54 protein-coding genes and 1 tRNA gene (1 of these 55 running past the window's edge) are annotated in these 56,234 nt (G+C 70.6%); 19 read left to right on the forward strand and 36 right to left on the reverse strand.

Going from position 1 to position 56,234, the window contains the following annotated elements:
* Nucleotides 1–420: 420 nt before the first annotated feature.
* The 3 genes from AC1DWJ_RS07150 to AC1DWJ_RS07160 form a co-directional block, all read right to left on the reverse strand.
* Nucleotides 421–4,740 (reverse strand): hypothetical protein, encoded by a 4,320-nt coding sequence (locus tag AC1DWJ_RS07150; RefSeq protein ID WP_477620374.1) that lies wholly within the window; start codon nt 4,738–4,740, stop codon nt 421–423.
* A gap of 259 nt (nt 4,741–4,999) precedes the next feature.
* The gene (locus tag AC1DWJ_RS07155; protein WP_477620375.1) at nt 5,000–5,632 is read right to left on the reverse strand and encodes a class I SAM-dependent methyltransferase; all 633 of its coding nucleotides are present in this window, start codon (nt 5,630–5,632) and stop codon (nt 5,000–5,002) included.
* 258 nt (nt 5,633–5,890) lie between these two features.
* A complete protein-coding gene (locus AC1DWJ_RS07160) occupies nt 5,891–7,945 on the reverse strand; it encodes a S8 family serine peptidase (protein WP_477620376.1) in 2,055 nt (684 codons plus the stop codon).
* Nucleotides 7,946–8,245: 300 nt separating this feature from the next.
* Between AC1DWJ_RS07160 and AC1DWJ_RS07165 the strand changes: the two genes are divergently transcribed.
* Nucleotides 8,246–8,509 carry a hypothetical protein gene (locus AC1DWJ_RS07165; RefSeq protein ID WP_457252760.1) on the forward strand — a complete coding sequence of 88 codons (264 nt, stop codon included), beginning with the start codon at nt 8,246–8,248 and terminating at the stop codon, nt 8,507–8,509.
* Nucleotides 8,510–8,594: 85 nt separating this feature from the next.
* Here AC1DWJ_RS07165 and AC1DWJ_RS07170 read toward each other — a convergent pair whose 3' ends face one another.
* A complete protein-coding gene (locus tag AC1DWJ_RS07170; RefSeq protein WP_477620377.1) occupies nt 8,595–9,890 on the reverse strand; it encodes a glycosyltransferase in 1,296 nt (431 codons plus the stop codon).
* Nucleotides 9,891–9,993: 103 nt separating this feature from the next.
* Here AC1DWJ_RS07170 and AC1DWJ_RS07175 point away from each other — a divergent pair, with 103 nt between their 5' ends.
* Complete coding sequence (locus tag AC1DWJ_RS07175; protein ID WP_477620378.1) at nt 9,994–10,596, forward strand: TetR/AcrR family transcriptional regulator; 603 nt, start codon at nt 9,994–9,996, stop codon at nt 10,594–10,596.
* A gap of 88 nt (nt 10,597–10,684) precedes the next feature.
* On the opposite strand, the gene AC1DWJ_RS07180 is transcribed toward AC1DWJ_RS07175, so the two are convergent.
* The 12 genes from AC1DWJ_RS07180 to glmS all read right to left on the reverse strand — a co-directional run bounded on the left by AC1DWJ_RS07180 (nt 10,685) and on the right by glmS (nt 23,150).
* Entirely contained in the window at nt 10,685–11,689 is a 1,005-nt protein-coding gene (locus AC1DWJ_RS07180; protein WP_477620379.1) for a hypothetical protein, read from the reverse strand.
* A 637-nt stretch (nt 11,690–12,326) separates the two neighbouring features.
* The gene (locus AC1DWJ_RS07185; protein ID WP_477620380.1) at nt 12,327–13,211 is read right to left on the reverse strand and encodes a hypothetical protein; all 885 of its coding nucleotides are present in this window, start codon (nt 13,209–13,211) and stop codon (nt 12,327–12,329) included.
* 325 nt (nt 13,212–13,536) lie between these two features.
* Nucleotides 13,537–14,115, reverse strand: coding sequence for a hypothetical protein (locus tag AC1DWJ_RS07190; RefSeq protein WP_477620381.1), 579 nt, complete (start codon nt 14,113–14,115; stop codon nt 13,537–13,539).
* Between the two features lie 265 nt (nt 14,116–14,380).
* Complete coding sequence (gene tsaD / locus AC1DWJ_RS07195; RefSeq protein WP_477620382.1) at nt 14,381–15,430, reverse strand: tRNA (adenosine(37)-N6)-threonylcarbamoyltransferase complex transferase subunit TsaD; 1,050 nt, start codon at nt 15,428–15,430, stop codon at nt 14,381–14,383.
* A complete protein-coding gene (gene rimI / locus AC1DWJ_RS07200; protein ID WP_477620383.1) occupies nt 15,427–15,900 on the reverse strand; it encodes a ribosomal protein S18-alanine N-acetyltransferase in 474 nt (157 codons plus the stop codon). The genes tsaD and rimI overlap by 4 nt, the downstream gene beginning before the upstream one ends.
* Complete coding sequence (gene tsaB, locus AC1DWJ_RS07205) at nt 15,897–16,571, reverse strand: tRNA (adenosine(37)-N6)-threonylcarbamoyltransferase complex dimerization subunit type 1 TsaB (RefSeq protein WP_477620384.1); 675 nt, start codon at nt 16,569–16,571, stop codon at nt 15,897–15,899. The genes rimI and tsaB overlap by 4 nt, the downstream gene beginning before the upstream one ends.
* Nucleotides 16,568–17,041, reverse strand: a complete 474-nt coding sequence (tsaE, locus tag AC1DWJ_RS07210) for a tRNA (adenosine(37)-N6)-threonylcarbamoyltransferase complex ATPase subunit type 1 TsaE (protein ID WP_477620385.1) — start codon at nt 17,039–17,041, stop codon at nt 16,568–16,570. The genes tsaB and tsaE overlap by 4 nt, the downstream gene beginning before the upstream one ends.
* On the reverse strand, nt 17,034–18,206 hold the full coding sequence (locus AC1DWJ_RS07215) for an alpha/beta fold hydrolase (protein WP_477620386.1): 1,173 nt from the start codon (nt 18,204–18,206) through the stop codon (nt 17,034–17,036). The genes tsaE and AC1DWJ_RS07215 overlap by 8 nt, the downstream gene beginning before the upstream one ends.
* Nucleotides 18,203–19,381 (reverse strand): alanine racemase, encoded by a 1,179-nt coding sequence (gene alr / locus AC1DWJ_RS07220; RefSeq protein ID WP_477620387.1) that lies wholly within the window; start codon nt 19,379–19,381, stop codon nt 18,203–18,205. The genes AC1DWJ_RS07215 and alr overlap by 4 nt, the downstream gene beginning before the upstream one ends.
* Before the next feature lie 29 nt (nt 19,382–19,410).
* Entirely contained in the window at nt 19,411–20,868 is a 1,458-nt protein-coding gene (locus AC1DWJ_RS07225; protein WP_477620388.1) for a bifunctional ADP-dependent NAD(P)H-hydrate dehydratase/NAD(P)H-hydrate epimerase, read from the reverse strand.
* A gap of 3 nt (nt 20,869–20,871) precedes the next feature.
* Entirely contained in the window at nt 20,872–21,222 is a 351-nt protein-coding gene (locus AC1DWJ_RS07230) for a holo-ACP synthase (protein ID WP_056923069.1), read from the reverse strand.
* A 68-nt stretch (nt 21,223–21,290) separates the two neighbouring features.
* Complete coding sequence (gene glmS, locus AC1DWJ_RS07235; protein WP_477620389.1) at nt 21,291–23,150, reverse strand: glutamine--fructose-6-phosphate transaminase (isomerizing); 1,860 nt, start codon at nt 23,148–23,150, stop codon at nt 21,291–21,293.
* A 66-nt stretch (nt 23,151–23,216) separates the two neighbouring features.
* On the opposite strand from glmS, the gene coaA reads away from it, so the two are divergent.
* Nucleotides 23,217–24,188: a type I pantothenate kinase gene (gene coaA / locus AC1DWJ_RS07240; RefSeq protein ID WP_457252774.1), complete on the forward strand. Its 972-nt coding sequence runs from the start codon at nt 23,217–23,219 to the stop codon at nt 24,186–24,188.
* A 70-nt stretch (nt 24,189–24,258) separates the two neighbouring features.
* Nucleotides 24,259–25,662, forward strand: coding sequence for a class II fumarate hydratase (locus AC1DWJ_RS07245; protein ID WP_477620390.1), 1,404 nt, complete (start codon nt 24,259–24,261; stop codon nt 25,660–25,662).
* Between the two features lie 33 nt (nt 25,663–25,695).
* Here the strand turns inward: AC1DWJ_RS07245 and AC1DWJ_RS07250 are convergent, their stop codons facing one another.
* The 3 genes from AC1DWJ_RS07250 to AC1DWJ_RS07260 form a co-directional block, all read right to left on the reverse strand.
* Nucleotides 25,696–26,445 (reverse strand): aggregation-promoting factor C-terminal-like domain-containing protein, encoded by a 750-nt coding sequence (locus tag AC1DWJ_RS07250; protein WP_457252776.1) that lies wholly within the window; start codon nt 26,443–26,445, stop codon nt 25,696–25,698.
* Nucleotides 26,446–26,765: 320 nt separating this feature from the next.
* Nucleotides 26,766–28,094 (reverse strand): PhoH family protein, encoded by a 1,329-nt coding sequence (locus AC1DWJ_RS07255; protein WP_457252827.1) that lies wholly within the window; start codon nt 28,092–28,094, stop codon nt 26,766–26,768.
* A gap of 428 nt (nt 28,095–28,522) precedes the next feature.
* Entirely contained in the window at nt 28,523–29,284 is a 762-nt protein-coding gene (locus AC1DWJ_RS07260) for an isoprenyl transferase (RefSeq protein ID WP_477620391.1), read from the reverse strand.
* Between the two features lie 140 nt (nt 29,285–29,424).
* Here AC1DWJ_RS07260 and AC1DWJ_RS07265 point away from each other — a divergent pair, with 140 nt between their 5' ends.
* Nucleotides 29,425–30,249, forward strand: a complete 825-nt coding sequence (locus tag AC1DWJ_RS07265) for a thioesterase family protein (RefSeq protein WP_477620392.1) — start codon at nt 29,425–29,427, stop codon at nt 30,247–30,249.
* Nucleotides 30,250–30,353: 104 nt separating this feature from the next.
* Nucleotides 30,354–31,052, forward strand: coding sequence for a PAQR family membrane homeostasis protein TrhA (trhA, locus tag AC1DWJ_RS07270; RefSeq protein ID WP_457252779.1), 699 nt, complete (start codon nt 30,354–30,356; stop codon nt 31,050–31,052).
* Nucleotides 31,053–31,055: 3 nt separating this feature from the next.
* Here trhA and AC1DWJ_RS07275 read toward each other — a convergent pair whose 3' ends face one another.
* From AC1DWJ_RS07275 to mca, 3 genes are read right to left on the reverse strand one after another with little or no spacing between them, the layout of a single operon-like run.
* Nucleotides 31,056–31,442 (reverse strand): VOC family protein, encoded by a 387-nt coding sequence (locus tag AC1DWJ_RS07275; protein ID WP_457252780.1) that lies wholly within the window; start codon nt 31,440–31,442, stop codon nt 31,056–31,058.
* A gap of 41 nt (nt 31,443–31,483) precedes the next feature.
* On the reverse strand, nt 31,484–31,771 hold the full coding sequence (locus tag AC1DWJ_RS07280; protein ID WP_477620393.1) for a hypothetical protein: 288 nt from the start codon (nt 31,769–31,771) through the stop codon (nt 31,484–31,486).
* Nucleotides 31,768–32,703 carry a mycothiol conjugate amidase Mca gene (gene mca, locus AC1DWJ_RS07285; RefSeq protein WP_477620394.1) on the reverse strand — a complete coding sequence of 312 codons (936 nt, stop codon included), beginning with the start codon at nt 32,701–32,703 and terminating at the stop codon, nt 31,768–31,770. Before mca ends, AC1DWJ_RS07280 begins: the two co-directional genes overlap by 4 nt.
* 96 nt (nt 32,704–32,799) lie before the next feature.
* Between mca and AC1DWJ_RS07290 the strand changes: the two genes are divergently transcribed.
* Entirely contained in the window at nt 32,800–33,189 is a 390-nt protein-coding gene (locus tag AC1DWJ_RS07290; RefSeq protein ID WP_477620395.1) for a DUF4307 domain-containing protein, read from the forward strand.
* A 98-nt stretch (nt 33,190–33,287) separates the two neighbouring features.
* Here the strand turns inward: AC1DWJ_RS07290 and AC1DWJ_RS07295 are convergent, their stop codons facing one another.
* Nucleotides 33,288–33,740 (reverse strand): hypothetical protein, encoded by a 453-nt coding sequence (locus tag AC1DWJ_RS07295; RefSeq protein ID WP_477620396.1) that lies wholly within the window; start codon nt 33,738–33,740, stop codon nt 33,288–33,290.
* A gap of 399 nt (nt 33,741–34,139) precedes the next feature.
* Here AC1DWJ_RS07295 and greA point away from each other — a divergent pair, with 399 nt between their 5' ends.
* Entirely contained in the window at nt 34,140–34,634 is a 495-nt protein-coding gene (gene greA, locus AC1DWJ_RS07300; RefSeq protein WP_457252785.1) for a transcription elongation factor GreA, read from the forward strand.
* Nucleotides 34,635–34,717: 83 nt separating this feature from the next.
* Here the strand turns inward: greA and ilvA are convergent, their stop codons facing one another.
* The 7 genes from ilvA to AC1DWJ_RS07335 all read right to left on the reverse strand — a co-directional run bounded on the left by ilvA (nt 34,718) and on the right by AC1DWJ_RS07335 (nt 42,084).
* On the reverse strand, nt 34,718–35,944 hold the full coding sequence (gene ilvA / locus AC1DWJ_RS07305; protein ID WP_457252786.1) for a threonine ammonia-lyase: 1,227 nt from the start codon (nt 35,942–35,944) through the stop codon (nt 34,718–34,720).
* A gap of 47 nt (nt 35,945–35,991) precedes the next feature.
* Entirely contained in the window at nt 35,992–36,849 is an 858-nt protein-coding gene (locus tag AC1DWJ_RS07310; protein WP_457252787.1) for an ABC transporter permease, read from the reverse strand.
* Complete coding sequence (locus tag AC1DWJ_RS07315; RefSeq protein WP_457252788.1) at nt 36,846–37,838, reverse strand: ATP-binding cassette domain-containing protein; 993 nt, start codon at nt 37,836–37,838, stop codon at nt 36,846–36,848. Before AC1DWJ_RS07315 ends, AC1DWJ_RS07310 begins: the two co-directional genes overlap by 4 nt.
* A gap of 214 nt (nt 37,839–38,052) precedes the next feature.
* Complete coding sequence (locus AC1DWJ_RS07320; protein ID WP_477620397.1) at nt 38,053–39,381, reverse strand: glutamate mutase L; 1,329 nt, start codon at nt 39,379–39,381, stop codon at nt 38,053–38,055.
* A gap of 16 nt (nt 39,382–39,397) precedes the next feature.
* Complete coding sequence (locus tag AC1DWJ_RS07325) at nt 39,398–40,588, reverse strand: cystathionine gamma-synthase (RefSeq protein WP_477620398.1); 1,191 nt, start codon at nt 40,586–40,588, stop codon at nt 39,398–39,400.
* 21 nt (nt 40,589–40,609) lie between these two features.
* Nucleotides 40,610–41,074: an MOSC domain-containing protein gene (locus AC1DWJ_RS07330; RefSeq protein WP_457252791.1), complete on the reverse strand. Its 465-nt coding sequence runs from the start codon at nt 41,072–41,074 to the stop codon at nt 40,610–40,612.
* Nucleotides 41,071–42,084 carry a GNAT family N-acetyltransferase gene (locus AC1DWJ_RS07335; RefSeq protein ID WP_477620399.1) on the reverse strand — a complete coding sequence of 338 codons (1,014 nt, stop codon included), beginning with the start codon at nt 42,082–42,084 and terminating at the stop codon, nt 41,071–41,073. Before AC1DWJ_RS07335 ends, AC1DWJ_RS07330 begins: the two co-directional genes overlap by 4 nt.
* Before the next feature lie 122 nt (nt 42,085–42,206).
* Between AC1DWJ_RS07335 and msrA the strand changes: the two genes are divergently transcribed.
* Both msrA and AC1DWJ_RS07345 read left to right on the forward strand, forming a co-directional pair.
* Nucleotides 42,207–42,929: a peptide-methionine (S)-S-oxide reductase MsrA gene (gene msrA / locus AC1DWJ_RS07340; protein ID WP_457252828.1), complete on the forward strand. Its 723-nt coding sequence runs from the start codon at nt 42,207–42,209 to the stop codon at nt 42,927–42,929.
* A gap of 31 nt (nt 42,930–42,960) precedes the next feature.
* Nucleotides 42,961–43,434, forward strand: coding sequence for an N-acetyltransferase family protein (locus AC1DWJ_RS07345; protein ID WP_477620400.1), 474 nt, complete (start codon nt 42,961–42,963; stop codon nt 43,432–43,434).
* Here AC1DWJ_RS07345 and AC1DWJ_RS07350 read toward each other — a convergent pair.
* Nucleotides 43,358–43,867: a DnaJ family domain-containing protein gene (locus tag AC1DWJ_RS07350; protein ID WP_477620401.1), complete on the reverse strand. Its 510-nt coding sequence runs from the start codon at nt 43,865–43,867 to the stop codon at nt 43,358–43,360. The genes AC1DWJ_RS07345 and AC1DWJ_RS07350 overlap by 77 nt on opposite strands.
* A gap of 69 nt (nt 43,868–43,936) precedes the next feature.
* Here AC1DWJ_RS07350 and AC1DWJ_RS07355 point away from each other — a divergent pair, with 69 nt between their 5' ends.
* Complete coding sequence (locus tag AC1DWJ_RS07355) at nt 43,937–44,827, forward strand: cobalamin-binding protein (RefSeq protein WP_477620402.1); 891 nt, start codon at nt 43,937–43,939, stop codon at nt 44,825–44,827.
* A 40-nt stretch (nt 44,828–44,867) separates the two neighbouring features.
* On the opposite strand, the gene AC1DWJ_RS07360 is transcribed toward AC1DWJ_RS07355, so the two are convergent.
* A complete protein-coding gene (locus AC1DWJ_RS07360; protein WP_457252796.1) occupies nt 44,868–46,244 on the reverse strand; it encodes a cystathionine beta-synthase in 1,377 nt (458 codons plus the stop codon).
* Nucleotides 46,245–46,425: 181 nt separating this feature from the next.
* Here AC1DWJ_RS07360 and AC1DWJ_RS07365 point away from each other — a divergent pair, with 181 nt between their 5' ends.
* From AC1DWJ_RS07365 to AC1DWJ_RS07375, 3 genes are all read left to right on the forward strand, one after another.
* Entirely contained in the window at nt 46,426–47,625 is a 1,200-nt protein-coding gene (locus AC1DWJ_RS07365) for an SGNH/GDSL hydrolase family protein (protein WP_477620403.1), read from the forward strand.
* 50 nt (nt 47,626–47,675) lie between these two features.
* Nucleotides 47,676–48,899: an acetyl-CoA C-acetyltransferase gene (locus tag AC1DWJ_RS07370; protein ID WP_477620404.1), complete on the forward strand. Its 1,224-nt coding sequence runs from the start codon at nt 47,676–47,678 to the stop codon at nt 48,897–48,899.
* Nucleotides 48,900–48,991: 92 nt separating this feature from the next.
* The gene (locus tag AC1DWJ_RS07375; RefSeq protein ID WP_477620405.1) at nt 48,992–50,047 is read left to right on the forward strand and encodes a DUF695 domain-containing protein; all 1,056 of its coding nucleotides are present in this window, start codon (nt 48,992–48,994) and stop codon (nt 50,045–50,047) included.
* 110 nt (nt 50,048–50,157) lie between these two features.
* Here AC1DWJ_RS07375 and AC1DWJ_RS07380 read toward each other — a convergent pair whose 3' ends face one another.
* A complete protein-coding gene (locus tag AC1DWJ_RS07380; RefSeq protein WP_477620406.1) occupies nt 50,158–50,415 on the reverse strand; it encodes a hypothetical protein in 258 nt (85 codons plus the stop codon).
* Nucleotides 50,416–50,467: 52 nt separating this feature from the next.
* Nucleotides 50,468–51,334 carry a Bax inhibitor-1/YccA family protein gene (locus AC1DWJ_RS07385; protein WP_477620407.1) on the reverse strand — a complete coding sequence of 289 codons (867 nt, stop codon included), beginning with the start codon at nt 51,332–51,334 and terminating at the stop codon, nt 50,468–50,470.
* Between the two features lie 160 nt (nt 51,335–51,494).
* On the opposite strand from AC1DWJ_RS07385, the gene AC1DWJ_RS07390 reads away from it, so the two are divergent.
* The gene (locus tag AC1DWJ_RS07390) at nt 51,495–52,613 is read left to right on the forward strand and encodes an endonuclease/exonuclease/phosphatase family protein (protein ID WP_477620408.1); all 1,119 of its coding nucleotides are present in this window, start codon (nt 51,495–51,497) and stop codon (nt 52,611–52,613) included.
* A 16-nt stretch (nt 52,614–52,629) separates the two neighbouring features.
* On the opposite strand, the gene AC1DWJ_RS07395 is transcribed toward AC1DWJ_RS07390, so the two are convergent.
* A tRNA-Leu gene (locus AC1DWJ_RS07395) sits at nt 52,630–52,707 on the reverse strand.
* 110 nt (nt 52,708–52,817) lie between these two features.
* Between AC1DWJ_RS07395 and AC1DWJ_RS07400 the strand changes: the two genes are divergently transcribed.
* The 4 genes from AC1DWJ_RS07400 to AC1DWJ_RS07415 are packed head-to-tail and all read left to right on the forward strand — an operon-like array spanning nt 52,818 to nt 55,826.
* Complete coding sequence (locus AC1DWJ_RS07400) at nt 52,818–53,591, forward strand: prolipoprotein diacylglyceryl transferase (RefSeq protein WP_477620409.1); 774 nt, start codon at nt 52,818–52,820, stop codon at nt 53,589–53,591.
* A complete protein-coding gene (locus AC1DWJ_RS07405) occupies nt 53,588–55,177 on the forward strand; it encodes a radical SAM protein (protein ID WP_477620410.1) in 1,590 nt (529 codons plus the stop codon). Before AC1DWJ_RS07400 ends, AC1DWJ_RS07405 begins: the two co-directional genes overlap by 4 nt.
* On the forward strand, nt 55,174–55,488 hold the full coding sequence (locus AC1DWJ_RS07410; protein ID WP_477620411.1) for a hypothetical protein: 315 nt from the start codon (nt 55,174–55,176) through the stop codon (nt 55,486–55,488). The genes AC1DWJ_RS07405 and AC1DWJ_RS07410 overlap by 4 nt, the downstream gene beginning before the upstream one ends.
* An 11-nt stretch (nt 55,489–55,499) precedes the next feature.
* Complete coding sequence (locus AC1DWJ_RS07415; protein WP_457252806.1) at nt 55,500–55,826, forward strand: hypothetical protein; 327 nt, start codon at nt 55,500–55,502, stop codon at nt 55,824–55,826.
* 117 nt (nt 55,827–55,943) lie between these two features.
* Here the strand turns inward: AC1DWJ_RS07415 and AC1DWJ_RS07420 are convergent, their stop codons facing one another.
* Nucleotides 55,944–56,234, reverse strand: the end of a protein-coding gene (locus tag AC1DWJ_RS07420) for an SDR family NAD(P)-dependent oxidoreductase (RefSeq protein ID WP_477620412.1). 570 nt of this gene lie beyond the right edge of the window; 291 of the gene's 861 nt are visible here — the last part of the coding sequence; its start codon lies beyond the right edge, outside the window — the gene reads right to left on this strand; it ends in the stop codon at nt 55,944–55,946.

A 56,234-nucleotide genomic window follows, 5' to 3' on the forward strand; every position in this document is an offset into this window, starting at 1 on the left:
CCGATGAACACCCTCGCCACACCCAACACCTCGCTTCGTCGCAACAACGGAGGAACGCGAGGTGGGCATTGCTATTACGAGCAGGGCAGTCCCTTCTTGAGCCACGCCTCGCCACGGTGGACGGTGGGCACGCAAACCGAAAGAGAGCCACACCGATTCGGTGGGCAGCCGCGATGGCGAGCATTCCCACCGACCACCTGGACCGAGTCTGGCCGGACACCGGTCCTAAGGGAATCGTCTAACAGCCGCGTGGGGTGCGGCCCGGATCGCCCACCAACTCTCCATTGGGCAGGCCGCGGCATCAAACTCCAACCCCCCGAACACGGGGGATGACCGCAGACCCAGCACTGGATGCGTGAGTCATCGCGGGCGACACCATCCACATCGACCGTCCCCGCGAATGCGTAGAAATCCCTGGGCTCAGTAGACCCGGACCGAGGCCGTGGCAGACACACCTGACGTGTGGTCCGTGTGGGCCGGCAGCAACCACCGGTACTTGTTGGTGCCGCGCGCCGGCGGCTTGACGTAGGCGGTGGTCGAGCTGGTGCTCGAAAGCTTCCTGGTCGTCACCGTTGCCCAGGCGGTGCCGTTCCACCGCTGCAGTGTCACGGTTGAGCCTGCGTGCCCCGGCCTGATCGTGGTCGAGAGGGTGACGGATCCGCCGTAATTGAGGCTCGTGCGGCTTGCCCCCATGGTGGCCGTGGGTGCCACCGACACGGCGGCCACCGGGCTGTAGGCGCCGCCCACAGCGGCTGCCCCGACGTAGCCGATCCGGTAGCGCGTGCTGTACGAGGGCTTGACCGTGAACGCGTAGGCGCCGGTGCTCGTCGTCGTGGCGCTGGTCAGGGCGGCCCACGTCGTCGTGCCGTACTTCTGGACGAACAGCGTCACCTTCCGCGCAGCCAGCGGCGCGCCGTCGAACCGCAGGACGCCGGAGACCCGTGTGCTCGAGCCGTACTTGATGGTCGTGGAACCGGCGAGGGTGGGAGCGGACCTTCGGTTGTCCAGGCGGACGAAACTCGACCAGGTCTGGCCGAACGCGTCATAGGTGCGCAGCTCGTAGGTGTACGACCGCCCGGCGACCAGGCCAGTGGACCGGAAGGTCGTTCCCTTGCCTCGGTACACGAGCTTGGTCTCCGCCGCGGTGGCCCCGCGCCTGATGACGTCGACGTGGTCGAGGTCGAAGTCGGCGGGGTTGGTCCACGTCAGCGTGTCGGTGTCGTACGACGGCACGGCCTTTGCGGCCGTCACCGGTTGCGGAGCAGTCGTGTCGCCCACGGTGACCGGCGATGCGGTGGTGTTCGGCCCCGCCCCCCAGGTGCCGAGGCCGAGGACCTTGACCTGCCACGTGGTCCGGCCGACCAGGCCCCCGAGCTGCACGGCGGTGCGAGACCCCTCGACCTCCACCGTGCGAGTCAGGCTGCCGGACGTCGCCGTGACCTTCCACGTGCTGACCGGGACGCTGAAGGCATTCCTCCCCCACGTCACGTCCAGGGTGTTGTCCCGCGGCGAGCTCACCAGCAGGTTGACCGGGGCCAAGGGCAGTTCCGAGGCATTCGGGGCGCCGACCACGGACGGGATGACGGTGCGGGCCCTGTTGCCGTTGAGGTCCCACACGTGGATGACCAGCTGGTATGCCGTCATGGCCTCGGGCAAGGTCACCTTCCCGTTGACCGTGGCCGAGTTGAGCGGCAGTGCGTAGACGGAACCTACGGGGTCGAGGCCTGCGCCGAGCGGTCGCACCTCGTACCCCACGGTCTTGAGGTCGGGCAGGACCGGCCGCGGGAAGCTGACGGCCACGCTGCGCGTCGACGCCGGCGTGACGGAGATCGAGGACAGGGGGATGGCAGGTGGAGGGCCGTTCGTGTCCGGGGCCGTCGTCACCTCCGCGCTGACCGTCGTGGAGGTAAGGCCCTGCCGGTCGGTGGCGAAGACCTCCACCGTGAAGGTGCGGCCACCCGCCAGGCGCGGCCACGTGTAGGTGCCGGCCGTCTTCGCGAGCGGCGAGGCCTGCGTCCGCGCGCCCGTGACGGTGTCCGTCAGAACGGCCGTCTGCGAGGCCAGGTCCGCGTCCGTCGGAGCCGTCCAGGTCGCGGTGACTTCGTAGTCCCCGCCGATGGCCGCCAACCCGCCCGGCGCCGCGGGTGGCGTCGTGTCCAGCAGCGTGTGGAAGGGCACGAGGACCGGCTCGCCCAGGTTGCCCGACACGTCCATCGTCCACAGCGCCAACGTGTAGTCGGTGTCCATGGCGAGCTCGGTCGGCGTGAACACGGGGGTGCCGCCAGCCCAGCGCATCGTCGAGGTGCTCGGCGTCGCACCCGCGGCACCGATCGCATAGAAGGTCCCGGAGTAGTCGGCGTCCGTGGGCGCGGTGTAGGCGAAACGCAGGCTCTGGTACGAGGGCTCGACGCTCACCTGCATGACCTGCGCGGGTGGCTCGAAGTCCAGCCGGGTGAGGCCGGTCCAGGTCGAGACGTTGCCCTGATGGTCCATGAGGAAGATCGAGACCGCGTAGTCCTGACCCCTCACCGGGTTGGGCAACGTTCCCCACCACCACCCGGCCCCGTCCACGTCCTCGGGGAACGGCAGGCCGTCGGTGACACTGGCAGGCGGCGTCGAGCCGGCGGCATACCGGACGAGCACCTTGGCAAGGTCGTCCACTCGGGGGTCGTTGAACCCCAAGCTGATCTCGGTGTGCGTCGCGTTGAGGACCACGTCCGTGGGCTGCCCCGGCGGCGTGGTGTCGGGCAAGGCGGCGGTGGTCACGCCCACCGGCGGGCCCATGGCCATCGCCGAACCGGCCTGGTTGGTGGTGTACCCGCGCTCGAAGAACGCGAACGACCACTCCTCGCCGGGCACGAGCGGCTCACCTGCGATCGTCATGACGGTCATAGGGTTACTGGTGGGCCAGGGCAGCTGGACGCCGTCCCAGTGGTCGTGCGGGGGGGTCGAACCCCGCTTTGCGACGATCATCCCGTCCGCGAACGGCTTGTCCCAGCCGATGGAGACCCTCCCCTCACCCGGTGTCGCCGTGACGCCCAGTGGTGGCACCGATGCGCCGAGGCCCGGAGTGAGGATGCGGCTGACCGTCCGTCCACCGGCGCGAAGGACGCTGCCATCGCCCACGGCCTGGAGCTGGGCGACGACGCCGCCGACCGCAGCCACCGGCTGCATCGACCCGTCCGCGGCGATGACCGCGATTCCCCCGAGGTACTGGTAGTCAACGTTGGCCCACGGCCCTTCGACCGTCGCGGTCACGCTGGTGGGTGCGCCCCCGCTGAGGACCGTGCTGACCCCTCCGTCGGCGTCGACCCAGCGCAGGCCGCCTTCGGCGACGAGCAGCCGGTCACCGGAGCGGGCGAGGTCAACGGGGTCTCCGATGGCGGAGGTCAGGGTTGTCTGCGTGCCGGTGGCGGTCACCCGCAGGATCCGGTGCCCCGCCCGGTCCGCGACTGCGAGAGCACCGTCGGACAGCACCTCGACGTCGGCCACGTCGGCCGAGACCGCCACGTCGCTGACCGTGCCGTTGACACTCACCGCAGTGAGCGAGCCGGTGCCCGTCGTGACGTATGCCGTGCCGTCGTCGCCGAGCGCAACCTTGCCGCGGCCGGTGGTGAGTGGCGACAGCCGCGCGCGCGTCAACAGCGTGCCGTCGCTCCGGACCTCCCGCACGAGACCGTGCTCTGTCGTGAAGACCACGCGCCCGTCCGGTGTGCCGGCGGAGCCGCGGACCTCGTCGAGATAGGCGTCGGTGGCGAGGACGCCGTCAGGCGACCAGGGCTGCTCGGGGTCCATCCCCAGGATGCGGCCCCGGTCGACGCCAGCAACCGAGAACCGGTGCAGTGACCGCTCACCCGGGCCGGTGTTGCACCCGACGGCCAGGTCAGCCCCCAGCTGGCTCAACCGGCCGGTGCACGCGCCGCTGCTGACCTGCGTCAGCGGGCCGCCCGCCAGCGGGGCCTGTAGGACGGCGTTGTCGGGCGACGACATGGTCAGCGTCGTGGCGTCCGTGCTGATCGAGGTGACATCGACGGTCGAGACCTCACGCGACTGCCGCCCGGCCAGGAAGGCACCGACGTTGCCGCCGTTGCCGGCGACCCGCGTCCCGAGTCCGGCAGTGGTCACCTCGTAGACGCCGCGATGGCCGCTGCCCACGTCGAGGACGTAGGCCTTGGTGCCGTCGGGCGACACGGCGAGGTCGAGGCCCTCGACGATGGCACCGACCGGGGTGAGGGCGGTCCACACGCCACCAAGGGGCAGCCGCTGGACGCGGCCGCCGGCCAGGGCCCACACGGCGTGGTCGGCTCCGACATCGAGAGCCGTGGGTCCACCGCCTGACCAGAGAGTGGTAGCCGGCCCGCCGCCCGGGGTGAAGCGGATGATGCGGTTGTCGGCTCCCATGACCACCTCACCGCCGTCCACGGCCAGGTCCCCGCCGACCCAAAAGCCGGAGTCAGTCGGCCATGGAAGGACGGTCACTCGGTCCGTCGCGGGGTCGACCCGCATGAGCCGCTGGGAATCGTGGGCGAGCAGGGTGCCGTCGGCTCTGCCGTCGATGAAGACGTCTGACGGCAGCATGACGCGGGAGGCGGGTCCGGACGACCCGAGGCCGTCGCCCGCGAGGGTCAGGACCATGGGCGGTGCGCCGGCATCGTGCGGCTCGACAGCGGACGCAGGCGTCTGGGCAAGGACCGTGAAGCCGACCAGGGCAGCGAGGCCAGCGGCCAGCGTGCGGTGCAACGAATTTCCTCAGGGTCTGGGAAGGACGATGCACCAAGGTAACGTTCCGCGCCCCCGCCTCGAAGCAATATCGACCGGTTTGCTCCAAACCGGACCGAACGGGCGATCCCCGCCCAAGAGGCCCCTTGTCCACGCCGCAGAGCGGCGCCAGGGCACCTTCAACATCCGGGTTCGTCACCCCACGAGCTTCGTGCCCAAGTGACTCTGGCAGCCCGAACCGCGTCTTTCCGCCGGGAGATGACCACAGGCAGGAGCCGATCTATGAGCCGCCCGCGTGATTGGTCGAATGTGCCTCTCCTCTTGAGAGTTCGGCTCGCCACCAAGCGCCGCCCTCGATCCGCTCGACCCGGCGCAGGGTGAGGTCGCCGAGGGCAAAGTCCTCGAGCTCTACACGGGACAGCGGCCACGGCGGTCCCTTCACCTCGGCCCCTTCGTCCCGGGTGGTCGCAAGGACCAGCAGCGTGCCTTCTGGTGCCACTAGCGAGCCGATCTTCTGCGCAGCTTCCGTGTGCTGCTCTGGCGGCATCGACTGCACGGTGAGACTTTCTACGACCAGGTCGAACCGACGCTGCCACTCACCAGGAAGATCCAGGACATCGGCAACGAGGTACTTCACCTCGCTGGCGGGATACTTCCGCCGCGCTGCAGCGATCGCGGTCGGCGCGAAGTCGAACCCAGTGGTGCGATATCCCAGCGAGGCAAGGTATTCGGCGTCAGCTCCGTAGCCACACCCGACGACCAGCGCCTCGCGGCCACCCCCGGCCAGGTTCTGCGCCTCAGCCCACGCCACGAGCTGTGGACGAGGGGCGCCGTAGTCCCAGGGCGGCTTGACCCCGCCCGCCTCCGCGCCGGCGTACATCCCCTCGAACATGCCGAATGGCTCGCTCGTCACCGCTCGAGACTACCGACCACGTTGTTTCAAGGCACCAGTACAGACCAGAGAGGAGGCATGAGGGACTCATCCACCACATCGGTGTCGACTCGTGCCTGTCCCATTCCGCCGCGAGACGGAGCATCCGGTAACTGTCGCAGTTGCCCAGACTCGATGGTCCGACGGGTGGGCCCCGGGCAGCCAGGACGAATTGCATCGTCGAACCAACGAGAAGGAAGCACGGCTGAGACGAACGGCAAGTACGGATTCACTCCCTGGCTACCTGCGTGAAGTCTTGGCCGTGGCGATGTTGGAGTAGGCCGACGCCCCGGCGTCGTTCCATGCCACGACGCGGTAGCGATAGTTCGTGTTGGCCTTGAGCCCAGTGCTCGTGTATGCCGTGCTGCCCGCTGGGAGTGAGGCGACGACCGCGAATGCCGTGCAGCTCCCACCGGTACACCTCTCGACGCGGAATCCGTTCTCGTTGCTGGAGGTGTCGGTCCAGGCCAGCCGGACCTGCGTCGAGGACGCGGTCACGGCAGTCAGCCCTGTGGGCGCCGATGGCACAGCGGGCGGCGGTGGCGGCGGTGGCATCGACCCGGAAAGCCCGCCGAAGACGTCGGCGAGGTAGCTCCCAGCCCCGGAGAACGACTCCACGCGCAGCGTCCACGTGCCGGCTGCAGCGTTCGAGACGCCGAGGGTCTCGAAGCGTCCGGGCGCCGCGCAGTTCCCGTTCGTGGCCTCGAGCATGCAGCGACTGACTGCTACGACGCTGCCCGACGGGTTGATGAGGTACGCGTCGAGGTCCGGGGCCCACTCGTACCCGTAGAGGCAGGTGGTGCCGATCGGCAGCAGGCACGTCGCGGCGCCTGTGGTGGTCTGCAGTGTCACGCCCAGCGGCCGCCCCGCGGTGGAAACGCTGATCGCGGTGTCACGACTGGCGTTCGCACCGAGCGAGCCCGTCAGCACCTGGCGGCCCGGCCACGCGGCGGTGCCGGCCGGCTCGGCACCCAACCCCGCGATGAAGGCACGCGCATCCACCAGGCCGTACCCCCACTCGTTGTCCGCGCCGGTCGCACCGGCGTCCTGGGCGCTGGCCTGCAGCGCAGCCTTCACGGCCGCCGGCGTGCTGGCTGGAGCGGCTTCCAGCCCGAGGGCCACGACCCCGGCGACGAATGGCGTCGCCATCGAGGTGCCGGAGAAGGCGACATACGAGCTGGTCGTGTTGGCCTTCGCCGCCACGACGCTCAGACCCGGGGCGACCACATCCGGCTTGAGGGGCGCAGCCGGGTTGGCGGTGGGTCCACGCCCGGAGAACCCCGCGAGGTAGAGCCCGGTGTCGGTGTCGAGTCCGCCGGGCAGGGTCGTCTCGTCCGACGCCGCACCAACGGTGATGACGTTGGTCGCGACGCCGGGCGATGTGATCGTGGCGGGGGCGTCACCGGAGTTGCCTGCCGCCACGACAACGACCTTTCCCGCCGCGGCGGCGGCGTTGGCCATCTGGCTGCCGAGGTCGCTTCCGTCACCGCCGGGGCTCCCGAGCGACATCGAGATGACCCGCACATCACTGCGGGCGGCACACCAGTCGATCGCGGCGGCGACGTCGGCGTCCGAACCGGAGCCCGACGAGTTGAGTACCTTGGCGCCGACGAGCAGCGCGCCCCTGGCCACCCCGCCATAGCGGTCAGCATCCGCAGACCCCGTGCCGTCACCGGCGGCGATGCTCGCGACGTGCGTTCCGTGACCGTGGTCGTCGTAGGCGGTGGCACGGCCGTTCACCCAGTCCCGCCACCCCACGACCCGCCCGGAGAGCTGCTCATGGTTGGGATCGATCCCGGTGTCGATGACACAGATGCCCACCCCACTGCCGTCGAGGGCGTCCAGCGTTGGGCTGTATGCGGCGCGGGCGGCAGCCACGCCGTACCCGTCATCGCCCGCGGCGTCCATGGCCCGGACCACGCCGTCGAGCTCCACCCTCGTCACCGAAGGGATCGCTGCCAAGGCCGAGACCTGTCCCGCGGTGAGCGAACCAGCAAACGCGCGCACGAGTCGGTAGCTGTGGCTGACAGTGAGCGAGGGCGCAGCGCGGCGTCCCTCGCCGGGCAAGGCGCCCTGGACGATGACCCGCACGCGGTCACCTGCGCCGCGCCGGACGAGAGCTGCCTCGAGGTCGTCTGCCACCTTGTCGTGGTCGCGGTCGCCCTTCCCAGCGGAGACCGTGTCGGGACGAGCAGGTGATTCGTCCGGCGGCGCGGCGGCGGCAGACAGTGCGGGTGCGATGGCGGCGAGGGTTACCGCAGACGCGGTGACAATGTGACGAACCAACGTGGACATCGCAGCACCCTTCGACAGGCTCAGGACCCGCAGAACGCGGCCGCATGGCCGCACTCCCGAGCATCGACCCCAACTAGGGGGGTCGGCATCGCCTGTACGGAGTATGGGCCATCAGCCGCTCGGTCGAGGGCATATCGGGCTCTCCCGACATCCGGATACTGAAGTCACATGCGTTCGGCACTGTGCCTCATGGAATCACTCAAACGCGTGAGGTCAGCGAGTCGAGCGCGGAGCAGACTCGATGTCGTCAGGACGCCGTCGTTGGACCGCCGGCGCGAGAAGGCGACGGAGGTGGGCGCAGTGCCCCGAGTCATCATCACGCACGACATCCGCGAGGTCGACCGTTGGTTGGCCGGCAAGGACGAGCGGGCGGCAGCCATGCCGGGCGCCACCGGGGTGACCGACCTCGTCGCGCTCGACGGCAGTAACAAGGCAGCGGTGAGCGTCGACACCGATGATGTCGATGCGCTGATGGCGATGCTGGAGTCGATGCCGCCGGAGGTCGCAGCGCAGGCCGAGTCGCACGGTGTCATCCCACCGTTCACGGTCTACGTCGAGCGGTAGCCACCTCGCTGCCCCAGACTCATTCCCTACGCCCCCCGCCTGCCCGTGGATTCCGTGGGCACGACAGTGGAGATGGCCCACAACGTCAACGCAGGGCGTGAGGCGTTGCCGACGCCTGCAGGATTGCGTTCTCGATTGTCTGCATGGGGGTGTATGTGTGAAGCTCGGCACGCAGGGCTGCGACCTGCTTGGCGTAGCTGGGGTCCCCGAGGACGGTGCGGACGGCCCGGCGTATGGCCGCGGGCCTGGGGTGCTCGCCGCGCAGGTCGATCCCGAGCTTGTTGTGGCCGACCCGGGCGTTGATGTCGTTCTTCCCCTCTCGCTTGCCGGCCGCGACGACCGGGACCCCGCGGAGGAAGGCCGCGAGGTTGCTGCCGAAGCCGCCGCTGGTGACGAATACGTCGACGTGCGGAAAGAGGTCGTCGTAAGCGATGAAGTCCTCGATGACCACGTTCGGCTCGGGGAAGCGCTCACGGAGGGTCTCGGTGTGCGCGCCCCCGGTGGTGGCCACGACCACGTACGGCGAGTTCTTCAGTGCCTGGATGGTTGGGACGATCAGCTTGCCCGGGTCGGAGTTGTCGACGGTTCCCTGCGAGACCACCACCACCCTCAGCGAGGTCTCGACCACCAGGGCCGGCAGTGCCGTGTCCGGGCCGGAGGCGCGGCGAGCCGGGCTCAGCGGGCCGACGAACTCGGCGTTGGGGGCAGGTCGGTAGCCGGGAAACTCCAAGCCGGGAGAACCGTTGAGGAAGACACGGTTTGACTTGAGCATCGGACCATCTGGAAACCCATCGAGGCTGATCGGTGCGACGCCGTGCCGGGCGAGGATCTGGTTGTAGTGGGTGGTGCCGGCCTTCATCCCGCCGGCCAGCATCCGGCGCACCACTGCGTGGTGGATCCGTCCCACCGGGCTCCGTGCGGGGCGCAACCCGAAGAACGGTGGCGGGCCCTGGGCGTCCGGCAACACCATGCTCAGGCCGATGGCGAACACGGGGACCTGGAGTGCCTCGGCGACGAGCTGCTCGGCGTAGAAGGCGCCATCACACACCAAGGCGTCGAACGACCACTCCTGTCTGAGCTCCACGATGTCCTGGAAGCTCTCCTCGACCTGGCTCACGAAGAAGGTGTCAAGGTCGAAGCTGATCAACCGTGGTCCCTTGAGGGCGGCACGCTCGGGGAACAGCTCGTTGATGTTGCTCGCCATGATCTCCTTGGCCCGCCGATAGGGAAACCAACGCATCCCCAGACGGTCGAGCCTGGCGCCATACTCCGGTCCGGCATACCAGCGCACGTCGTGACCATGGTCGGCCAAGTGGGCGGCGATCCCCGTCAGGGGGTTGAAGTGTCCATCGGCGGGCATCGATGCGAACAGGATCTTCATCGCCCAACGCTCCTTCACTATAGTCTTACTATAGTGAACCGGTATGGAGCCGATGTCTACCACGACCACCCGCACAGACCGGGCGCTGGCCAACCGGCGACGGATGGTCCGGGCCGCCTACGACCTGTTCTCCGAGGGGGGATACCTCGGCACGACCATCGCCGAGGTGGCGCACCAGGCGGGTGTGGCGGTTCCGACGATCTACTACACGTTCGGGACGAAGGCCGCGCTCTTGGGCGAGTCCCTGGGGGCAGCCATCATCGGGTTCGACCACTGGCGCGAACCGCCACCAGACCCAGATCTCGCCGAGTTGATGCCCTGGCACCAGTGGTGGGCGGAGTTCGAAGCCGCCCCCACCGCAGAAGGCGCGTTCGCGGTGTTCTTCACCCATGGCGTTGCCATTCTCGAGCGGGTGGCGCCACTGGCCAACGCGATGCACGGCGCCGCCGGCGACGCCGAGGCGGCCGCCGTGGTGGAGGTCAGCGAGCGCCGCCGCGTCGAGTCCTATCGCGAGATCGCCCGCGCACTGCACCACAAACCCGGCGGTCTGCGAACCGGGCTCTCACCGGCGAGGGCCGCCGACATCCTGGTGGTGCTTTTCAGTGCCGACCTCTACCAGACGATCCGCGTCGGCCGACGATGGTCCAAGGCACGCACCACGACGTTCCTGCACGAACTGCTCCACGCCCAATTGCTAGGAGAGTGACTCCGTCGCCCTGCGATCGTGGGCTTCCTCTCCATGCTTTCCTCAAGGTCCCGCCAATGTCGATCCGCGCGAGGAGGTCGCGGATCGACTAGTCCTGCTTGACGAGGGCCCCCGCCTTCACAGCGGGGTCGTGTGCAGGTTCGGGGACGCGCTGTGGTTCTTTCAGTGGTCCGGGCGGGGCCTTTTCCATCGTGCTCGACCGCACGATCCGACGCGTCTCCATGGTCCAGAAGGCGATGAACAGCCCGATCTCCCACCACTCCACCAAGAGCACGAGGTGTTCCGGGGCCACCGCCCGCGAAATCAGCCAGGGCACCACCAGGCCGAATGTCATCAGCAGGAGGATCACCAGGTAGATGCCGCGACCGGACTTCCACAGCGCGCTACCAAACCCAAAGAACGGCCAGGTGTTGGTCAGGACGGCTACGCCCAGGGAAGCGATGAGAAAGACCGCCGCAAGGAAATGGACCGAGGCCTGCCGACCGGCCACGCTGATGCCCTCCATCGTGATCTGGTCGGCCGGGCCGCGCCAGAGCTGCCACATCGCCAACGCCAGGAAGCCCGCGAGGATCACCGACGTCAAGAGAACGAAGAACCGCGTAAGGAACTTCGACGCGGTGCCCACTTCGGCGCCGACGAGCTGCGTGACGTTACCCGTTCGCAGCTCTCGGACGAGCAGAACGAGGCACAGCAGCACGACCATGGAGAGGGCGATCCGCAAGAAGGAGCCGTAGTCCGCTGCGGTGACTCCGTCTGGCGCGGGGTTGTCCCGGAGGTCGGCCATGATCCCGGCGAAGCCATTCGGAAGCAGTGCGACGAAGACCGCATAGAAGCCTGCCCCATTGAGCGCGTAGTCCTCCAACAACCCCACGCCCTGGTACGCGACCAGGCAGGCAGCCGTCGCGACGAGGGTGCCGACCAGGACGTCGCGGACTGGACCGCCGTAGTAGGCGCTGATCGAGGTCTCGAACTCGCCCTTGTTGAGTCCTGTACCGACCGAGACGACCAGCAGGAGCAGTGGCAGCAGGATCATCAGCCAGCGCACATACCGGTGCGTGATCCCGGTGATTTTCGCCTGTTCGTTCTCACTCATCGCGATTCCTTCCGTCCAGCCCCGCCCACCCAACGTGTTCGGGCGGGGGTGGAGCGAACGCTGCCGATCGCGGCCGTCGTGCAGATGCCAGCGCAGCAACCGCTCCGGGCTTGGCTCAAGGCGACGTTCGTCCCTTCTCAGAGCAAACCGCGCGACAGTCGATCCAAACAGCAGCAAACGTACTAGTGCCGACGCCTTCTCATGGTGGGCCGCCGTTTGTCAGTGCCGAGCCTTCGCGAAGTGGTGAAGCGGGCTGGAATCCGGCTGCCCCCGGGTTTGGCCGGTCCAGTCGCCATCCCCTGCAGCAACCGGACCAGCCGTACCCTGCCCCCTCTTGCCTCGGAGCGACCTCCCCAAGGTCGTCCGTGGCCCCCGAATGGAAGGCTAGGGCCGAGTCAAGAAAGTGTCATCATTGGGTAAAGGCGAGGTAAAACGGGATCCGCTTTGCTGATGCTTTGTCCGAAATGAACCAGCCGAACGGTTGACCTCGCCTCATCCGTTCGGCCGAACCGTATCTAGGCGAGCGGCGCCCTCGTACACGACCGCGACCGCGACCGCGACGGGGACGCGCGGCCCGGCGGCGCCCCACCCCCGGGCCGCACGCGAGTGACGACTCGCGGGGCGAGGGACCCCTCGGTCAGCCACCATTCCACCGGGCGAGTCGGGTGTCGGCCGATGCTTGCGGTGAGGTTGGCGGCAGGGTCCACGCCACATAGTGTCCCGCCGCTTTCACCCGGCTGACGCCGAACGCCTCGCCCAGCTTCACCGGCGACGCGCTCTTGAGCGACCACAGGTACTGACCTGCGTCACCATTGCCGCTTCCGTTGCCCCAGGCGACGAAGTCGTCGCCGCAGACCAGTTCCGTTCCGCGAGCGCTGTCCCTCAGGCGGATCGTCTGGACGTCCCGAGTACTACGGTTCAGCATCTTGATCGTTCCGCCGTCGTCCGATTCAACCGGGATGGCCCAGGCCACCACGTCTGGGCCCACACACAGCTCGGAGATGAAGCCGACGTCTCCCACAGGCCCGTGGTAGACGATCTCGTCCCGAGTCCCGCGGAGCAGGTGTATGTCGTACCCGACACTGTGCGGCGCCGTGTACGGATCCCGCACGTACACCAGCCCCCCGCGCGGGTCGACGGTGGGCAGGTCGGCACCCTTGACGACGACGCGAGGCGCTGAGGTGCCAGCCAGGTCGGCGGTGGCGATGTTCGTGGCGATCGGCAGCTCGCTTCCGGCTTTGCGGAAGGACCACCAGACGCTCTTGCCGTCGCTGGCCATGAGGTGGTCGCCGCCGGCTGCCGGCGGAAGCGGGTGACCTTTGGCGAAGGTGTCCGAGTCGGCGAGCAGCCGGACCTGGCCGTGCGACCACCCGAACACCTTCCAGTCGACGTCGAAAAGGTCGGTGGACCTGGTCTCCAGCCATGCCGCCGTGGCGTCGTTCGGCATCGCGCCGTCAAAGGCCTGCCGCGGAAGAGCCTCCTTGGGCGTTGCGGGCAACCACGAGCGCTTGCCTCCACTCATCACCTGCATCCGAGCTTGCGCGATGAGGCCGCCCTGAAGGGGCGGGGGGTTCACACCCACTAGGGCGTGACCGTCCGGTGACAGGGCGAGGACGCCATTGCGAGTGGTTCCCGACATGCCCCGCAGGGTCGTCAGGACGGTGAGCTCGCCAGCCCGTGGCTTGCGGGCAAGGTCCGTGCTCAACTCCGCGGCACCCGCAAGGGAGCCCGTCGGCGTCGACGGTCCGCGCGAGGTGCTAAGTGGTGCAGGCTGAGCAGATTCACCCTGGCAGCCCGCGACGAGCAGGCCGGCCAGGACGAACGCAGCGGTGAGCGTGTGCCGCATCTCAGTACGCGATCCCGTTGCCCTGCAGGAAGGACGCAAACGACGAGGAACTGTACGAGAAGTACCGGGACGCCTTTGGAAAACTGGTTGTCGAGGAGTCGGCCCAGCTGATGGTCGACCCGCTGCCGGTGTACGCGTAGGCAGCGATCCAGTGACCGATGGTGTGATCCGGGTGCGCGTTGTAGTGCGTTCCACCTTGGTACTCAACGGTGTCGCCACTGAACGGCATGCCGTTGCCGCCGATGCTCTGCGCGGCCACGGACTTCAGCAAGGAGCTGCTCGGCGCGTGCACCTGCACGTACCAGTTGACCCCACGCCAGCGGTTGACGCCACGGGTCCAGTCGGCCCGGGCCCAGTCGGTCTTCAGGTACTTGTCGGTCTCCATGTGGTTGGCGTTGGCGAGCCCGGGCTGCCCCGCGGCCGTGCCATCGAATCGACTGCTGAAGCCGGCTCCGTGCAGGTAACGGATGATCTCGTAGCCGCTCGCCGGGCCGCAGTAGTACGTCTTGAGCTGCCCCACCTGGACGACGCCCAGGGACCGTGAGGTCGGGAAGGCCGCCGCCAGGTCCGTCGACGTCATGACTCGGGACACCACAGTGGACGACGCCTTGGACGAGCCCCCACCCGGTCCGCGAGTCCACAAACCATCAGAAGCCTTCTCATGGCGTCCCCTCCTGCTCCGTGGCCGTCTGCGTATCGATACGCGGTCCCATTCGGCCAGGCGAGCAGCAGGCAGTCTGCCGCTCGGCACAGTGCCCGTCAATGACTGGGTTTCTAGTCACTCGCAGTCATCACGAGTCGCCCTCAGTCACGCAGGAAGGAGGCCCAGGGTGGTTCGGTGGAACCTAGGCCTGCACGAGCGTGACGGGCATGGACGAGTCGGCGGGGAGCGCGAGGTTGGACGGCGCGCGTCCCTTGAGCACCATTTGCGCACCCAGTGACGCGACCATCGCACCGTTGTCGGTGCAGAGCCCCGGTCGCGGCACCCGCAGCGTGATGCCAGCGGCGTCGCAGCGCTCCTGGGCCATCGCCCGCAGCCGGCTGTTGGCGGCGACGCCACCGCCGATCTGCAGGTTCATCACGCCGTGCTCCTTGCAGGCCAGGACGGCCTTGCGGGTCAGGACGTCGGTGACCGCCTCCTGGAACGACGCGGCGACATCGGCGACCGGCACCGGCTCCCCTGCCGCCTCGCGAGCCTGCACCCACCGGGCCACCGAGGTCTTGAGCCCGGAGAACGAGAAGTCGAACCGGTAGCGCTCCATGTCGCGCCCGGTCGTCAGCCCTCGGGGGAAGTCGATGGCGACCCGGTCGCCCTCGCGAGCCATCCGGTCGATGTGCGGCCCCCCGGGGAACGGCAGCCCCAGCACGCGGGCGACCTTGTCGAAGGCCTCGCCCGCCGCGTCGTCGATCGTCGAACCGAGCGACTGGATGTCGTGGGTGACGTCGGGCACCAGCAGCAGCGACGAGTGGCCTCCGGAAACCAACATCGCGAGGGTCGGCTCGGGCAGCGGCCCGTGCTCCACGATGTCGACGGCGACGTGCGACGCGAGGTGGTTCACGCCATACAGGGGGATGCCGAGGGCGACAGCGAGCGACTTGGCCGCCGCCACGCCGACCATCAACGCGCCCGCCAGCCCCGGACCCGAGGTGACGGCGATCGCATCGAGGTCGGAGAGCCTGACCCCGGCCTCCCGCGTCGCGCGCTCGATGGTCGGCACCATGGCCTCGAGGTGGGCACGGCTGGCCACCTCGGGCACCACCCCGCCGAACCGCGCGTGCTCGTCGACGCTGCTCGCGATCGCGTCGACCAACAGGGTCTCGCCGCGCACGATGCCCACACCGGTCTCGTCGCAGGAGGTTTCGAGCCCGAGGACGAGGGGCTGGTCGGCACTCACGGCGCCACCTCCTGGAGGCTCAGCCGCATCACGTGGGCATCCACGCCCCCCGGCTGGTAGTAGCGTCGGCGGACCGTCAACGTCTCGAATCCCCTTGACTCATAGAGCTTTCGGGCCGCGTCGTTGTCAGCCCGCACCTCGAGCATGAGGTATGCCGCGTGGTCGGCGACCGCGCGGGCCACGAGCTCCTCGAGGAGCTGGCGACCGAGGCCCTGGCCCTGGGCGCTGGGCGCGACGGCCATGGTCATGATGTCGGCCACCTCGCCCCCGAGGTCGACTCCGCCATAGCCGGCGAGGCCGCCATCGGGGTCCCTCGCGACGACGTAGGAGCGTCGCGGGCGGGCCGCCAGCTCGGCCCACACCGACGCCGGAGTCCACGCGTCGTCGGGAAACAGCTCACCTTCGAGCGCGACGACGTCGTCGATGTCGGTCCAGTGCAGGTCTCGCATGGTCGCCGTCGAGGTCGTCACTTCGCGGCCCGTTCCGCAGTGGTCAGCGCGTCAGGCCGACGCAGGTAGAGCGGCTCCACCGGCAGCTCCACACCGGCGTCGAGGCGTTGCTCCGCAAGGTCGGTCAGCACCCCCGCCGAGACGTCGAGGACAGCGACGGGGTGGGGGAAGAGCTCGGGGTACAGCACCGGACCCCGGCCGGCGGTGGGCAGCGACCGGACGTCCTCCGGCAGCTCCGCGGGAAGCGCGACCGCCGGGTCGGTGAGCCGCACCGCCCGGTCGCGCTCCTCGCGGTCGGGGTCGACCCGGTAGCGCGCCCAGTAGACCTCCTTGCGCCGGGCATCGGTGGCGACGAGGAACTCGCCCTCCCCGACGTGCTCGACTGCTTGCTGCGCCAGCACGTCGAGGCTGCACACCCCGTGCACCGGGATCCCCCGGGCGTGGGCGAAGACCAGACCGCTCACGATGCCGACGCGCAGGCCGGTGAAGGGCCCTGGGCCGTTGCCCACGACCACGTCCGTCACGTCGGCCGCGGAGACCCCGGCCCTGGCCAGGAGGTCGCGCATGAGGGGGGCGACGCTCTCGGTGTGGCCGCGGGGGTCGTCCGACCCGCCCATGGCCCAGTCGGCACCAGCGGAGACGGCGACACTCACCGACGTCGACGTGTCGATGGCCAGGACGACGCGGCTCATGCCTTGGCTCCGAGCTCGGAGAGGTCGGCGTCGGCCCAGCGCGAGCCGTGGCTCTGGACGCGGGCGCGGCGGGTGTCCTCACCGGACAGGGTGACCTCGAGCCGGTCGTCGGCGAGGTCCTCCGCGAGCCCGTGGCCCCACTCGACCACGGTGACCGACTCCTCCAACGAGGTGTCGAGGTCGAGGTCGTCGAGCTCGGCGAAGCCCCCGAGCCGGTAGGCGTCGACGTGCACGAGGGCGGGACCGCCGACCAGGGACGGGTGCACCCGCGCGATCACGAAGGTGGGTGAGGTGATCGGCCCGCGCACCCCCACCCCCTCGGCCAGACCCTGCGTCAGGGTGGTCTTGCCGGCACCGAGCCCGCCGGTCAGCACGACGAGGTCGCCGGCCGACAGCAGGCGACCCAGCCGGGTGCCCCAGGCCCGGGTGTCCTCGGCGGTGGGCAGGTCCGGGCTGGTCAGCTCAGGCACGGCCTTCTCCGCGCCGCGCCCGGGCGACCTTGCGACGCTTGGCGAGATCGGTGACCGTGCGCCGGACCCGCGGCTTGCGCGCGACCTTCACGCCCTCGGCGGCGGCCCGCATGCCGCGGTCGATCAGCGCCTCGAGCTGCTCGTTGAGCACCTCGGGGTGCTCCAGCATGATGATGTGCCCGGCCTCCTCGATGACCACGTGTTCGGCGCCCGGCACCAGCCGGACGATCTCCTCGCTGTGGTCGGGAGGAGTGAGCACGTCGTGGACGCCGTTGAGCACCAACACCTCCACGCCGTGGAAGTACACCAGCGCATCGCGCTTGTCGTGGGCGTCGAAGGTCGGGAGGAAGTCGGCCATCACGTCGAGGGGGGTGCCGAAGATCATGTCGCCGGTGAGCCGGACCGCGGCCGGGGGCACGGGCGAGGCGAAGCTCCAGCGCTCGACCAGGAACTCCTCGATGTCGCGGCCGGCTCGCAGGGCGGTGCGGACCAGCCCGGGTCGCGCCGACAGCCGGTCGAGCACCGAGGGCCCGAACCGGCCGACGAGCTTGCCGAAGTACTGCCCAAAGCCGAGGGACACCAGCTGGGCACCCCCAGCGCTGGTGGCCACGAAGGCGGTGGCGACCACGCGGTCACGGATCAGGTCGGGGTGCTGGTCGGCCAGCGCCATCGTCGTCATGCCGCCCATCGAGTGGCCGACGAGGACCAGCTGGCCCTCGGGCGCCGCCTCCTCGATCACCCGGTGCAGGTCGCTGCCGAGCTGGTCGATGTCGCAGGACTCTTCGCTACCGCGCCCAGAGCGCCCGTGGCCCCGCTGGTCCCAGGTCACGACGCGGAAGCCGTCCCGCACCAGCGCCTTGCGTTGCAGGACCCAGCTCTCGAGGCTCAGGCAGAAACCGTGGGAGAAGACGACGGTGGGCTTGTCCTCGGAGGAGGAGTCGGCGGACGGCTCGTCGATCTCGACGTGCAGCGGCACGCCGTCGTCCGCGACGACGACGAACTCCTTGCTGGCCGTGTGGGCAAAGGCGCCGGCCGGCGCGAGCACCGAGAGCCGCGCGTGCCGCTCCTTGCTGACGCGCCCCGCCGCGATGCCGGCAGCGGTGGCCACGCCTGCGGCGGCGAGTCCGATGCCGAGGCCGGCGAGGCTGCGGTTGGTCGGGCTCACTGGTCGCCTCCGACGTGGATCCGCGGCACCCTGGCGCCGATCCGCGTCACGATCTCGTAGTTGATGGTGTCGATCGCCGCCGCCCAGTCCTGCGCCGTGGGCTCACCCGCGGCCCCGACTCCGAAGAGCACGACCTCGTCGCCCGCCGTGGCCGTCGAGTCCGCGCCGAGGTCGAGCACGAACTGGTCCATACAGACCCGGCCCGCCACGACATACCGACGTCCGCCCACCTGCACCGGCCCGACACTGGTGGCATGCCGCGGCACCCCGTCGCTGTAGCCCATCGGCACCAGGCCGAGCTTGGTCGGCTCGGTGGTGGTGTAGACGTGGCCGTACGAAATGCCTTGCCCCGCAGGCGAATCCTTGACGCTGGACAGTCGGGAGACCAGTCGCATCGCCTCACGCAGCCCGAACTCCTCGGGCGCACCGAGGTCGGGGACCGGCGAGAGCCCGTAGACGGAGACACCCGGTCGCACGAGGTCGTAGTGCGCCGAGGGGTTGGTGAGCGTGGCCGCCGAGTTGGCGAGGTGGCGCACCTGTGGCACGACGCCGGCCAGCGCCGCCTGCTCGAGGATGCCCTCGAAGCGCTCCTGCTGCGCGCGCACCGTGGGGTGCTGGGGCGCGTCGGCGTAGGCGAAGTGGCTGAACAGCCCGACGACCTCGACCGCGCCGTCGGCCTGCGAGGACGCCAAGGTGGCGAGCAGTGCGGCGAGGTCGGCGTCCCAGGCGCCGTTGCGCCCCAGGCCGGTGTCGACCTTGAGGTGGACCCTGGCCGTGCGGCCCGTCGTGGTGGCCGCCTCGAGCACCTGGTCGAGCGACCACGTCGTCGAGACCCCGAGGTCGATCCCGAGCTCGAGGGCCTCGGTGAAGTCCTGGCCCGGCACGTGCAGCCACGACAGCAGCGGCGCCAGCACGCCTGCCCGCCGCAGCTCGACGGCCTCGGGCAGCTGCGCGACGCCGAGCCAGGTGGCGCCCCCGCCCAGGGCGGCCCGCGCGCTCGGCACCAGGCCGTGGCCATAGGCGTCCGCCTTGACGACAGCCATCACCTCGGCGCTGCCGGCCCGCGCCTTGAGCGCGGCGACGTTGCTGCTGATGGCGGACAGGTCGACCTGGGCACACGCGGGCAGCCCCGGCGGGGCCGGGGCTGGGGTGGTGCTGGTCGTGGCAGTACTCATCGTCGTCCAGTCTTTCACGAGCGCGCAGCTCAGCGAGTGAGCAGGTGGGCCACCGCACTCGGTATGCCGTGCGCCACGGCCAGGGCCCGCACCGGTCCACCCGGGTTGGCCAGGTCGGCGGCGACCCCGTGCACGAGCGCGCCGAGGCTGCCGGCGTCCAGCGGACCGAGCCCGGAGGCGAGCAGCGCACCACAGACTCCGGCCAGCACGTCACCGGCGCCTGCCGTCGCGAGCCAGGGCGGGGCGTCGTTCTGCGAGCGCACCGGTCCGCCGTCCTCGGTCGGGGGGACGACGAGGGTGGTGGCGCCCTTGAGCAGGACGGTGGCGCCGGTGAGGTCCGCGGCTCGCCTCGCGTGGCCGACCGGGTCGCCCTGCACGGACTCGCGACTGGTCTCGTCGCCGGTCAACCTCGTCAGGAGGCGCGCCAGCTCGCCGGCGTGGGGGGTCAGCAGGGTCGGGCCGCCGCGCGGGCCGTCGACGAGGTCCAGGCCCCCCGCGTCGACCAGCACCGGTAGGTCGGACGCGAGCGCGGCGCGCGCGACGTCGAGCTGGGCCTTGGCGCCCCTGGCACGGGAGGCGAGGTCGAGGCCGGGTCCGACGACCCACGCCTGCACCCTCCCCTCACCGTGGACCGCCTCGGGGACCGCAGCACGCACCAATTCGGTCGGCGTGGGGGTGCCGACGTAGCGGAGCATGCCCACGCCGGCCCCGACCGCAGCGGTGCAGCACAGGAGGGCTGCGCCGGTGTAGTCCTCTCCCCCGGCCACGACGCCCAGCACCCCGCGCGAGTACTTGTCGTCACCGGCTCCCGGGACCGGCCACAGGGCCGGCACGTCGGCGAAGTCGAGGCGTTCCACGTCAGGGACCCCGTCGGGCTCGATCCCGATGTCGATGATCGTCAGTCGGCCGACCGCTGCCTCGCTCGCGGGCAGCAGGTGCACGGGCTTGGCCACCCCGAAGGTCACCGTCTCGTCGGCGAAGACCCCGTCCTCGGCGGCAGCACGGCCGGCAGGGTCCTGGCCCGAGGGCAGGTCCACCGCCACCACGTAGGCCCGTTCGGGAATCGTGTCCACCCAGGCCTTGGCCGCCGTCGGCAGACCCGGACGACCACCGATCCCGAGGACGCCGTCGACCACCAGGTCGGCTGCGGCCAGCGCGCTCGCCCAGTCCCCCTCGGGCGGCACCACGGTCACACCGTCAGCCGCCCACGAGGCTCCGTCGCCGATCGCGAGCGACCAATCTCCTTGCAACGCCACGCAGTCGAAGCCATCGGCGGCGAGCTGCACGGCGGCATACAACGCATCTGCGCCGTTGTTGCCCGCTCCGGCGAGCACGACGACGCGGCTGCCGCCGGACGCCTGGAGGCGCGCGCGACAGACCTCGGCGAGGCCCTCGGCCGCTCGGGCCATCAGCTCGCCCTCGTCGAGGCCGGCCATCAGCTCCTCCTCGGCGGCGCGCACCCGCTCGGCGGACCAGGCCCGGAGCACCGCTCAGCCCTCGGCGATGACGACGGCCGAGGCGATCCCGGCATCGTGTGACAGGGAGATGTGCATCGCGTGCACGCCGAGCGCCTCGGCCCTGGCCTCGACCGTGCCGGTGATCTGGAGGTGCGGGCGGCCGTCCTCACCGCGGCGCACCGTGGCGTCCTGCCAGTGCAGCCCGACCGGCGCCCCGAGCGCCTTGGCCAGGGCCTCCTTGGCGGCGAACCTGGCAGCGAGGGAGTTGAGCGGCAGCGACCGCTCCTCGTCGGTGAACAACCGCTCGAGGAGGCCGGGCGTGCGCTCCAGGGACTCCCCGAAACGCTCCACGTCGACCACGTCGATCCCGACCCCGACGATCACCGGATGTCCGCGATCACTCGACGGTGACGCTCTGAGCAGGGGGCCCAGCGCGTCCAGCCGGGCCGTGGTCACTCAACGGTGACGCTCTTCGCCAGGTTGCGCGGCTGGTCGACGTCGAGGCCCTTGGCGGTGGACAGGTGCAGCGCGAAGACCTGCAGCGGCACCACCGTCAGCAGCGGCGCGAGCAGTGGCGACGTCGCGGGCACGCGGATCACCTCGTCGGCGAAGGGCAGCACGTCCTCGTCGCCGTCCTCGGCCACCACGATCGTGCGGGCGCCGCGGGCCCGGATCTCCTGGATGTTGGAGACGACCTTCTTGTGCAGCTCGTGCGGGGTGCCCGGGCCGGGGACCACGATGAAGACCGGCTGGCCGGCGTCGATGAGCGCGATCGGCCCGTGCTTGAGCTCGCCCGCCGCGAACCCCTCGGCGTGGATGTAGGCGAGCTCCTTGAGCTTGAGCGCGCCCTCCATGGCGACGGGGTAGCCGACGTTGCGGCCGAGGAAGAGCACCGAGCGGGTGTCGGCCATGAACCGGGCGATCTCCTTGACCCGGTCCATCCGGCCGAGCAGCTCCTCGAGCTTCGCGGGGATCTCGTGGAGCTCCTTCATCACCGACTGCGCGTCGTCGGCGAAGGTGCCGCCGCGCAGCTGGGCGAGGTAGAGGCCGAGGATGTAGCAGGCCGTGATCTGGGCCAGGAACGCCTTGGTCGAGGCGACCGCGATCTCGGGGCCGGCGTGTGTGTAGAGCACGGCGTCGGACTCGCGCGGGATGGTCGAGCCGTGGGTGTTGCAGATGCTCAGCGTGAGCGCGCCCAGCTCGCGGGCGTGCTTGACGGCCATCAGCGTGTCCATCGTCTCGCCGGACTGGCTGATCGACACGACCAGCGTGCGCTCGGTGGCGATCGGGTCGCTGTACCGGAACTCGTGGGCCAGGGCCACCTCGACCGGGATGCGGGTCCAGTGCTCGATCGCGTACTTCGCGACCATGCCCGCGTAGGCGGCGGTGCCGCAGGCCACGATGATGATGCGGTCGACGTTGCGGAGCTGGTCCTCGGTGATCGACATGTCGTCGAGCACCAGCCGTCCGTCGACGTCGGTGCGACCGAGGAGGGTGTCGCCGACCGCGTGCGGCTGGTCGTAGATCTCCTTCTCCATGAAGGTCGCGTAGCCGCCCTTCTCGGCGGCCGCGGCGTCCCAGGTCACCTCGTAGTGCTTGCCGTCGGCGGGGCTGCCGTCGAAGTTGATGACCTGGTAGGAGTCCGGCGTGATCGTGACGATCTGGTCCTGGCCGAGCTCGAGCGCGTGGCGGGTGTGGCCGATGAAGGCCGCGACGTCGGAGCCGAGGAAGTTCTCGCCCTCGCCGAGGCCGACGACGAGCGGGCTGTTGCGACGGGCGCCGACGACGACCCCGGGGCTGTCGGCGTGCACGGCGAGCAGGGTGAAGGCGCCCTCGAGCCGGTTGACGACGTTCTGCATGGCCTTGGTGAGGTCGTTGGTCTTCGCGTACTCGCGGGCGACGAGGTGGGCCGCCACCTCGGTGTCGGTCTCGCTCGAGAAGGCGGCGCCGTCGGCGAGGAGGGCGTTCTTCAGCTGGTGGAAGTTCTCGATGATGCCGTTGTGGATGAGGGCGAGCTTGCCGTCCTCACCGGCCCGGTGCGGGTGGGCGTTCTGGTCGGTCGGACCGCCGTGGGTGGCCCACCGGGTGTGACCGATCCCGGTCGTCGCGCCCGGGAGGTGTTCGGCGTCGAGCGCCTCCTGCAGGTTGACCAGCTTGCCGGCGCGCTTCTCGCTCGCCACCCCGTCCTCGGTCACGAGCGCGACCCCCGCGGAGTCGTACCCGCGGTACTCGAGACGGGCCAGGCCCTCCATGACGACGTCCAGGGCTTTGCCGTCGGCGTTCGGGCCGACGTATCCGACGATTCCGCACATGGGAGGCAGCCTAACCGTCGACCGCTCCGAGGACGGCATCAGAGGGCGGGCGGCCCGTGAGCAAGAATGGCGCCCGTGAGCCATCCCGCGAACGGCACCGGCGCCCTTCCCTCGCCCTACGTCGAGCTGGACCGTGCCGCCTGGGCCCGGCTGCGGGAGAACCAGCCCCTCAGCCTCGACGCCGCCGACCTCGCCCGGCTCCAGGGCCTCGGCGAGCGGATCGACCTGACCGAGGTCGAGGAGGTCTACCTGCCGCTGTCCCGCCTCCTCAACTTCTACGTGGGTGCGACCGCCGGGCTGCACCGCATCACCGGCGACTTCCTGGGTGAGAGCCCGGCCAAGACCCCGTTCGTGATCGGTGTCGCCGGATCCGTGGCGGTGGGCAAGTCCACCACCGCACGCCTGCTCAAGGAGCTGCTGTCCCGCTGGCCCGGCACTCCCGAGGTCGAGCTCGTGACGACCGACGGCTTCCTCTACCCCAACGCCGAGCTCGAGCGCCGCAACCTGTTGCAGCGCAAGGGTTTTCCGGAGTCCTACAACCGGCGGGCGCTGTTGCGGTTCGTGGCCGAGGTGAAGTCCGGCAAGGCCGAGGTGAGTGCCCCGGTCTACTCGCACCTGACCTACGACATCGTCCCCGACGAGCGGATCGTGGTGCGCCAGCCCGACGTGCTCATCGTCGAGGGTCTCAACGTGCTCCAGGCCCCGCGGCTGCAGGAGGACGGCCGCTCCGGCCTGGCCGTCAGCGACTTCTTCGACTTCTCGGTCTACGTCGACGCCCACCTCGACGACATCCGCCAGTGGTACGTCGAGCGCTTCCTGCGCCTGCGCGAGACCGCGTTCGCCGACCCGCACTCCTACTTCCACCGCTACGCCGTCCTGTCTGACGGGGAAGCCCGCGAGACCGCTGCTCGCATCTGGCGTGAGATCAACGAGGTCAACCTGCGCGAGAACGTCCTCCCCACCCGCAGCAGGGCCACCCTGGTGCTGGCGAAGGGCAAGGACCACAGCGTCCGCCGGATCAGGCTCCGCAAGCTCTGAGGTGGGGTATGCCGCGTGGCTCGCCGCCGCGGCATACCCACCGGTCACCCGACAGCGCCATGATGGGGGCATGAGCGAGCAGACCCCTGCCACCCGCACCGAGCACGACTCGATGGGCGACGTGGAGGTGCCCGTCGACGCCCTCTGGGGCGCGCAGACCGCCCGAGCCGTGGAGAACTTCCCGATCTCCGGCCAGCCGGTGCCGGTCGGCGTGGTGCACGCCCTCGCCCTGCTCAAGGCGGCCGCGGCCGAGGTGAACGCCGAGCTCGGGGTGCTGCCGGAGCCGATGGCCGCCGCAGTGGCGGCTGCTGCGACCGAGGTCGCCGAGGGTCGGCACGACGACCAGTTCCCGATCGACGTGTTCCAGACCGGGTCGGGCACCTCGACGAACATGAACGTCAACGAGGTGGTGGCCCGGATCGCCCACCTCGCGACCGGCCAGGCGGTGCATCCCAACGACCACGTCAACGCCGGCCAGTCGAGCAACGACACCTTCCCCAGCGCCCTGCGGATCGCCGCCACCCTGACCGCGCACCGCGACCTCGCGCCGAGCCTGCTGCACCTGGCGAAGGCGTTGCGCGCCAAGGAGTCCGAGTTCGTCGACGTGGTCAAGGCGGGACGCACCCACCTGATGGACGCCGTGCCGGTCACGCTCGGCCAGGAGTTCGGCGGCTACGCCAGGCAGGTGGAGCTCGGGGCCGAGCGGGTGCTGGTGGCTGCCCAGGCCACGGCTGAGCTGCCCCTGGGCGGGACGGCGGCCGGCACCGGTCTCAACGCCGCCCCCGGCTTTGCTGCGGCGGTCATCGAGCGCGTCAGTGCTCGCACCGGGGTGGCCTTCCGCGAGGCGGCCGACCACTTCGAGGCCCAGTCCGCCCAGGACGCCGTCGTCGAGCTGAGCGGGGCGCTCAAGGTGGTCGCCGTCAGCCTCACCAAGATCTGCAACGACCTGCGGTGGATGTCGTCCGGTCCGCGCTCGGGGCTGGGCGAGATCCACCTGCCCGACCTCCAGCCCGGGTCGAGCATCATGCCGGGCAAGGTGAACCCGGTCCTGCCCGAGGCCACGCTGATGGTGTGCGCCCAGGTGATCGGCAACGACACGGCCATCACGGTGGCGGGGGCGTCAGGCGCGTTCGAGCTCAACGTGATGTTGCCGGTGATGGCCCGCAACATCCTCGAGTCGGCGACGCTGCTGTCGGCCGCCACCCGGCTGCTGGCCGACCGGTGCGTGGCTGGCATCGAGGCCGACGCCGAGCGCTCCCGGGAGCTGGCCGAGGGGTCGCCGTCGATCGTCACCCCGCTCAACCGCTACATCGGTTACGAGGCCGCGGCGGCCGTGGCGAAGCAGTCGATCAAGGAGCGTCGCCCGATCCGCGACGTCGTGATCGAACGCGGGCACGTCGCCAGCGGCGAGCTCACCGAGGAGCAGCTCGACGAGGCCCTCGACGTGCTGGCCATGACCCGTCCGCCCCGCTGAGGAGCGGTCCGGCTCAGTGCCGCTCAGCGCGGCTCAGTACCAGTGCGGGGAGCGGCTCTGCCAGGCGCTCCAGGCGCCGCAGGGGGTGCCGTAGGAGCTCCTGATGTACTGCAGGCCCCAGCGGATCTGGGTGACCGGGTTGGTCCGCCAGTCGGAGGCGACCGTGGCCATCTTGGAGCCGGGCAGGGACTGCGGGATGCCGTAGGCGCCGGAGGAGGAGTTCTCGGCGGTGTAGCGCCAGCCGCTCTCGCCCATCCAGAGGTTGTCGAGGCAGCTCCACTGGCCGTCGCCGAAGCCGAACTCGGGCAGCAGCGCCTGGGCCGCGGCGCGCGGGTCGGCCTGGGCGTTGGCGAGGATGGCCTGCTTCTTGGCGGCGAGCGCCTTGCGGGCCTTCTCGCGGGCGACCTTCTGGGCGGCCTCGCGGCGCGCCTTGGCGGCAGCCTCGCCCGCGGCGACCGCAGCGACGCGGTCCTTCTCCTGCGCGGCGGCCATGCTGGCGTTGGTGTCGTTGCGGTCGGCAGCCAGTCGAGCGGTGTCCTCGATCTGGGCGTCCGCGAGCTCGTTGGCCTGGGCGATCGCCTCGGTGCTCACGGTGAAGGCGGCGGCGCCGGTCTGGCGCTGGTCCGCGGCCTGGTAACCGGCGGCGGTGGTCGCGATGACCGCGAGAAGCATGCTGGAGGTGACGGCGGGGCGACGGATCGCCTTCGTCAGACCGGAGGAGCGAGAAGCTTTCCTGCCGTGGGACGACGCATGGCGGTGCCGTCCCTGGTAGGGCTGGCTCATACGGGTTCCTCCAAAGGAAAAGCCACCCTGTGGTGGCCTCAATCGGTGCCGGGGGATGTATTCGCCGAAGTCGCCCAACAGGCTGGCAGACAGCCCAACAGAACAGCGTCCCGGCACGTTATGAAACCGAGACCTTACCCGACGGGACGTCGCGAACTGAAATCGTCAACCACTTTCTGTGACTGGTGTGACAGATGTGATGACAGAGTCATCCTTTCGGTGGAGGCGCCGCCGTGGATCCGGGAGAATTCTGGCGAATTCCCGCGCTGGACCACGGCGGCGCGTCACCTGGACGAGAAGCCGGTCACCTCGTCGACGGGTCAGACCTCGAGCCCCTCCAGCAGGTCGGTCACCAGGGCGGCGATCGGGCTGCGCTCGCTCCGGGTGAGCGTGATGTGCGCGAACAGCGGGTGGCCCTTGAGCGCCTCGATCACCGCGGCCACGCCGTCGTGCCGCCCGACGCGGAGGTTGTCGCGCTGGGCGACGTCGTGGGTGAGCACGACGCGGGAGTTCTGGCCGATCCGCGAGAGCACGGTCAGCAGCACGTTGCGCTCGAGGCTCTGCGCCTCGTCGACGATGACGAACGCGTCGTGCAGCGAGCGCCCGCGGATGTGCGTGAGCGGCAGGACCTCGAGCATCCCGCGGTCCATGATCTCCTCGACCACCTCGTGCGACACCAGCGCTCCGAGCGTGTCGAAGACCGCCTGGGCCCACGGGCCCATCTTCTCCGACTCGCTACCCGGGAGGTAGCCGAGCTCCTGGCCGCCCACGGCATACAGGGGACGGAAGACCACCACCTTGCGGTGCTGCCGACGCTCCATCACCGCCTCGATGCCCGCGCAGAGCGCGAGTGCCGACTTGCCGGTGCCGGCCCGCCCGCCGAGCGAGACGATGCCCACGTCGGGGTCGAGGAGGATGTCGAGCGCGATCCGCTGCTCGGCGCTGCGGCCGTGGAGGCCGAACGCGTCACGGTCGCCGCGCACCTGGCGGATCTGCTTGTCGGCGCCGACCCGCCCCAGACCGCTTCCCCGCGGCGAGAGCAGGACCAGGCCGGTGTGGCACGGCATCTCGGCCGCCGTGGCGTTCTCGATCCGCCCGTGCTCGTAGAGGGCATCCATCTCCTCGACGGTGACGTCGAGCTCGACCATGCCGGTCCACCCGCTGTCGACCGCCAGCTCGGCGCGGTACTCCTCGGCCTCGAGCCCGACGGCGGAGGCCTTGACCCGCATCGGGAGGTCCTTGCTGACGATCGTGACGGCGAAGCCCTCGTCCGACAGGTTCTTGGCGACCGACAGGATCCGGGTGTCGTTGTCGCCGAGTCGGAAGCCGGCCGGCAGCGAGCTCGGGTCCGTGTGGTTGAGCTCCACCCTGAGCGTGCCACCGTCGGCGCCGACGGAAACCGGCGCGTCGAGCCGCCCCTCACTGATCCGCAGGTCGTCGAGCAGCCGAAGCGCCTGCCGGGCGAAGTAGCCCAGCTCGGGGTGGTGTCGCTTGGCCTCGAGCTCGGTGACGACGACCACCGGCAGCACGACCTCGTGCTCCTTGAACCGCAGCATGGCGCGCGGGTCGGACAGGAGGACGGACGTGTCGAGGACGAACGTCCGGAAGGCGGGAGCCGCGGCCTTGCCTGTGGCCTTCGGAACCGGCATGGCGCGGGGCGCAGCCGCAGCGCTGGAGGAGGTACGACGGGTGGTGTCGTGGTTCGAGGCCAATGTCTCTCCTTGGCACAGCGCGCGCTTCGGCGCGGTGCGCCTACTCGCGAACGAGGTGCCGGGACCAGGCTTTCCCACCGCGGTGGAGCCGGTTCCGGCCCTCCGCTCGGAGCTGGATCTGCTCCATAGGTTGGCCTCCCCGAACGCGGGACGGGTGCCCCGCGTCACTACGGACGGTACGACCGTGTCCGGCCCGTACCGTGCAACCACGCCGCAAGTCATCCAGAGTTAACCCGTTGGCCCGATGCGGCCCTCAGGCGTTGGTATGCCGCGGGGAGCTCGTTACCCCTGAGCCCTTGGTCGGCAACTAGTTGCCCCTGAGCCCTTGGTCGGCAACTAGTTGCCCCTGAGCCCTTGGTCGGCAACTAGTTGCCGAACCTGCGGTTCCGCTCCGCGTAGGCGCGCAGCGCGCGGAGGAAGTCGACGTGCCGGAAGTCGGGCCAGTAGGCCTCGCAGAAGTAGAACTCGCTGTGGGCGCTCTGCCAGAGCAGGAACCCGGAGAGGCGCTGCTCCCCCGACGTGCGGATGACGAGGTCGGGGTCCGGCTGGCCCTTCGTGTAGAGGTGCTCGGCGATGTGCTCGACCTGGAGCGTCTCGGCCAGCTCCTCGATGGTCGTGCCGTTGGCTGCGTGCGAGATGAGCATCGACCGGACGGCATCGGTGATCTCCTGGCGCCCGCCGTAGCCCACCGCGACGTTGACGGTCATCCCCTGCACGCCCTCGGTGAGGTCGGCGGCCTCCTTGAGCCGGCGGGCGGTCTCGGCAGGCAGCAGGTCGAGCGAGCCCACCGGGTTGATCACCCAGCGCTTGGTCTGGGCCAGGTCACTGACCGTGGTCTCGATGATCGACAGGAGGGGGACCACCTCGGCAGCCGGACGGTTGAGGTTGTCGGTGGAGAGCAGCCACAGCGTGACGACCTCGACCCGCGCCTCCTCGCACCAGTCCAGGAACCCCGCGATGTTGTCGGCCCCGGCCTGGTGGCCTTCCTTGGTGCCGTGACCCCGTGCCTTGGCCCAGCGGCGGTTGCCGTCCAGCATCACGCCCACGTGTCGGGGAAGGGTCTCCCGGGAGAGGCGGCGGCTCAGTCGCCGCTCGTACGCGGCATACAGGAGGTCGGACAGCGCCACGGCCACTCCTCACCTTCTCCCGGTGCTGCTCCCCGTCCCGACCCCGACGGGCCAGCGGGCTGCTCTCGGGGACCGAACCTGCGGTCCCGACCCACCACGCTACCCCCGTCGGCTGCGTGCAGTCCGGCAGGATGACGACCATGTCGCCCGCCCCCGACGCCTTCTACCTGCTCGACGACTCCGACGCCGGGGCGGGCAGCAGCACCACGTCGAGCACCGTCAGCTCGACCAGCCACACGGCCGGGCCGTGGTCTCCGCAGGCGCAGCACGGCGGTCCGCCGATGGCGCTCATGGCTAGGGAGGCGCAGCGGCTGGGCGACGGCAGCCGCGTGGTCGCTCGGCTGACCTGCGACCTGCTCGGCCCCGTGCCGGTCGGCCGGCTGCGGGTGCAGGCGGTGGTCGCGAGACCGGGGCGCAGCGTCGAACTGGTCGAGTGCGAGCTGGCCGACGCCGACTCGGGGCGCGTCGCCGCACGCGCCGCCGCCTGGCTGGTGCCTCGGGTCGACTCGGGCCCGGTGGCCGGCCTGCCGACCCCGCCGACCGGCCCCGCGACCGGTGGCGAACGGGCCGTCCCCCCGGGCTGGCACCCCGGCTACATCGACGCGATCGAGTGGTCGTGGGTGGAGGGCTCGCTCGGGGAGTCCGGGCCGGCGACGGTCTGGATGCGTCCGCGGGTGCCCCTGGTGGCCGGCGAGCCGATGGCACCGTTGCAGCGGCTGATGGTCTGCGTCGACTCCGCGTCGGGGGCGAGCGCGGCCCTGGACATCACCGCGTGGCAGTTCATGAACACCGAGCTGACCGCCCACCTCGTGCGTGAGCCGGCCGGCGAGTGGATCGGGCTGCGCGCCCTCACCACACTCGGCGGTGGGGCCGCCGGCCTGGCGCAGGCCGAGGTGTTCGACGACCAGGGCTTCGTGGGCCGGACCGCCCAGGCCCTGTTGGTCCGCCCGACGCCCCGCGCGTGACGGGCGATGACCGTGGTGCGGATGTCCGAGTTCCCGGTGGTCCTGAGTCGCGTCTCACAACCTACGCGCTAGTAACCTACGCGACCGTAGGTTACAGTGGGGCCATGACCTCAGCACCCGACCCCGGTCCCGCGCAGGGACACCTCGAGTCTGTCGTCGCCGCAGTGAAGCCCCACCTGCGCGGCTGGCTCCACGCGGGCATGGTCCCGCTGGCCCTGGCGGCGGGCATCGTCCTGATCGCGCTGGCCCCCACGACTCCGGCGCGGATCGCCGCCATCGTCTTCAGCATCACCGCCTGGTTGCTCTTCGGCACGTCCGCGGTCTACCACCGCGGCAACTGGTCGCCCAAGGTCGCCGGGGTGCTCAAGCGGATGGACCACTCCAACATCTTCCTCATCATCGCGGGCACCTACACGCCGTTCGCGTTGCTGCTGCCCCGCGACGACGCCCGCACGATGCTGCTCATCGTCTGGATCGGCGCCATCGCCGGCGTCCTGTTCCGCGTGTTCTGGGTGAGCGCACCCCGCTGGCTCTACACGCCGGTCTACGTCGCCCTCGGCTGGGTGGCCGTGTTCTACCTCGGCCCGTTGCTCGAGTTCGGCGGCCCCGCGATCGTCACCCTGATCGCCGTGGGTGGCCTGCTCTACACGGTGGGCGCGCTCGTCTACGGCATCAAGCGTCCGAACCCCTCCCCCCGCTGGTTCGGCTTCCACGAGATCTTCCACACCCTGACCGTCGCCGCGTTCACGGTGCACTACATCGCGGCGTCGATGTCGGTCTACGGAGCCGGCTCGGCCAGCTGACGCTCAGGCAGACGGCGGCGCGGTCTCCCAGAGACCCACGACGTTGCCCTCGGTGTCGGTGAAGTAGGCCGTGAAGCCCATCCCCCCGACGGGCTGCTTGGGCAGCGACACCGTCCCGCCCTTGGCCTCGATGGCCTGCAGCGTCGCGTCGATGTCCTCGACGTCGATGACGACGCGCGGCGCTTCGTCGGCGCTGGCGCGCGGCCCCATCCCGCCGTTGATGAAGCCCGGCTCGGTCGGCCCCTGGTCCCCGGTCGGTCCGGTCGAGATCATCGTGTAGTCCATCCCCGGGTAGGACTGCAGGTCCCACCCGAACAGGTCGCCGTAGAAGGCACGGGCCCGCTCCGCGTCGTCGTACGGGAGCTCGAAGTGGACGATACGACCGCTCATGACGGGGCCTCCTGGTCGGCACCCCGCCCGGGGGCGGAGCGTTAGGTTCTGGGCTCCCCAGTCTGCCCCTGGTCGCCCTCGGCGTCACCGGTGTCGGAAGGTCGTTCCGGCTGCTGCGCGCCCGACCCGCCCCGCTGTGGCTCCTTCGCGGCAGCGTCCGCCTCGACCTCGGCCTCCGCCTCCCGCTCGCGCTCCTGCGCGGCGTAGGACATCCGTCGCATCCGCGCGTTCATGTTCCGCATCAGCAGGTAGAGCGCGAGGGCCAGCACGAAGAACGCCAGGAAACCCCAGAGCCCGGGCGAGACCATCGCCGACGGTGCGCCGTTCACGGGGTCTTCTCCTTGCGGCCGTCGTACGCGATCTCGAGGTCACTGCTGGTGGCCAGGGCGTCACCGGTCGCCGCGTCGGGGATGCCCGCGAAGAGGTCGTCCTCCACGGGTACGACGGGCACGTACGACAGCGCCGCCTCGAAGTCCTCGGTCGGCCAGACGCTGACCTGCAGCTCGCGCGGCACCCGGAACCACGCGCCGTCCGGGTCGATCTGCGTGGCGTGCGCGAGCAGGGCCTGGTCGCGCTGGTCGAAGAAGTCGGAGCACTCCACCCGGGTGGTGATGGTGCGGGCCGTCTCGGGGTCCCAGTCCTTGAGCCAGTCGCCGTACGGGCTCTCGACACCCTGGGCGAGCAACGCGTCGTGGAACGCCGCGTACTTCGCCCGGTTGTGCGAGTTGTAGTAGATCTTCAGCGGCTGCCAGGGCTCACCCGCATGGGGGTATGCCGCGGCGTCACCGGCGGCTGCGAAGGCCGCCATCGAGACCGTGTGGGTCATGATGTGGTCGGGGTGGGGGTAGCCGCCGTTCTCGTCATAGGTCGTCATGACGTGCGGACGGAACCGCCGGATCTCGCGGACCAGCGCTTCGGCCGTGACCTCGATCGGCTCGAGCGCGAAGCACCCGTCGGGCAGCGGGGGCAGCGGGTCGCCCTCGGGCAGACCCGAGTCGACGAACCCGAGCCAGGTGTGGTCGACGCCGAGGATCTCCTGGGCCCGCTTCATCTCCTCGCGCCGGACCTGGGCCAGGTCGCGTTCGATGTGGGGGTCACCCTTGAGCCGGGGGTTGAGCACGTCACCGCGCTCCCCGCCGGTGCACGAGACGACGAGCACGTCGTAACCCGTGCCGGCGTACTTCGCCATCGTCGCCGCGCCCTTGCTCGACTCGTCGTCGGGGTGCGCGTGCACCGCCATGAGCCGCAACCGGTCAGCCACCTGCACAACCTCACTCGTCCATCGCCGACAATGGTGTCGTCCGGCGTCGTCGAGAACCGGACCGCCAGCCATCCTCTCACCCGCGGAAGGTCACCCATGCCGCTCCCCCGTCCCGCCCCCGGCACCGGCCGGTGGTGGGTCATCGGCACGATCGGCTGCACGATCGGGATCGCCCTCGCCGTCTGGCTCGGCCTGGCGAACAGCCTGGGCGCGATCACCTGGACGGACACCGACTACAAGGTCATCGACGACACGACCGTGCGGGTCGGGTTCGACGTGCACCGCTCCCCCGGCCAGGAGGTCGTCTGCACCGTGCAGGCGCAGGACACTGCGCACGGCGTCGTCGGGGTGCTCGAGGTGCCGGTCGACGCGTCCACGCAGCGCTCGAGCCACCTGCAGGTGCTCGTCCGCACCGCCTCCCGGGCGGTCGGCGGCAGCGTGCGCGGCTGCGTCCCCGCCGAGCAGCCGCGACCCGGCGACGGCTGAGCAGTCCCCCAGCGCCGCTGCTCCCCCCGGTTCGGGGTAATCCACAACCGGATTCCGGCAGCGGAATACCTCGAACCGAGGCACGATGGGCCGTTCGGTCAGCGCAGGGCGGCCACGGCGCGCCGAATCGCGAGCGCGCCCACTGCGGTCGTCACGGCCAGCAGGAAGTACTGGTAGCCGGCGAGCCCGGCAGTCAGCTCCTCGTTGCCGAGGCCACCGTCGAAGAACCCGGAGACGACGCTCACCAGGCAGGCGGTGGCCAGGAGGCCCGCGGCCACGGCGGCACCCCGGCCGAGGCGACGGGTGGCCAGCCAGACCAGCAGCAGCTGCGCCACGATCATCGGCACCGGGGCGGCCAGCAGGGCTTCGGGACCCCAGGCCTCGCCCCAGGTGTTCACCCCGGCACGCACGGCGAGCAGCCCGCCCACGAGGTCGGTCGCGAGCAGCACGGCCATCGCCAGCCGGAGGGTTCCACCGGTGCTGCGCGGGAGCGCCCGGAGGGCGCCGCCCGTGGAGGCGTCGGCCGGGCGGTCGGGGGTGGTGACGGACATGCTGGTTTGCTCCTCGGGTCGGGACGTCCGGTGTGGTCGTCTGCGGCAAGGGTGCCGCCCACCACTTGGGACTGACTTGGGGCGCGACCCGACCGGGCGCCTCGGGGCGCTCGAGCCCCCACCGAACGGGCCGCTGACCTGCGGCTATGCCGGGTGACGGCGCCAGCGGGAGCCGGCCACGCGGCATACCTCACGGGTTGTCCAGATGTTCAGTGCAGCGCTGTTGAAAGGCTCAGCGACGTGTTCGTGCGGCGCGAGGTAGTCTTGTCCTTTCACCGAGCGGTCTGGACCAGCCACTGCGACGTCACCAGCGAACGTGGTCGGGTCCGGGCCGCTGCGCGTAACACCCTCTCCGAGACGCAACCGCGTCCGACGGGGACCCGATCAAGGAGTATCACCGTGAGCGAGACCGCGACCCCCACCGCGAGCTACCTGACCCAGGAGGCCTTCGACCGTCTGAAGGCCGAGCTGGACCAGATGTCCGGAGAAGGCCGTACGGAGATCGCCAAGAAGATCGAGGCGGCCCGCGACGAGGGCGACCTCAAGGAGAACGGCGGCTACCACGCAGCCAAGGAGGAGCAGGGCAAGATGGAGGCCCGCATCCGCCAGCTGACCCAGCTGCTCGAGAACGCCGTCGTGGGCGCCAAGCCCGCTGACGACGGCATCGTCGAGCCCGGCATGGTCGTCACCGTGGAGATGTTCGGCGACGACGTGACCTTCCTACTCGGGTCGCGTGAGATCGCCGGCGACAGCGACCTCGAGGTCTACAGCGAGAAGTCCCCGCTCGGTGCCGCGATCAACGGCAAGAAGGTCGGCGACAAGGCCTCCTACAAGGCTCCGAACGGCAAGGTCATCCAGGTGTCCGTGAAGGGCGCCACGCCGCACGGCGGCTGAGCCACCCTCCACACCACGCACTGTCACACGGCAGACGAAGGGCCGCCCCTCGGGGTGGCCCTTCGCGGTGTGGCGTATGCCGGTCAGCCGAACTTGAGCTGGTAGCCCTTGCTGCGCAGCGTCCGCAGGACCTCTTCGCAGTGCTGCTTGCCCCGCGTCTCGAGCTGCAGGCCGATCTCGACCTCGTCGACGGTGATGGTCGTGCCGGTGCGGATGTGCTCGACCTCCAGCACGTTGGCGTCGACGGCCGCGCAGTCGGCGAGCAGCCGGGCCAGGTGGCCGGGCCGGTCCGAGATCCGCACCCGGAACTGCAGGTATCGACCGGCGGCGGCCATGCCGTGCCGGATGATCCGGAGCAGCAGGAGCGGGTCGATGTTGCCGCCGGACAGGACCGCCACGACGGGGCCGTCGAGGTGCTGCCGACCGGCCCGGTCGAGCAGGTGGGCTACGGCGGCTGCACCGGCGGGTTCGACCACGAGCTTGGCGCGCTCGAGGACGAAGAGCAGGGCCCGGGACAGCTCCTCCTCGCTGACCGTCTCGATCGAGTCGACCAGGTCGCGCACCAGGGCGTAGGGCACGTCTCCGGGCATGCCGACCGCGATGCCGTCGGCCATGGTCTGCATGTTCTCGAAGGCGACCGGCTTGCCCGCCGCCAGCGACAACGGGTAGGCCGCCGCCTGCTCGGCCTGCACGCCGATGATCCTCACGTCGGGCCGCGCGGCCCGGACGGCCACGGAGATGCCGGCGAGGAGCCCGCCGCCGCCGGTGCTCACCACGATGGTCCGGACGTCGGGGCACTGGTCGAGGATCTCGAGGCCTGCGGTGCCCTGGCCGGCGACGATGTCACGGTGGTCGAACGGGTGGATGAGGACGGCGCCGTTGCTCGACTCCCAGTCGCGGGCCTTGACCAGGCACTCGTCGATGGTGGTGCCGACCTGTTCGATGGTCGCGCCATAGGCCTGGGTCGCCAGCAGCTTGGGCATCGGGGCGCCGTAGGGCATGTAGACCTTGACGTCGATGCCCAGCAGCTGCCCGGCCAGCGCCACCCCCTGGGCGTGGTTGCCGGCGCTCGCCGCGACCACGCCGCGCGCCTTCTCCTCATCGGAGAGGCGAGCCATCCGCGTGTAGGCGCCACGGATCTTGAACGAGCCCGCCCGCTGGAGGTTCTCGCACTTGAGGAACACCTCGGCGCCGACCCGGTCGGACAGGGCCCGGCTGTACTCGAGCGGGGTGGGTCGGACGACGCCGCTGAGCAGGTCTTGCGCAGCGCGCACGTCGTCGATGGTGACTGACAGCGTCGGTGATGCCATGGCCGGAAGGCTAGTCCCTCCGGACCTGCCCCAACGACGCCCCTGCGCTAGCCCTGGGTGCGCTTGGCGAACGCCCGGATCGCGAGCGGCGCCACGATGAGGGTGAGCCCGACCGTCCAGATCAACGTGGTGATGATCGGGTGGTGGAGCGGAAGCGCAGCGTCGGCCGGCACGGGGAGGTCGTTGCCCCACAGCTGGCGGACCGACTGGACCAGCGCCGAGATGGGGTTCCACTCGGCGATGACCCGCAACACGTGGGGCATGTTGTCGGTCGGCGCGAAGGTGTTGGCCAGGAACGTGATCGGGAACATCGTCGTGAACATCAGCCCGTTCACGGCCTCGACCGAGCGCATCGCCGACCCGACGAGGATGCCGATCCAGATCATCGCGAAGCCCCAGAGCAGCAGCAGCGCGTAGGCCAGCACGGCTTCGGCGAAGCTGCCGCGGATCCGCCAGCCGACGAACAGCCCGGTCACCGACATCACGAGGATGCCGATGCTGGAGTGCAGGAGGCTGGAGATGCTGCGGCCCACGAGCACGGCCGAGGGGTTGATCGGCAGCGACCGCATGCGGTCGACGATGCCCTTGTCGATGTCGGCGGTGAGGCCGACGGCGACGATGAAGGACGCGAAGGCGATCGTCTGCCCCATGATCCCGCCCATCAGCCACTCGCGGTAGCCGGCCGGCGACCCCTTGACCGCGATCGACCCGCCGAAGACGTAGGCGAAGAGCAGCACGAACATGACCGGCTGGATGGTGACGTCCATCAGCATCTCGGGCATCCGCTTGATGTGGATGAGGTTGCGCCGGGTGATCGCCAGCGACTGTCGCAGCAGGCCGGTCGGCCTGATCTCGGGTCGGGCGATGCCGCTGGCCGACTGTCGCGTCGTCGTGTCGGTGGTCATGACGCCTGCTCCTGCTCGGTCTCGGTGTCGGCGTCCCTGGTGCCTGACGTGTCTTCGGCGCGGTGGCCGGTGAGGTGGAGGAACACGTCGTCGAGGCTCGGCCGCTTGAGCCCCAGGTCGTCGAGCTCGATGGAGCTGTCCTCGAAGATCGCCGCGATCCGCGTCATGTCGCGCAGCCCTTCGGCCGGCGCCGTCAGCTGGCGCGCGGCCTCGTCGACGTGCACCTCGGAGACCCGCTGGCGCAGCATGTCGGCGGCGGTCTGCAGGTCCTCGGCCCGCGACACGGTCAGCACCAGGCTGGCCTTGCCGCTGCGGTCCTTGAGCTCGAGCGGCGTGCCCTCGGCGATGATCTGGCCGCGGTCGATCACGACGATGCGGTCGGCGAGCTGGTCCGCCTCTTCGAGGTACTGGGTGGTCAGGAGCAGCGTGGTGCCGTCCTTGACCAGGCCGCGCAGGACCTCCCACAGCTCGACCCGGCTGCGCGGGTCGAGACCGGTCGTGGGCTCGTCGAGGAACAGCACGGGCGGGGTGGCGATGAGGCTGACCGCGAGGTCGAGGCGGCGGCGCATGCCGCCGGAGTAGGTCTTCACCGTGCGGTCGGCGGCCTCGGTCAGCGAGAACCGCTCCAGCAGGTCGGCACCCGCCGACTTCACGTAGCTGCTGGACAGGCCGTAGAGCGACCCGATCAGCCGCAGGTTCTCGCGCCCGGTGAGCAGCTCGTCCACCGTCGCCGCCTGGCCGGTCAGGCCCATCGAGCGACGCACCGCATCGGGCTCGCGCAGCACGTCGTGCCCGGCCACCCGCGCGGTGCCGCTGGTCGGCGTGGCCAGCGTCGTCATCATCCGCACCGTGGTCGTCTTGCCGGCGCCGTTGGGGCCCAGGAGCCCCAGCACGGACCCCTCCGGCACGGAGAAGCTGACGTCGTCGACGGCAGTCGTGTCACCGAACTTCTTGACGAGGTGCTCGGCCTCGATCGCCAGGGAGGTCATCGCTCGACCCTAGGCCGCGTGGCGGGTGGTCGACCATTCATTTTCGGCGCTCCATTCACGTTATATCGCGTTTGCACAAACACGTTGTATCGCGTTTCGACCGGGCAGCACAAGCCCCTGCGGCGTCAGGGCCGACCGACCAGGCAGAAGGGGTGGCCAGCACGGTCGAGGGAGACCTCGAACCCGCCGTCCTCTCCTCGCTCATGCCCCGACGTTAGGAGCGACCACCGACAGCGGAACCCATGACCGTCCGGGCCAGCGCGCGGGCCACGTCGGGATGCGCCGCGCGCAACAGCCCCACCGCGAAGAGCAGGTATGCCGTGTCCGTCACCAGGGCGGCGTCACGGGGGACCTTCCAGCCGCCCGCGTGGTCGCTCGCCACCGCCTGCAGCACCTCCTGCCGGCCCTCGTCGGTGGCGTGCCGCAGCACCCCGCCCGAGCCCACCACGACCCGCACGTCGGCCAGCGGTCGCGCCCCGGCCCCCGGGGCCGGCGGCCTCGCATGGCGGCGCACCGCGACCACGGCGGCCGCTCGGGCGAGTGACAGGTCGAAGGCCCACTCACGCTCGTCGGCTGGGAGGTGACCGGTGTTGCGGACCAGGCTCGCGGCGTACGCGGCAGCTCCCTCGGGCAGCGCCACGTGCTCACGGGACGCAGCCTCGACGATGCCCTCGGCGTTCCAGCGCATGCCGAGGTCGGCCTCGACGGTGCGCGCGTGCCACAGGGGGGCCACCACCTCCTTGGCCAGGCCCGAGTCCTCCCCCTGGGGGCGCAGCGCCGAGTAGACGTCGGTCGTCGCCCCACCGATGTCGACGACCATGACGTCGCCGTCGAGGTGTTCGGCCAGCACGGCGACCCCGTCGAGGACCGCGTCAGGGGTCGGCGCCTGCACCATCGCGCCGAACTCAGGACCTCGCGACAGACCCTTGCCGCCGATCACGTGCTCGAGGAAGACGCGCCGGATGGCGGCCCGCGCCGACTCGGGCGCGATCACCCCGATGGACGGGAGGACGTTGTCGGCCACGGTGAAGGAGCGGCCCGTGGCAGCCAGGGTCGCGGCGACATCCAGCTGCGCATCGGCGTTGCCGGCCACGACCACCGGCGCGCCGATCCGCGCCTTGGCGAGCCGAGATGCGTTGTGCAGCAACACTTCAGCGTTGCCGCCGTCGGTGCCCCCCACGAGCAGCACGAGGTCGGGGCGGCTGTCCCGCAGGGCCTTGACGTCGGCGCCGGAGAGCGGCCCCGACGTCACGTGGGCGACGCGCGCACCGGCGCTGAGGCCGACCCGGAACCCAGCCTGGGCCGTGACCTCGCGCTCGTACCCGACCACCGCGAGCCGCAGCCCACCTCCGGCGCTGGAGCAGGCCAGCACCTCGTCGACCGCACCGTGGCGAAGGAGCTCGTCGCGCAGCGTGCGGTAGCCGTCGAGGACGTCTGTGGCGACGGTGGTCGGCGTCGAGGCGGTCGCCACCACGACACCCTCGCCGTCGACGAGCACCGCCTTGGTGAAGGTCGACCCGAAGTCGACGCACAGCAGCTGCACGAGCGCGCCGTTCGGCTCAGCCGAGCCGGTCGAGGGCCTGCCCGAGGTCGGCGATGAGGTCCTCGACGTCCTCGATGCCGACCGACAGGCGGATCAGGTCGGCCGGCACCTCGAGCTCGGTGCCGGCGACCGACGCGTGGGTCATCCGCGCGGGGTGCTCGATGAGCGACTCCACCCCGCCGAGCGACTCACCGAGGGTCCACAGCTGGGTCTCGCCGCAGACCTTGACCGCCACGTCCTCCCCCGCCCTGACCTGGAACGAGATCATGCCGCCGAACCGCTTCATCTGGCGCTTGGCGACCTCGTGACCCGGGTGGCTCTCCAGGCCCGGGTAGTGCACCGCGCTGACGGCGGGATGGGCGGTGAGGAACTCGACCACCCGCTCGGCGTTGTCGCTGTGCTTCTCCATCCGCAGCGCCAGCGTCTTCAGCCCGCGCAGGACCAGCCAGGCGTCCATCGGTCCGGCGACCGCGCCCATCGAGTTCTGGTGGAAGGCAACGCGATCCACCGCGTCCTCGAAGCCCGGCACGCTGATGTCGTGGCCCACGACGACGGCGCCACCGACGACGTCGGAGTGGCCGCCGCAGTACTTGGTCGTCGAGTGCGTGACGATGTCGGCACCGAGGGCCAGCGGCTGCTGCAGGTAGGGCGAGGCGAACGTGTTGTCGACCACCAGCAGCGCACCGGCCGCGTGGGCGAGCTCGGCCAGGGCGGCGATGTCGGCGATGCCGAGCAACGGGTTGGTGGGCGTCTCGACCCACAGGATCTTGGTGCTGCCCGGGCGGATCGCGGCCCGCACTGCGTCGAGGTCGCCCATCGGCGCGATGGTGTGGTCGACACCCCACGTGGTCAGGACCTTGTTGAAGAGCCGGTACGTGCCGCCGTACGCGTCGCTCGGGACGACCACGTGGTCACCGGGCGTGAGGAGGGCCCGCAGCACGGTGTCCTGACCGGCCAGGCCCGACGAGAAGGCGAAGCCGCGGGCGCCCCCCTCGAGCGCCGCGAAGCACTCCTCCAGGGCGGTGCGGGTCGGGTTGGCCGAGCGGCTGTACTCGTAGCCACCGCGGAAACCACCGATCCCGTCCTGCTTGTAGGTGGACACCTGGAAGATGGGGGTGATCACCGCTCCGGTGCCTGCGTCAGGCTCCTGCCCCGCGTGGATCGCACGCGTGGAGAAGCCGTGGTCAGTGCTGTGCTGCTCCGTCATGGCGGCAAGGCTAGCCCCCGCTCAGGAGCCCTCTCGCACCACCGGGTCGCCCACCCGGATGACCCCTCCCTCGAGGATCCGGAACACCGTGCCGCCACGCGCGTGCAGCGCCTTCATGGCCCCGGGGGCGATGAGGTCGTCCATCAACCGGCACGGCGCGGCAGGGCGCACGACCTCCAGCAGGGCCTCGCCCATCCGCACCCGGGTGCCCGGCCGGCTGGGGACCGGACCGCCGGACAGGGTGACGTTGCGACGCGTCGCGCCCGGCTCGACCTCGGCCCCCAGCGCCTGGCTCGCCTCCGCCAGCGCCCCGGCCGACTGCACGGTCACGTGGCGGTGCCTGGAGCCGTGGTAGCGGTCGCCGACCAGTCCGACGCCGGCCTCGGCGACGACCGACTCCACCGGCCGCATGGGGAGCTTGGTCGCCTTGGCGACGTGGATCGAGACCACCGTGCCCAGGTCGACGTCGACCGGGTCGTCGATCACGACGTGACCACCTTCTGCCACTCGCGCATCATCGCGTCGTGGACGTAGCCGAGCGCGCGGTTGACCGCCAGCATCGGTGCGTTGTCGTCGGCGTTCCAGGTGCGCACCGACCTCGTGTCGGGCAGCTCCTGCATGAGGGCCAGCGTGCCGGCCGCCTTGAGCCGCAGCCCGAGCCGGTGGCCTCGGTGCTCGCGCGTCACCAGCGTGTCCTGCTGGAAGCCCACCACCGGGTTCGCGCGGGGCACCTGCACCTGGGTGTAGCCGACCAGCTCACCGGTGGCCTCGACCACGGCGAAGGTGTCCACCACGCGCCGGCCCATGGCCGCGATCCGCTGGTACTCCGTGCGCACCCGCTCCTCGTCCCAGCGCTCCTCCTCGAGCTGGAGGTCGCCCATCGGGATGTCGGTGCTCATCCGTCGGCTCAGCTCCGCCCGCCCCGCCAGCCAGGCCTCCGGTATGCCGTCCCAGCAGGTCTGCACGACGTACCCGTCCGCGTCGTCCCCCTCCAGGGCGGCTTCCAGCCGGTCCCGGTCCGCGGGCAGGAGAAGTGAGCTGCGCAGCACGGTCTGCGCGCCGGCATACCCACGACGTGCGGCGAACTCCTCGCCGCTCTCGTCGCGCGCACCCACCAGCCACTGGGTCTCGGTGAGGAGGACGGTGCGGTCGTGGTCGCGAGCCGTTGACTCGACCTGCTCGAGCAGCGCGGTGCCCACCCCGCCTCGGCGGTGGTCGGGGTGGACGATGACCATGACCAGGGCCTGCGAGAGGTTGTCGTGCTGCGGCATCGTCAGGGCCGCCGAGCCGACCACGGCGCCCGACCTGTCGACGGCCGCCCAGCAGATCCGTCGCCGGTCGGTGCTGCGCCCCATCTCGCGGAGCTCCTCGACCGAGTGGGCACTGTGGTCCGGCCCGAACTGGTGGCGGCCGTCCGCGACGAGCACCCCCGCCCAGTCGTCGAACAGCTGCCGTTGCGCGTCGTCGGGGTCCTCGACCAGGGTGATGGTGACCATGGGTCCACCTTCGCCGAGCGAACAGGGGGAAGCCAGCGAGTTTGGCGAAGCGGCCGGGGCGTCATCCCGCCGTAAGGTCCGGCCGGAACAGTCGTGCGACGGCCTGCGTTGGACCAGTCGTGATATTCGGATCGCGCGCCAAGACCACCCTGCCCACCGCCGAGAACGCCCTGCGCGGACGCGAGACGCGTCCGTTCCACATCGCCGACGAGCACGTCGTCCTGCACACGCCGCTCGAGGGCCCCTGGCCCGAGGACACCGAGGTGCTCTACCTCGCGATGGGTTGCTTCTGGGGCGCCGAACGCATCTTCTGGCGGCTCCCGGGGGTCGTCACGACGGCCGCGGGCTACATGGGCGGCCTCACCCCGAACCCCACCTACGAGGAGACCTGCACCGGCCTGACCGGTCACGCCGAGGCCGTGCTGGTCGCCTACGACCCGGAGCAGACCAGCCCCGAGCTGCTGCTCAAGGAGTTCTGGGAGAACCACGACCCGACGCAGGGCAACCGGCAGGGCAACGACATCGGCACGGCCTACCGGTCGGCGATCTACTGGACCACCCCCGACCAGGAGCGCGCCGCCGAGGCGACCCGTGAGGCGTTCCAGAAGGTGTTGACCGACAACGGTTTCGGCACGATCACGACCGAGCTGCGCTCAGCCGGGGATGCCGGCACGTTCTACTACGCCGAGGACTACCACCAGCAGTACCTCTACAAGAACCCCGGCGGCTACTGCAACCACGGGCCCAACGGCATGACCTGCCCGGTGGGGATCGTGAAGCAGGACCAGCTGCCGAGCCAGGAGAGCGTCCTGCGCGTCAACGACTCGAGCGACCTCGGCGGCTGAGACCGTCAGCGTCAGGTCATAGGGTCGTCGCGTGGTCATCCGCGAGGCAGTCGAGTCGGACCTGCCGGCCTTCGCAGTCATCTTCCGTGAGGTCGTCGATGCCGGCGAGACCTACGCCTACCCCGACGACCTGACCGACGCCCAGATCCACGACCTGTGGTTCGAGTCGCCCTCTGGGCGGACGGTCGTCGCCGTGGAGCAGGACGGCAGCCTGCTCGGCAGTGCGAAGATGGGCCCGAACCGCCCGGGGCGTGGCTCGCACGTCGGCACCGCGAGCTTCATGGTGGCATCGGCGGCCCGGGGCAAGGGGGTGGGCCGCACCCTCGCCGAGGACGTGGTGGCGTGGCACCGGGACCAGGGCTATGCGGCGATCCAGTTCAACGCCGTGGTGGCCGTGCGCCTCTGGCAGGACCTCGGCTTCAGGATCCTCACGACAGTCCCAGGAGCCTTCGAATCCAGGACGCACGGCCGGGTCGGCCTGCACGTGATGCTGCTGGAGCTGTGAGGTCGGCGGTCCCTCCGGAGGCGGAGGCTCTCGTGGCTTCGCGCAGCTCACGCCACTGCTCGACCAGGTCGTCGACGTCGACCAGCGGCGCCCAGATCGGGAAGCTCGCCCCGACGCCTGGACGCAGGCGGTCCGTCTTCACGCGGTGGTTGTAGTCCTCGAGCACGGCCCGGACGCTCGCCTCGGTGCGCAGGTCGAGCAGCGACCCCGGGAAGGTGGCCGCCTCCTTGCGCAGCGCGAACGGCGGGGACAGCGCTCCGGACAGGTCGAGGTGCTCCCGCTCGGCCAGCTGCTTGACCCACCAGTCCGGGTCGTCCCGCTCCGGGTCGCCGAGGCTGCGCAGCGGCTTCCCGGTCCCGGGCAGGTTGTCGAACTCCCCGCGTTCCTGCGCCTCACGGATGGCGCGTTCCACCGGAGATTCCCAGTTCTCCATGGTGTCAACCTAACCCGCGCACCCAAGGCTGCGGTATGCCGCGGGACGGGCCCCGCGTATGGTCGCGGCATGCGGATCGTGTCCCTGTTGCCCTCGACGACGGAGATCCTGTTCGCGCTCGGCGCCGGCGACCAGGTCGTGGGCGTCACCTTCGAGTGCGACACCCCGGCCGAGGCCCGTGAGCGCACCATCGTCTCCACGACCGCCATCCCCGAGGGCCTCTCGGCGAGCGACATCGACGCGTTCGTCAGCAAGGCCATGGCAGCGGGAGAAGACCTCTACCACCTCGACGCCGGAGCCCTCGGAGCTCTGGACGCCGACCTCGTGGTCACCCAGGACCTGTGCGCCGTCTGCGCCGTGGACGTCTCCGTCGTCGACGACGCGCTGGCCTACCTCGGCTGCCGCGCCGAGGTCCTCACCATCGACCCCCACACCCTCGACGAGGTGATCGGCTCGATCACCACGCTGGGGTGCGCGACCGGCACCGCCGAGCGCGCGGCTGCCGTCGTGGCCGAGCTCCACGACCGCCTGTATGCCGTGGAGTCGGCCGTGCGCGCCACCTCCCGCCCGCGCGCGCTGGTGCTGGAGTGGACCGACCCGGCCTTCGCGCCCGGCCACTGGGTGCCGGAGATGGTCACCCGGGCCGGGGGCACCAACGCGCTCGGGACCGCCGGCGAGAAGTCGGTGCGCGTCACCTGGGAAGCAGTGCGCGACAGCGCCCCCGAGGTGATCGTGTGTGCGCCGTGCGGCTACGACCTCGAGGGCTCGACGGCGTTGGCACGCAAGGCGATCGATGACGGGGAGCTGCCCGACGGCATACCCGTGTGGGCGGTCGACGCGAACGCCAGCTTCGCCCGCCCCGGACCTCGCCTCGTCGACGGGGTCGAGGCCTTGGCCGGCATCCTGCACCCGGACGCGGCGCAGCCGCCGCGCCCGGACATGGCGCGACGGCTGCGGTGACCGACGCGCTGCGCCGGTCGGTGTCTGGTCGACGAATCCCTTAGTCCACCAAGGCGATCAGCAGGTCGGCGCGGGTCAGCACCCCGACCGGCTTGCCGTCCTCGACCACCATGATCGCGTCGTGCTTCTCGAGCTCGTGGCGAGCCGCGGTGACAGCCTCACCGGCGCCGACCAGGGGCAGCGCCGGCTCCATGTGCTTGTCGACCGAGTCGGTGAGGTGCGCACTGCCGTTGAACAGCGCCTCGAGCAGGGCGCGCTCGCTGACCGAGCCGGCGACCTCGCCCGCCATCACGGGCGGCTCGGCCTTGACGACCGGCATCTGCGAGACGGAGTACTCGTGGAGGATCTCGATGGCGTCGCGGACCGTCTCGGTCGGGTGCGTGTGGACGAGCGCGGGGATGTCGCCGGCCTTGCGGTGCAACACCTCGCCGACCGTCGTCTCGGTGTGGGTGTGCATGAAGCCGTAGGAGTTCATCCAGTCGTCGTTGAAGATCTTCGACATGTAGCCACGACCGCTGTCGGGCAGCAGCACGACGACGACGGCATCGGCCGGCAGGTCCTTGGCCGCCCGCAGCGCGGCGACGACCGCCATGCCGCAGGAGCCGCCCACGAGCAGGCCCTCCTCCTTGGCGAGGCGGCGGGTCATCTCGAAGGAGTCTGCGTCGCTGACCGCGATGACCTCGTCGACCACGGCCGGGTCGTAGGCGGTCGGCCAGAAGTCTTCTCCGACGCCCTCGACGAGGTAGGGGCGACCGGTGCCACCGGAGTAGACCGAGCCCTCCGGGTCGGCGCCGATGATGCGCACGCGTCCACCGTCGCGCGCCTCCGAGACCTCGCGCAGGTAGCGGCCGGTGCCGGTGATGGTGCCTCCGGTGCCGACGCCCGCGACGAAGTGCGTGACCCTGCCGTCGGTGTCGTCCCACACCTCCGGGCCGGTCGACTCGTAGTGCGAGGCGGGACCGTTCTGGTTGGCGTACTGGTTGGGCTTCCACGCGCCGTCGATCTCACGGACCAGGCGGTCGGACGTCTCGTAGTAGGAGTCCGGGTGGTCGGGCGCCACGGCGGTCGGGCAGACCACGACCTCCGCGCCGTAGGCCTTGAGGACGTCGCGCTTGTCCTGGCTCACCTTGTCGGGGCAGACGAAGACGCACTTGTAGCCCTTGCGCTGGGCCACCAGGGCCAGTCCGACCCCGGTGTTGCCGGAGGTCGGCTCGACGATGGTGCCGCCCGGCTTGAGCTCGCCGGAGGCCTCGGCCGCCTCGATCATCTTCAGCGCGATGCGGTCCTTCACCGACCCGCCCGGGTTCATGTACTCCACCTTGGCGAGGATCGTGGCCGCGATCCCCTCGGTGACCGAGTTCAGCTTGACGAGGGGCGTGTTCCCGACGAGGTCGGCGATGTGCTCTGCGTACTTCACCCCGCCATCCTCTCAGATGCTGGACAGGCCCTCGGACCGCCCGGCGGGCCGGTCGGCGGGCTCTCCGCCAACTGGGGGATGCCAAGCACACGCCCCGGTCGCACCATCGAGGGGGAGGGGGATCACCATGTCAGCATCGAGCGTTACCGTCAGAGGGACCACGGACGAGAGGGGCTGGCCCATGAGCCGGGCACGACGGGCCCGCAAGATCGCCGCCACCGCCGCTTACGGTGGGGGCGGCCTCGCTGCGGGCATCGGTGCGCTCGGCGCGCTCGGCTACGGCGTGCTCAAGGCCGAGGCGAAGGTGGCCCGCCGCATCGTGGGCCAGCCGTTCGACGGCTCCCCCGACGACAACGGGATCTACGGTGCCGGCGTGGGCGACCCGGTCGAGCTCGTCGTCCTGGGCGACTCATCGGCCGCGGGGATGGGTGCCGACCACCGCTACCAGACAGTCGGCGCGATCATCGCCAACGGCGTCTCCGCCCTCACCGGTCGCCCGGTCCGCCTCACCAACACCGCCGTCGTCGGAGCCGAGTCCTCAGGGCTCGAGCTCCAGCTCGTCAACGCCCTCGACCAGGTGGCGCGACCGCACGTCGCGATCATCATGGTCGGGGCCAACGACGTGACCCATCGCATCAACAAGGCCATCGCCGTGCGCCACCTCGAGACCACGGTCCGGGCGCTGCGGGCCCTCGACACCGAGGTCGTCGTGGGCACCTGCCCCGACCTCGGCACGATCCAGCCGATCCCCCAGCCGCTGCGCCTCATTGGGCGTCGGTGGTCCCGCGACATGGCCGCGGCCCAGACCGTCGCCGTGGTCGAGGCGGGTGGCCGCACCGTGTCGCTCGGCGACCTGCTGGGCCCCGAGTTCGCGGAGCGGCCGCACGAGATGTTCAGCGCTGACCGGTTCCACCCCTCCCCTGCCGGCTACGCCCGGGCGGCCGCCGCGCTGCTGCCGAGCGTCTACGCCGCTCTCGGGGTCCGGATCGGCGAGCCGAGCGAGGAGCGCGCTCCCGACACCCGCCGTGGTGAGGGCGTGGGCCCGGTCGCCGTCGCCGCCCAGTACGCGGTCCGCGACCCCGGCACCGAGGTCTCCGCGACGAAGATCGCTGGCCAGGCCCGCGGCCCCCGCGGTCGCTGGGCAGTGCTGCTGCGCCGACCGCACGATGCCGTGCCCGACCGCCAGGCCGAGTCCCACCAGGCCGAGTCCCACCGGGTCGACGACAGTGGGCTGCCGCCTGGCCCCGACGGTGCCGCTGGTGCGGCAGGTGCGGCAGGTGCGGTCGGTCGAGCTGGGACCGGCCGAGCCGACGCCCGCGCCGACGAGAGCAACGCCACAGTCGCAGACCCAGCCGCACGGCATACCATCGAGGCTGACTAAGCGGCCGCTTATCTCGCGGCCCCTCGCAGCTGTTGCATGAGGAGGACCCCGTGACCGAAGCAGTCATCGTCTCGACCGCCCGCACGCCCATCGGGCGCGCGTTCAAGGGCTCGCTGAAGGAGATGCGTCCCGACGACCTGTCGGTGCAGGTGATCTCGGCGGCGCTGGCCAAGATCCCCGAGCTCGACCCCACGCTGGTCGAGGACCTCTACTGGGGCTGCGCCGAGCCGTCCGGCCGCCACGGGTCCAACATGGCCCGCGTCGTGGCCGTGCTCGCCGGGTTCGACGGGCTGCCCGGCTCGACCATCAACCGGTTCTGCGCCTCGTCCGTGCAGACCACGCGGATGGCCTACCACGCGATCAAGGCCGGCGAGGGCGACATCTTCGTCTCCGGCGGCGTCGAGTGCGTCTCGCAGTACACCAACTGGGCTGGTGCCGGTGGTTCCTCCGGTGACGACCAGAACCCCAAGTTCGCCGGCTCCGCAGCCCGCAGCGAGCAGATCGCCAAGAGCAACGAGACCTGGGCCGACCCGCGCCAGGAGGGCCTGCTGCCCGACGTCTACCTGTCGATGGGGCAGACCGCCGAGAACGTCGCCACCCTGCGGGGCATCTCCCGGGAGCGCCAGGACGAGTGGGGCGTCTCGTCGCAGAACCGCGCCGAGAAGGCGATCGCCGACGGCTTCTTCGAGCGCGAGATCGCCCCGGTCACGCTCGGCGACGGCACGGTCGTCAGCAAGGACGACGGCCCGCGAGCCGGCGTGACGCTGGAGGCACTCCAGGGCCTCAACCCGGTCTTCCGCGAGCAGGGCACGATCACCGCCGGCAACTGCTGCCCGCTCAACGACGGTGCTGCGGCCGTGGTGGTCATGAGCGACACCAGGGCCAAGGAGCTCGGGCTCACCCCGCTGGCGCGCGTGGTGTCCACCGGTGTCTCTGGTCTCTCCCCCGAGATCATGGGCCTCGGGCCGGTCGAGGCCTCGCGGCAGGCGCTGGCCCGGGCCGGCATGACGATCGGCGACCTGGACCTCTACGAGATCAACGAGGCCTTTGCCGCGCAGGTGCTGCCGTCCGCCGACGACCTCGGCATGGACTTCGACAAGCTCAACGTGCACGGTGGCGCCATCGCCCTCGGCCACCCCTTTGGCTCGACCGGGGCGCGGATCACGACGACCCTGCTCAACGGCCTCGCGGCCCGCGATGGGCAGTTCGGCCTGGAGACGATGTGTGTCGGTGGCGGCCAGGGCATGGCCATCATCTACGAGCGCCTGAGCTGAGCGGAGCGTCGAGAGGCCCGAAACCGACCCCGGCACCCCGCCGGATCCACGGTTTCGGGCCTCTCGTCTGCCTGCGCCCGCAAGACTGGCCCATGGGGATCTTCAGCCGCAGGAAGGGCCGTGACGACCGGGACGGGCACGGCTCGCAAGAGTCGGTGACCGGTTTCTGGGACTGGTGGGCCACCGAGGGCCGCGCCCTCGCCGATGCCAGCATCGCGGGCAGCCCCCATGACGACCTGGTCGCCGCGATGAGCCACCGCGTCTCAGCCGTGCACCCCGGGCTGGCGTGGGAGCTCAGCCCGGGTCGCGAGGCGGAGCACTGCCTGGTGGTCAGTCCTGAGGGAGATGCGGCGCTTCGCGGCGCGGCCCGTCGGTGGGTCAAGGGCGCCCCCGCTGCGGACGCCACGTGGGAGTTCGCGGACTCGCGCCAGGCCAACCGCGAGCCCGAGTCGATGACGCTCGAGGTGGGCGGCCAGACCATCTCGTTCGCAGACCTCGTGCTGGGCGCTCGACGGGAGGGATCCAGGGTCGACGTGTCCGTGCACCACCCCGCGTTCGCATCGCTCGATGAACGCGCACGGGTCACCATCACCTTCCTCGCCCTCGACACCGCATTGGGCGAGACCGGCGTCGAGCTCTGGGTCGGCGAGGTGACGCCCTCTGTCGTACCGCCTCTGGACGGGTTCGGGTTGGCCGGGCTGCGGGCGGTCGTCCGCGACCTCGAGGCCGAGTCCACCGACGAGGACGGCCAGCCACACTGGGCGATCCTCAACGGCGAGGGCGAGGGCGGTCCGGTGTTGGCGATGGCCCAGATCCCACTCCACTCCGCCACGGCGCCCGACCTCGACACCCACGCCGCGGTCGCCGTCCCCTACACCGACCAGACCGAGTCGGGCCTGCCCGGCCAGGACGCGTTGACCGAGCTCCGAACCCTCGAGGACGCGATCAACCAGGCGCTCGGCGACAGCGGCCGGGTGGTGGCCCACCAGTCCCACGCGGGGGTGCGGCTGCTGCACGTCTACGTCGACTCCACCGCTGACGACGCCGTACCGTCGCTCGCGGCGGTGTGCGACCCATGGCCGCAGGACGTCCGGATCAGGGTCACTCCGGACCCCGGGTGGACGAACGTGGCCCACCTGCGCACCTGAGCGTCAGCCGGGACGGCGCTGCGGCGACGCCCAGTCATGCAAAAGGCGAGTTAGCGCCGCCAGCCCTGGCGCTAACTCGCCTTTTGCATGGCTTGGCTCCGGGAGGGCGGTCAGGCCAGCTCGCGGCGCAGGTCTGCCAGGCGCGTGGTCAGGTCGTCCGACGCTGCGCCGCCCGCTGCGCAGACGTCGTAGACGAGGACGGTCAGCTGGTCCATGAGGACGGCCGGCCCCAGGTCCGGGACAGTGGCGGGCGACCCGTGCGCGGAGGTCACGGCAGCGCGCTCGGCCAGGTCGTCGAGCAGACCGCGGACGGTCGGCGCACATGACAGCGCGTGGTCCAGCGGCAGCTGTTGCCACCGCCGGACCACGCGTTGCAGTTCGGCCGAAACCTCCTGCGGAACAGGCGATCTCGGGGTCACGCTAGTTGCTGCGCAGACGCCCGAGCAGACGCAGGATCTCGAGGTAGAGCCACACGATGGTGACGATGAGGCCGTGGGCGAGCAGCCAGGAGTACTTCTCCGGGGCGCCTGCCGCGATGGCCCGGTCGATCGAGTCGAAGTCGACCGCGAGCATCGCAGCGGCCAGACCGATGGCGAAGAGCGAGATGCCGATGCCGAGGGCGCCGGTCCCGCCGATGCCGAAGGCGTGGTTGCCGATCCAGGCGTAGGCGAGGTTGATGAGCGAGAAGATGGTGTAGCCGATGACCGCCATGGTGACGATCCGACGGAACTTGGCCGTCACCTTGATGAGCCCGGTCTTGTAGGCCAACAGCGTGCCTGCGAACACCGAAAGCGTAGCGATCACGGCCTGCGCGACGATGCCACGGAAGACGTCGGTCTGCTCCGGCGGGTCGAACGCGAGGCTGTAGTAGTTGCTGATGGCGCCGACGAACAGCCCCTCGACGACCGCATACGTGACGATGAGCGGCACGCTGATGGTCTTCTTGAACGCAATGACCAGACCGAGCACCAGGGTGACCGCGATGCCGCCGAGGATGAGGCCGATGCCGTAGCTCGGGGTGAGCCGCCACCCCACCACGGCCATGACCAGCACGATGGCGAACAGGCCAGTCGTCTTCATCACGACGTCGTCGATGGTGAGGCGCTTGGTCTGGACCGGCCCGGCGGAGGGCTGGTTGTAGAGGTCCTGGAGCTGCTGGCTGGTCATGCCGTCGGTGGACGCCATGCCGGCCGTCGGCTGCTGGGCGGGCGCACCGCTGCGACCGAACCCGGCATAGCCCTGGCGGGACTCCTTCTCGATCCGGTCGAACACCGGGTTGCTGGCCATGCTGTCTCCTTGGAGGCGTAGGGCGGCCCTGCGGTCGGCCGCTCACCCCAGACTACGTGCGGAACCGGGGTGAAAGTTCCCGGGCCACCCTCCTGTGGATGGCGAAGACGACCCCCGCTGTCCACTGGTGCGCCGGCGTCGGGCGCGGGACTCTGGTGTCGTGAGGATCGCGAGCTTCAACGTCGAGAACCTGTTCGACCGCGCCCGGCTGCTCGCGGCCGACGACTGGTCGACGCACCGGACCCTCCTCGACACCTACGCCAAGCTGACCCGCACCCTCCAGCACGCGGCATACTCGGCGACCGACAAGGCCAACATCGTGAAGTGGCTGGTCGCGCTGGGTCTGGACAAGGCCGACAGCGGGACGTACGTCATCCTCCGCCAGAACCGGGGCCGCCTCATCACCAGGCCGAAAGCCGGCGGCATGGTCGTCGTGGCGGACGGTCGGCCCGACTGGGTCGGGTGGCTCGAGCTGAAGACCCAGGCCGTGACCGAGCTCGCGGTCCGGCACACCGCGCAGGTCGTCCACGACGTCGCGGCCGACGTGCTCGGGGTCGTGGAGGCGGAGAGCCGGATCGCGTTGCAGCGCTTCAACGTCGACCTGCTGCGCCCGATCAGCGATCGCATCTACGGCCACATCATGCTCATCGACGGCAACGACGACCGCGGCATCGACGTGGGGGTCATGACCCGCGGCGACCACGTGATCGAGCGGATCGTCAGCCACGTCGACGACGCCGACCTCGCCGGGCCCATCTTCGGCCGCGACTGCCCCGAGTACACCGTCACCCTGCCGAGCGGCGCGACGCTGCTGGTGATGGTCAACCACTTCAAGTCCAAGGGCTACGGCAGCGCGAGCGACTCCAACCGGCGACGTCAGCGACAGGCCGAACGGGTGGCCGAGATCTACCGGGCTCGTCGCGCAGAGGGCGTCGCGAACATCGTCGTCCTCGGCGACCTCAACGACACCCCCGACTCGGGGCCCCTGGCCCCCCTGCTCGTGGGCTCGGCGGCGGCACCCACCGACCTGCGGGACATCGCCACCCACCCGAGCTTCGACGACGGCGGGTGGCCGGGCACCTACACGACGGGTCGGGCCGGCAACAAGATCGACTACATCCTCTGCTCCCCGGCCGTCTTCGCCGCGGTCACGGCGTCCGGAATCTTCCGCAAGGGGGTGTGGACCGCCTCCGGTCGCTGGGAGATGTACCCGACGCTCACGCGCGAGCAGGACGCCGCCTCGGACCACGCCGCGATCTGGGCCGACGTCGACCTCTGACCACGACCCAGCGCACTGGTGCCCCCGACGGGGGTCGAACCCGCACCTGTGGCGATTTTAAGTCGCCTGCCTCTGCCAGTTGGGCCACGGGGGCGGGCCAAGTATGCCGCGGAGCCGCCCCATCCGTGCCACCCTTCAGTCGGGTGTGGCAGCCCGCGCCATGACGCGTGCCGGCACCCACGACCTCGGAAGGGAGGGGTGTCGGTGGTTCCCACGGTGTTCGGGGTGGACGCCCACGCGGTGTTCGTCGCGCTCGGCGTCCTGACGGCCCTCGCGGTGTTCGCGGTCGAGGCCCGTCGGCGCGGGACGACGGACGAGCGCCTGCTCATCGTGGTCACCGGAGGCCTCGTGGGCGGAGCGGTGTTCATGCGGCTCGGCACGTGGCTCCAGCACCTCGACCTGCGCCAGAACGCCTCCCTCACGGAGCAGTGGGCCTACGGCAACCGCAGCATCCTCGGCGGCCTGGTCGGGGCGTGGGCCGGCGTGCACATCGCCAAGCGCCTCAGTGGCTACCGGCCCCGCACCGGTGACCTCTTCGCGCCGGCGGTCGCACTGGGCATGGCCGTGGGCCGGGTCGGCTGCCTGCTCACCGAGCGTCCCGGCAGCCCCACCGGGACGTCGTGGGGGATCACCCTCGACGACGCTGCCGCCGCGCGCACGGGCGCGCCGGCCGGCATACCCCTGCACCCGTCGTTCGTCTACGAGATCGTCTTCCACGCCGCGGCCTTCGCCGTCATCTGGTGGTGGCTCCGCCACCGCCGCGTGCCGAGCGGTGAGCTGCTGGTCTGGTACCTCGGCGCCTATGGCGTCGCCCGCTTCTTCCTCGAGTACGTCAGGGGCAACGAGGTCGCCTGGCTGGGGCTGACCCGGCCGCAGCTCTTCCTCGCCGTGACCGTGCCGTGGATCCTCGCGCGGGTGGCGGTGCAAGCGCGTCGCGGCGCCTACCGCGGGCTGCGGCACGAGACAGTGGTCGTGTGAGCACCCGCACCGGACCCGGTATGCCGCTGCGTGGCGACCGCATCCACCGTTACGTCAACGCCTTCTGCCCCCTGTGCCACGAGGAGCGGCCCGACCGCCCCCTCACGGAGGTGCACCGACTGTCCGGGTGGCTCGTGGAGCGCGAGGGTCGGATCTGGCTCGAGCGCGGGTGTGCGTCCCACGGCCTGGTGCGCACCCTCTACGACGAGTCGCCCGAGATCCTGAGCTACCTCGAGCAGTGGACCGCCCCCACCAAGGTGCACACGCCCGACCTGGCCGGGAACTTCGCGCCGGTGCCGGCTGCCTACGCCGACGGTCTGCCCGAGATGCAGACCCAGCACACCTGCATCCTGCTCGAGGACCTGCTCGACCACTGCAACCTCAAGTGCCCGACCTGCTTCGCCGCCTCGGCGCCGGCCCTCGCGTCGGTCGTGCCGCTCGACCAGGTGCTGGCCTCGGTCGACGCCCGGCTGTCGCGGGAGAACGGCCGGATCGACGTGCTCATGCTCAGCGGGGGCGAGCCGACCCTGTACCCGTGGCTGCCCGAGCTGCTCGACGCCGTGGCGACCCGGCCCATCGTGCGGGTCCTGGTCAACACCAACGGGATCGCCATCGCCAAGGACGACGCGCTGCTCGACCTCCTGCGCAGGCACCGCGACCGGGTCGAGGTCTACCTGCAGTACGACGGCGAGTCGGCGCAGGCCTCCATCCACCACCGGGGTGCCGACATCCGCCGGTTCAAGGAGCAGGCGATCGACCGCCTGTCGGGCGCCGGAATCTTCACCACCCTGACGATGACCGCCGCACTGGGCGTGAACGACGACGAGATCGGGTTCGTGGTCAAGCGCGCCCTCGACACCCCCTACGTCGGCGGCGTGACGATCCAGCCGGTGTTCGGCTCCGGCCGCAGCGCCGGCATCGACCCCCACGACCGGCTCACCCACACCGGCGTCCTCGCCCGGCTCGACGGGCAGACTGCCGGGCAGGTGACCTGGCGCGACCTGACCGCCCTGCCCTGCTCGCACCCGCACTGCTGCTCGGTGGGCTACCTCCTTCGTGACGACTCCGGGAGCTGGCGCTCGCTGGTCTCGCTCGTCGGCCCCGAGCGGCTCAAGCAGTGGCTCGACCTCGAGCCCGACGTGCTCGCCAACCGCATCGCCGACGACGCCCTTCCCGCATCGCTGCGATCAGCCGTCAAGCAGTCACTGCTCGACCTGCTGTCGGAGCAGTCGTCGCTGTCGCACCCGTCGATGGCCGGGATCTGGCGCGACGTCTGCAGTGGGTGCGACCTGGGCATCGGCACCCTCGCGACCCTGGCCGCCGGTCGACTCCCCGGCCAGCGCGAGAAGCTCCGCTCCCTGCTGGGCGAGCGCGTCCTGCGGATCACCGTGAAGCCGTTCATGGACATGAACACGATGATCGAGGAGCGCCTGACCCAGTGCTGCGTCCACGTGGCCACGGTGAGCGACGACGGCGGCCACCAGTGCGCACCGTTCTGTGCAGTGCAGGCCTGGGCACCCCTGTCGCGGCAACGGATCTCGACTGCCGTCGGCCTCCCGCTCACCTCGACCAGGGCTACGCCATGACCGGCCCGGACCCGCGCCAGGTGGCGCCGCCGCACGCCGCGCAGGGCGACGCGCAGGGCGATCACGGGCCGACGGCCCCCTACGACCCGCTGCGACTGTGCGTCTTCGCCACCATCGCACTGCTGGGGTGGGTCCTGGGACCAGTGGCGCTGCTCGGGTTCGCGGTCCTCGCCATCGTCGGCTACGCCAAGGCACGGCGGGGTGGGCTGCTGCGCTCGCGCTGCAAGCTCGGCGACACCCGCCTGGTCCTGCTCTACCTCACCGTGCTCGCCGCGGCGGCGTGCATCGGCATCTATGCCTGGATCGACTGAGGGGAACGCTCATGACACAGCCGGCTCGGCGACGGGGACGCTCCAACGTCGCGAAGTTCTGGATCGGGGTGGCCCTGTGCATCCCCGCGCTGTTCCTCGTGGGTGGGCTGGAGTCCCTCCCCACAGTCGTCGGCAATGCGGTCAACCTCCCGAACGAGCTCAGCACCATCGCGACCCTGGGGCTCAACGTCGGGCTGCTGGCGGCGTTCATCGTCGGCCTCGTGCGCGAGAGCACGCGCTTCATCATGGTGGGCATGCTCGCCGGGCTGGCGATCGTGTTCGTCCTCGCGGCCGGGGCGTGCGTCGTGCTGTTGGTCGGGCTCAGCAACCCCAACTGACCCGTCGTGCCCCCGTCCTCGAGATTTGGGGCCAACTGGCCCCCTTTCCAGGCGATCTGCGCGACGTGGCCTGGAAAGGGGGCCAGTTGGCCGACTTTCCACGGGGACCGCGCGAACTCATCGCCGCCCGGCCTTGGCAGCCCTGGCGGCGGACCTCTGGTTGAGCCGACGGTGACCGGTCGCCTGCCCCTGGATGACCGCCCGCGCCACCGGCGGCGCATAGCGCACCAGGCGCCACATGAAGTGTGCGAGGAGCCCCACCGGGATGACTGCCTTGTTCGCGGCGAGGCCGTCGACTGCCGCCTTCGCGGTTTGCTCCGCCGTGAGGAACTTCGGTTGCATCAGCCGGACCCGGGCCCGGACGCTGCTGCCCCCGAAGCTGTCGGGCGCGGCATACACGTCGTCGAG

This window comes from Pedococcus sp. P2_D7, assembly GCF_056404295.1.

What these genes read in the sequence shown, in the direction of transcription:
- AC1DWJ_RS07160 (WP_477620376.1), bottom strand. Translation starts at nt 7,945, where the DNA reads ATGTCCACGTTGGTTCGTCACATTGTCACCGCGTCTGCGGTAACCCTC.
- AC1DWJ_RS07170 (WP_477620377.1), bottom strand. Translation starts at nt 9,890, where the DNA reads ATGAAGATCCTGTTCGCATCGATGCCCGCCGATGGACACTTCAACCCC.
- AC1DWJ_RS07175 (WP_477620378.1), top strand. Translation starts at nt 9,994, where the DNA reads ATGGTCCGGGCCGCCTACGACCTGTTCTCCGAGGGGGGATACCTCGGC.
- AC1DWJ_RS07180 (WP_477620379.1), bottom strand. Translation starts at nt 11,689, where the DNA reads ATGAGTGAGAACGAACAGGCGAAAATCACCGGGATCACGCACCGGTAT.
- AC1DWJ_RS07185 (WP_477620380.1), bottom strand. Translation starts at nt 13,211, where the DNA reads ATGAGTGGAGGCAAGCGCTCGTGGTTGCCCGCAACGCCCAAGGAGGCT.
- AC1DWJ_RS07190 (WP_477620381.1), bottom strand. Translation starts at nt 14,115, where the DNA reads ATGACGTCGACGGACCTGGCGGCGGCCTTCCCGACCTCACGGTCCCTG.
- tsaB (WP_477620384.1), bottom strand. Translation starts at nt 16,571, where the DNA reads ATGAGCCGCGTCGTCCTGGCCATCGACACGTCGACGTCGGTGAGTGTC.
- alr (WP_477620387.1), bottom strand. Translation starts at nt 19,381, where the DNA reads ATGAGTACTGCCACGACCAGCACCACCCCAGCCCCGGCCCCGCCGGGG.
- glmS (WP_477620389.1), bottom strand. Translation starts at nt 23,150, where the DNA reads ATGTGCGGAATCGTCGGATACGTCGGCCCGAACGCCGACGGCAAAGCC.
- coaA (WP_457252774.1), top strand. Translation starts at nt 23,217, where the DNA reads ATGGCGCCCGTGAGCCATCCCGCGAACGGCACCGGCGCCCTTCCCTCG.
- AC1DWJ_RS07245 (WP_477620390.1), top strand. Translation starts at nt 24,259, where the DNA reads ATGAGCGAGCAGACCCCTGCCACCCGCACCGAGCACGACTCGATGGGC.
- AC1DWJ_RS07250 (WP_457252776.1), bottom strand. Translation starts at nt 26,445, where the DNA reads ATGAGCCAGCCCTACCAGGGACGGCACCGCCATGCGTCGTCCCACGGC.
- AC1DWJ_RS07255 (WP_457252827.1), bottom strand. Translation starts at nt 28,094, where the DNA reads ATGCCGGTTCCGAAGGCCACAGGCAAGGCCGCGGCTCCCGCCTTCCGG.
- AC1DWJ_RS07265 (WP_477620392.1), top strand. Translation starts at nt 29,425, where the DNA reads ATGTCGCCCGCCCCCGACGCCTTCTACCTGCTCGACGACTCCGACGCC.
- trhA (WP_457252779.1), top strand. Translation starts at nt 30,354, where the DNA reads ATGACCTCAGCACCCGACCCCGGTCCCGCGCAGGGACACCTCGAGTCT.
- AC1DWJ_RS07275 (WP_457252780.1), bottom strand. Translation starts at nt 31,442, where the DNA reads ATGAGCGGTCGTATCGTCCACTTCGAGCTCCCGTACGACGACGCGGAG.
- AC1DWJ_RS07290 (WP_477620395.1), top strand. Translation starts at nt 32,800, where the DNA reads ATGCCGCTCCCCCGTCCCGCCCCCGGCACCGGCCGGTGGTGGGTCATC.
- AC1DWJ_RS07295 (WP_477620396.1), bottom strand. Translation starts at nt 33,740, where the DNA reads ATGTCCGTCACCACCCCCGACCGCCCGGCCGACGCCTCCACGGGCGGC.
- ilvA (WP_457252786.1), bottom strand. Translation starts at nt 35,944, where the DNA reads ATGGCATCACCGACGCTGTCAGTCACCATCGACGACGTGCGCGCTGCG.
- AC1DWJ_RS07310 (WP_457252787.1), bottom strand. Translation starts at nt 36,849, where the DNA reads ATGACCACCGACACGACGACGCGACAGTCGGCCAGCGGCATCGCCCGA.
- AC1DWJ_RS07315 (WP_457252788.1), bottom strand. Translation starts at nt 37,838, where the DNA reads ATGACCTCCCTGGCGATCGAGGCCGAGCACCTCGTCAAGAAGTTCGGT.
- AC1DWJ_RS07325 (WP_477620398.1), bottom strand. Translation starts at nt 40,588, where the DNA reads ATGACGGAGCAGCACAGCACTGACCACGGCTTCTCCACGCGTGCGATC.
- AC1DWJ_RS07335 (WP_477620399.1), bottom strand. Translation starts at nt 42,084, where the DNA reads ATGGTCACCATCACCCTGGTCGAGGACCCCGACGACGCGCAACGGCAG.
- AC1DWJ_RS07350 (WP_477620401.1), bottom strand. Translation starts at nt 43,867, where the DNA reads ATGGAGAACTGGGAATCTCCGGTGGAACGCGCCATCCGTGAGGCGCAG.
- AC1DWJ_RS07355 (WP_477620402.1), top strand. Translation starts at nt 43,937, where the DNA reads ATGCGGATCGTGTCCCTGTTGCCCTCGACGACGGAGATCCTGTTCGCG.
- AC1DWJ_RS07365 (WP_477620403.1), top strand. Translation starts at nt 46,426, where the DNA reads ATGAGCCGGGCACGACGGGCCCGCAAGATCGCCGCCACCGCCGCTTAC.
- AC1DWJ_RS07375 (WP_477620405.1), top strand. Translation starts at nt 48,992, where the DNA reads ATGGGGATCTTCAGCCGCAGGAAGGGCCGTGACGACCGGGACGGGCAC.
- AC1DWJ_RS07385 (WP_477620407.1), bottom strand. Translation starts at nt 51,334, where the DNA reads ATGGCCAGCAACCCGGTGTTCGACCGGATCGAGAAGGAGTCCCGCCAG.
- AC1DWJ_RS07410 (WP_477620411.1), top strand. Translation starts at nt 55,174, where the DNA reads ATGACCGGCCCGGACCCGCGCCAGGTGGCGCCGCCGCACGCCGCGCAG.
- AC1DWJ_RS07415 (WP_457252806.1), top strand. Translation starts at nt 55,500, where the DNA reads ATGACACAGCCGGCTCGGCGACGGGGACGCTCCAACGTCGCGAAGTTC.